The sequence below is a fragment of the Ramlibacter sp. genome, assembly GCF_036676645.1.
GTDB lineage: Bacteria > Pseudomonadota > Gammaproteobacteria > Burkholderiales > Burkholderiaceae_C > Ramlibacter.
In genome coordinates this window covers 1-54,778 of sequence record NZ_JAKFCM010000018.1, presented here as the reverse complement: position 1 = coordinate 54,778, position 54,778 = coordinate 1, and the positions used below count along the sequence as shown (strand labels likewise).

Here is a 54,778-nt window from a genome sequence, read left to right as displayed (position 1 = left end):
AGCACCCCCAGGGGCTCGTGGGAACGGACCTGGCCATCGAACGCGATGGGTAGCTGCCGAGCCGCGCGAGGCCGGGCTGAGCATCGCGCTGGATGGTCCGGTGCCGACTGATGGCGAAGCCGTCCGACGCCGGACGGCTTGCTTTCGGCTCATGCTGGCGGCATGGCATTTCTCCTGGCACTGCAGGGTCCGGATCGCGCAGCCCGGCGCACGGGCATGCGTGCCCATGACGTTCCGCGCGATCCTTCGATCCCGCCGCCGCCCACGCCGCCGCCGACGGGCTCGGAGCCGGAGGTGCGCGATCCGCCTGCACCGGACCAGATTCCGCCGGTCGGGGAACCGCCCAAGCACAGCTGAAGCCCTGGTGTTGCGGCGCGCAGGTGTGCGTCGTGCGACTTCTAAAGAAGGAGACTTGGGTCCGCCAGGGGCCGCACGCAAGAGTGGGCTGCTGTCACAAGGACGAGTGTGTTGGCGTCTTTATAATTTTACATAACGCACATCGTATCAAGTCAAATCAACCAGAGCGGAAGCGCGCCGTGCCAGCCCTCAGGACCACCTACCGCGACGCGATCCCCGACTCAATCGCGGCTGGGCTCCCGTGGCTCCGCGCCGCCGCACTGCGGGTGCGCAGCGCCGGGCCTCGCTTTTCTTGACATCCGCTAATTCCGCAGCGGGCGGCGGAACATGCGCGGCGCTCGTTCGTTTCACGGGCGAGCCTGGATCTTCATCCGCTCGCGCCACGACCTCGAAAAGGCCGCGTGGCGCCTTCCGCAACTCGAGGACAGATCATCATGAACTCCGTCATTCGCTCACCGTACAGCAAGTTCTTCGGGGCGATGGTCGCCGCCGTCGCCCTCACCTGGGGCACGGCGGCGCAGGCCCACTGCGACACGCTCGACGGCCCGGTCGTGAGCCAGGCCCGCCAGGCGCTGGACAGCGGCAACGTCAACCTGGTCCTTGGATGGGTCCAGCAAAAGGATGAGGCCGAGATCCGCCACGCGTTCGAGCGTGCGGTCGCGGTGCGCAAGCACGGTGGAACCGCGAGGGACCTGGCCGACCAGTCGTTCTTCGAGGCGCTGGTGCGGGTGCATCGCGCCGGCGAAGGCGCGCCTTACACCGGCCTGAAGCCCGCCGGCCAGATCGAGCCCGCCGTCGCCGCCGCCGACAAGTCCATCGCCAGCGGACAGCTCAAGCCGGTCGCGCGCATGATCTTCGACGGTGCCGAGCACGGCCTGCACGAGAAGTTCGACCGCGTGCAGGCCACCCGGGCATACAACCCGGACGATGTGCGGGCGGCCCGCGCGCACGTGAACGCCTACGTGGACTACGTGCACTACGTCGAGCGGCTGCACGGGGCGGCCGCCACGGCGGATGCGCACGCCGGAGCCGGCGCGCCCGTGGAAGCTCCGGGCGCGAAGAAGGTCGAACACGCGCACTGAACGAAGCGGCCGCCTCCTTGACACCGATCAAACATGCGAGCGCCGCCGCCTTCCTACGCTATCCACTCCTTCCTGCGGCGCGCGGGCGCGGCGGGGAACCCGATGTCGGTTAACGAGTGCAGCGACGCCGAGCTGGTGGCCAGGTCCCGTGCGGGCGACACGCCCGCTTACGGCGAGCTGGTCCGCCGGCACGAACGCGCACTGAACCGCCACCTGTTCAACCTGACCGGCTCGCGCGAGGAAGCGCGGGAGCTCGCGCAGGACGTGTTCCTCAAGGGATGGGAGGCACTGGGCGAGTCGGATCCCGGCGGCCATGTGCAGGCTTGGCTGTACCGGATCGCATCGAACCTGGCCTTCGACCTGCTGCGGCGCAGGAAAGTGGTGAGGTTCGAGCCGATCGGCGACGACTACGACGTCGTGTCGCCGGACGAAGGGCCCGACAAGCGCCTGCAGTCCAAGCAGGCCATGGCTGCATTGCAGGCCGCGCTGGACAGGCTGCCAGTCGACCTGAAGGAGGTGGTCCTGTTACGCGAAGTCGAAGGACTGAGCTACGGCGAGATCTCTGCCGCCTTGGGCATCAACGATGGGACGGTCAAGTCGAGGCTGGCCCGTGCGCGCGCAGCGCTCGCCGAACGCTACCAGAGGGTCCACTCATGAACATGCAAGCCGGTTGCTGCCCTTCCGATGAAGACCTCTGTTCGCTGTTCGACGGCGAAGCCGGGAACCAGGCCACCCGTCTGCGGCGGCACGTTGCCTGCTGTCCGCGCTGCGGGTCCCGATGGGATGCCTTCGCGCAGCTCCGGCAGGAGCTGGCGCCGCTGCGGCAGAGCGTGGTCGATCCCGGAATCGCCGAGGCCGTCTTGCTTAGCCTGCCGCGCCGCCCGCCACGGCCGCGCCGATGGATGCGCGCTTGGTACGGCGGCCAAGGCTTGTCGCAGTGGGGCACGCGCGTGCTGGGCGGCGTTGCCGCGCTGACGGCCGGCTCCGTGCTGGGGTTGTCGCTGTTCGTGGGCGGTGCGGTGGCGGACCGCTCGGGCATGTCGGTCTTTGCCGCCGAGCCCGTCCGCCAGCTCTGCGCCGGCCTGCCCTCGTGCGGGAGGTGACATGAAGCGCGGAACCCTCGCCTACCTGCTGGCCCTTTCGGTGTTGTTCAACCTGGGCGCGGTGCTCGCGACGGCCTACCAGGTCCACCGCCATGCGAGTGCCGGCCCGGCGGACATCGCCAGCCAGCTGCAGCTCGACCCGGACCAGGCTCGTCGCTGGAAGGAGCTGGAAGCGCCGTTCACGGCCGAGCTGGACGCGGAATGGCAGGAGATCGGCCGGCGACGGGAAGCACTGATCCACGCGATTTTCGCGGCGCAGCCGGATCCGCAGGCGATCGAGGCCAATCGTGCGGCCATCGCAGAGTTGCAGGCGCGGCAGCAAAGGCGCGTCATCGAGCAGCTCCTGCGCGAGCGTGAGTTGCTGCAGCCGCAGCAGCGCGAGGCGCTGGTCCGGTTGCTGCTGCAGCAGCCGCAGCCTGCCGTCGACGAGCGAAACCTGCACGGCGAGTAGCCCGCGCGCGCTCGTTCGCTGCACCCGGCTGGGGCCATCGGCCCGTCCTTCTTGCGGATTTCTTGATCTTTGCTTGGTACACGCAGCATCGGACGAACATTCGCGCGCACGGCTCGTTTCATCATGCGAGCACGAACCGATCGGCTCCTGGACGGCGGGCCAGCCGCCCGCCGTCAGCAACCCAAGACTTGTCCCAAAGGATCGAAATCATGAAAGCAGCAGTCGTCTTCGGCCTACTGGTCGCCACCGCCATGTCCTCCTTCGCCAACGAAGCCAGCGACGAACTCGCCAACCGCACGCCGTACCAGAGCGTGCTTTCCCGCCAGGCGGTGCAGGACGCCTACCTGGCGGCGCGCAAAGCGGGCACCCTGCCGGTGACCAGCGAAGCCGCCTCGCTGCAGACGCCCACCGTTCCCGAGAACGATGAAGCGCGCGCCGAGGCCCGCCGGCAAGCCCTGGAGGCGGCCAGGCAGCGCGTCATCCACGAGCTGATGTGACCCATCGCAAGCCGGGGGCGAGCGACGAAGTGCCCGCAGGCTACCGGGTCGTTCGCGACCCGTTCGCTCCGCTCCCATGCCGTGACTCCGCTTCTCGCCCCGAGGAACAGACCGATGCCATCTCGCATCGCTTCGTTGCGGCATCTGCTGCTGGTTGCCTGCGTGGCTGGATCGACCGTGGGAGCCCACGCCGGCCGCCCACTCGCCGTCGACGACGCGAACGTCAACGAGCCCGGGCGCGGCCAGCTCGAGACCTGGGTTGCCGGGAGCGAGGGGGCCCGCCTGTTCAACGTGGCGCCTGCCTACGCTCCCATCCGCGGGCTCGAGCTCGGCGCCCTGCTCGCGCAGGACAGCGTGGCCAGGCAGACCCTCACGGCCGTGCAGGCCAAGTGGCAGGCCACGCCTTCCGCATCCAGCGGCTGCAATGCCGGCCTGGTCGCGGGCGCCTCGCGGGCCTCCGGGGATGGCAGTGCGGCCTACCTGAACGGACTGCTCACCTGCAATTCCGAGCCGCTCGGCAGCTTCCACTTCAACCTGGGCGCGAGCAAGCCGCGGCACGAGCCCGCTGCGCCCACCTGGGGCGTGGCTTACGAGCGGGAGATCGGGCACGTGACACCGCACATCGAGTGGTTCGGCGCCCGCCACACCCGGCCGACCCTCCAGGCCGGGCTGCGCGGGCTGGTCGCGCCCCTGGTGCAGCTCGACGGTTCGGTCGGCCGCGGCGGCGACCAGACCCTTTTCACCATCGGCCTGAAGTACCAGTTCTGATTCACCATGGACCACCCCACCGATGCCCAGGTGCCGATCCTCGTGCTCACCATGGAACGGATCCAGAGGACGTGGAGCCTGCCCGACGACTGCGAGATCGGGGTGGGCTTCCGGGCCGGCGCGTGCGGGGCCGGTCTCTACGACAGTGAACGAATGCGCGGAATGCTGGAAGCCTCCCCTTGCGGGATGATCGTGGTCGACGCGCAGGGGCGCATCGAGGTCGTGAACCGCGAGGCCGAGCGCCAGTTCGGCTACACGCGCCAGGAACTGGTGGGCATGGAGATCGATGACCTGTTGCCCGAGAGCGAGCGGCGCGCCCATGCAAGACTGCGCGACGGCTATCACGCCGCACCCTGCCATCGTCCCATGGGCGCCGAACGCGAATTGCAGGGCCGCCGCAAGGACGGCTCGGTCTTTCCGGTGCAGGTCGGGCTGAACCCCCTGCAGGGGACGTCTCGTGGCCTCGTGCTCGCATCCGTGCTGGACATCACCGAGCGGCTCGAAGCGCAGAGGGTGGTGCGCGAAGCGGCCCGCCGCAAGGACGAATTCATCGCCGTGCTGGCGCACGAGCTGCGCAATCCGCTGGCGCCGGTCCGCAACGCGCTGGAGATCCTCAAGCGCACCACGGCCGGCGATGCGCAACTGGCACGGCTGCGGGACATCATGGACCGTCAGGTCAGCCACATGACGCGGCTCGTCGATGACCTCCTGGACGTCAGCCGCATCGGCCGCGGCCAGCTGACCCTGCGCGCGGAGCGGTGCGACTTCGCGGCCATCGTCCGCCAGACCGCGGAGGATTACCGCAGCGGCCTCGAAGCCGACGGCCAGCGACTCGTGCTGCACGGATGCGACGGACCCCTGTGGGTTGACGGCGATCCGGTGCGGCTGGCCCAGATGCTGGGCAACCTGCTGGCGAATGCGGGCCGGTTCCGGCAGGGCCCGGGCACCGTGGAAATCCGCGCCCGGGTCGACCCGGCCGCCGGGCTGGTGAGGCTTTCCGTCGCCGACACCGGGATCGGCATGGACGGGCAACTGCTCGAGCGCCTGTTCAACCCGTTCTCGCAAGCCCCCCAGGATCTCGCTCGCACCCAGGGCGGCCTCGGCCTCGGACTGGCAGTGACCAAGGGGATGGCCGAACTCCACGGCGGCAGCGTGCGGGCCGAAAGCGAAGGCCCGGGCCGCGGGGCGTGCTTCACGATCACGCTCCCGCTGGCGCCCGCGGACTGATCACGAGGAGGCGCCCCTGGACAGGTCGTCGATCATGGCGATGCAGTCCCTGGCGAAGCCGATGGTCCGGCCTCCGTCGGCGCAGCGCCGCCCAGCGCCACGTAGAGCGAGACGGTGTCCTGCAGCCGGCGGGCTTGCGCAGCAGCCAGTGCAATCCCCGACTGCTGCGCCTCGCGCGTGGCATCGAGGACCTCCAGGTAGCTGGCTGCTCCCAGGGCGTGGCGCTGGCGGGCCAGCTGCAGCGCGGCCTGGGCGGCGGAATTCGCGACCGCCTGTGACTGCAACGCGTGGGCGTCCTGCTCGACCGAGCGCAGGACATCGGCCACGCCACGCAGGGCTTCCAGGACCACCGTCTGGTAGTTGGCCGCCGCGGCCTCGAACGCCGCCAGCGCGGCACGCTTTTCGGCCGCCAGGCCCGGCCGGAACAGGGGCTGGGTGAGCTGCGCGACCAGCGCCCAGGCGGCCGATCCGCTTCCGAACAGGGCCGCGGTGGACAGGGCCTGGGAACCCGCGCTTGCACTCAGCGTGACCTGCGGGTACAGGGCCGCCACTGCGACCCCGTATTCCGCGCTGGCGGCGCGCAGCAGCGCCTCGGCGCCGCGGATGTCGGGCCGCTGCCGCACCAGTTGCGAAGGCAAGGCCAGGGGCAGCACCGCCGGAAGGACGAAATCATCCAGCGTGAACGCCGGCAGGCCGCCCTCGCCCGGCTCGGCGCCGACCAGGGTGGCCAGCAGGTGCTGGTTGTGCTGGTGTTCCTTGCGCAGCAGGTGCAGGTCGGCGCGGGTCTTCTCCAGCTGGGCCTGGATCGCCAGGACTTCGTTCAGCGCCGCATGCCCCAGCCGCGAGCGCTGCTCCACCAGGCCCAGTTGCTCCTCCTGCGCGGCGACCATGTCCCGGGTGGAGGCGACCTGGCCGGCCAGCCGCGCCTGCGCGATCGCCGTCGCCGCGACGGTGCCGCCCAACGCGAGTTGCGCGGCCTCCAGTTCGTACCGGCGGTAATCCGCGCGGGCCGCCAGTGCCTCCAGCGCCCGCCGATTGCCGCCCGCGAGGTCGAGCGGATAGCTCACCGCGACCGAAGCGCCGTACAGGTCGAACGCCTGCGGGCTGCCGCCGGCGGATCCGGCAGTGCCCGGGCCCGGGCGTTGCCGCTGCGCGGATGCACCTGCGTCCACCTGCGGGAGATGGGCGCCGGCCCGCGCGGCCTGCCGTTCCCGGGCCTGCGCGAGGGTGGCCCGGGCTGCCGCCAGCGTCGGGCTGTTGCGGCTGGCGCGTTCCACCAGCGCGTCGAGCCGGGGGGAGCCGAGGCCGCGCCACCACTGCGCATCGACGGGCGCCTCGGGATCCAGGCGCTGCGCGCCGCCCAGCGCAGTCGCCGGTGCCGACGCCGTCAGGGGGGTGACGGGCGTGGCTGCATAGCCGGCTGACGAAGGCGCTGCCGGCGGCACGAAGTCGGGGCCGGACGCGCACCCGGCCAGGACCAGCATGCAGCCCCATGCAGCAGCGGTGCGACGGCGCGCGGCGCGTGCGATGGATGCCCGGGCGATGCCTGTCATTCGAATCCTCTCCCCTCGCCCGCTTCCTCGTGCGTCACGCCGTCGCGGATGTGGTAGATGCGCCGGAACGTCGGGATGATCTTCTCGTCGTGGGTCACGACGATCACCGCCGTGTCGTACTTGCGCGCCATGTCGTCGAGGATGCGCACCACGGCCATCGCGCGCTCGCTGTCCAGCGGCGCGGTCGGCTCGTCGGCCAGGATGACGGGCGGCCGGTTCACCAGCCCGCGGGCGATGGCCACGCGCTGCTGCTCGCCGCCCGAGAGCTGCGAGGGCATGGCCGCGGCGCGGTGCTGCACGTCCAGGGCCGTGAGCAGTTCCCGCGCCCTGCCCCGGGCTTCGCCGTTGCCGGTGCCGGCCAGCATCGGCAGCAGCGCCACGTTGTCGGTCACGTCCAGGAAGGGGATCAGGTACGGGGCCTGGAACACGAAGCCGATCCGGTCGCGGCGCAGCGCGCGCAGGTCGCGCACCTTCCAGCCGTCGTCGTAGATCACCTCGTCGCCCAGCGTCATGCGCCCGGCGGTGGGGTCGATCACGGCGCCCAGGCACTTGAGCAGCGTGCTCTTGCCCGAGCCGGACGGGCCGATCAGCCCCACCACCTCGCCGGGGGCCACGGCCATGTCCACGCGCTTGAGCGCGTCGACCGCGGTGTCCCCGTGGCCATAGCGCTTGCGCAGGCCCTCGATGCGGATGCCCTTGCCCGCCATGCTCAGCCCCCGATCGCCTCGGCGGGGTCCACCTTCAGCGCCATGCGGATCGCCACCACGCTGGACAGCACGCAGATCGCCAGTACGGCGAGGAAGCCGGCGACCGAGTCCTGCGGCACGAGCAGCACGTGCTTGGGAAACACGGGGGCGGAGAAGGTGGCGGTGATCCTGCCCACGGCGAAGCCGATCACGCCCAGGGCGAGCGCCTGCTGCAGGATCATCCCGGCGATGGTCCGGTTGCGGGTGCCGATCAGCTTGAGCACGGCGATCTCCCGGATCTTGTCCATGGTCAGCGTGTAGATGATGAAGGCGACGATCGCGGCGCTGACGAGCGCCAGGATGACCAGGAACATGCCGATCTGCCGGGCGGACGTCGCGATCAGCTTGCCGACCAGGATCGCTTCCATCTGCGCCCGGGTGTAGACGGTCAGCCGCTTCCAGCGGCGGATGGCGCCGGCGACCTGGTCGGCGTCATGGCCGGGCTCCAGCGTGACCAGGACCGCGTTGACATAGGCGTTGGACGAGCGCGAATCGATGATCGACTCGAGCAGGCCGGGAACCGACGGGCGGTTGAAGTCCGGATTGGCCTCGGTGCGGCGCCGGTCCTTCCGGATCGCATCGTTGTCCTTCAGGAACTGCGCCTCCTGCGCGTCCTTCAGCGGGACGAACACCATCGGGTCGCCGCTGGACGAGACCATGCGGCGGGTCAGGCCCACCACCGTGTACCGGTTGCGCCGGATCGTGATCCGGTCCCCGATGCCGAACCCGGTGGCGATGTCGGCAACCGCCTCGTAGTGGCCGCGCGTGATGTGGCGCCCCTCCACCAGGTAGCGCGGCCAGCCTGGCGCGCCTGCGGCGGTCGCCGGCGCCATCCCGACCACCATCGCGCGCACGTCGGCCTCGCCCTTGCGCACCTGCATGGTCAGGTAGGTCACGTTGGCCGCCTGTTCGATGCCGGGCATGGCCAGCAGGGCGCGGTAGCTGTCGTCGGGCAGGCTGGAGGACTCGGCGTAGGGCCCCAGGGTGTCCCTTTGCACCACCCAGAGATCGGCGCCGCTGTTGTCGAGCAGCGCCTTGCCGTCGTCCACCATGCCCCGGTACAGGCCGGCCATGGTGAGCGTCACGCCGATCAGCAGCCCCAGTCCCACCCCGGTGAAGACGAACTTCCCCCAGGCATGCAGGATGTCCCGCCCGGCCAGGCTGATCATGGCCGCGCCTGGGCGATCCGGTCGACGACGTGGATGCGGGAGCGGGCGGTCAACGCGCTCGCGCTGTGCGTGACCACCCGGTCGCCGGCCTGCAGCCCCGAGCGCACCTGGACGTGCCCGTCCAGGTCGGATGCCCCCAGCGTGACCGGCGTGAAGCGGAGTTCCCCGTCGACCACCCGCCACACACCCGTGCGGCCGCCTTCGCGCCGCAGGGCCGAGTTCGGCACCACCGGCGCGGGGGGAGCCGGTGGCAGGAGCACGGTGACCTCCGCCAGCTCGCCCATGGGCGGCAGGGGCTGTGGCAATGCGTCGAAGACCACCTTGGCCAGCGCTTCCTCCGTCACGGCGTCGGCCTTGGGCTCCAGCCGCAGCACGCGGCCGTGCACGGCCTGGCCGACGCGCGAGCGCAGCTCGACACGGGCGGGCAGGCCCTCCCGCAGCCCGGACGCGCTGAGCTGGTCGAGCCGCACGTTGACCCAGAGCGTGCGCGGGTCGATCACCTCGACCACCGGCTGGCCGGCGACGATGGTCGTGCCCGGGTCCGCATGGCGCGCCGTCACCACCCCCTCGACGGGTGCAAGCAGGCGCAGGTTGGCGCGCAGCGCCGCCAGCGCCTGGCCATCGGCGCGGCTGCGCGCCAGGTCGGCCTTCGCCGCGGCCAGCGCGGCCTCGGCGATGCGCAATTCCTGCTGCTTCGCGTGCAGGGCTTCCTCGCTGACGGTGCGCACGGCGAACAGCTGCTCGTAGCGCACCGCCTGGCTGGCAGCATGGGACTGCCGCGCTTCGGCTTCCCTCAGAACCGCTTGCGCGCGATCCAGCAGGGCGGCCTGCGAGCGCAGCCGCTCCTCGAGGTCCACCGGGTCCATCTCGCCCAGCACCTGTCCGGGGCGGACGCGGTCGCCCACCTGGGCGTCCAGGCGCTGCAGGCGCCCCGCCGCCACCGGGCCGATCTTGTAGACGTAGCGGGCCTCCACCGTCCCTGTGCCGAACACCGCCGGGGCGACCGCCTGCGACTCGACGCGCACGACGCTGACCGCCACCGGCGCCAGCGGGCCGGAACGCACCGCGACGTACAGGAACAGGGCGGCCAGCGGGACCACCCCCGCCAGGAGCGCCTTGGTGGGCCGCTGCAGGTGCGGGATCTTCATGCCGCCCCCGAAATGCCGCGGCGGTAGATGGCGAAGGCCCCCGGCGCATCGCTGCGGATGCGCTCGACGTCGCCGGCCAGCAGCGACTGCATCACCAGGCCCTGGATGGTCCCGATGAACAGCGTGGCCGCGGCCCCGCAATCCAGTCCGGGCGCCAGTTCCCCGCTGGCCTTGCCCCGCTCCAGCAAGGCTTGCAGGCGCTCCCCATAACGCTCGATGAGCGCGCACACCATCCGCTTGGCGGGCGACGTGGCCGGGCGCTGGAGCTCGCCGAAGATCATGCGCGGCACGCCGGGGTGCTCGGCGACGAAGTCGATGTGGCTCATGAACATCGCCTCCAGCGCGGCAAGGGGCCCAGGCGCGCCGGCGGCCGCCTTGTCGACGCGGTCGAGCAGCCGCTGCGCCACCCAGTCCATGACGGCCTCCCAGATGGCGTCCTTGCTCGGGAAGTGCCGGAACAGGGCACCCTGCGTCAGGTGCATGTGCCGGGCGATGGCGGCCGTGGTGATGTCGCTGGGGTTCTGTTCACCGGCCAGTTCCACCACGGCCTCGACCGTGACGGCTCGGCGTTCTTCCGCGGGCAGGCTGTTCAGGTGCATGGGCAAGATAGTAATTGATTGCTATCTTGAAAGGGGGTAAAGCCCCTCCGCTATTCAGGCCTTGCTAAGGATGGGCCGTTCGCCCACGCCGGCCCGGATCCCGCCCCGCCGGTCCGCCCAGGGTCGGCCGCACTCCAGCCGAGCTCGACAATCTCACCACTTGCCGCGCGGCTGCTGGCTTCGGATGTGCTGGGCGATCAGCTCGGCGGCGTCCGGCCGGTTGGCGCGCTTCGCGAAGTCGATGGCGGTCAGGCCGAGCTGGTTCTTCATGGCCGTGTCGGCGCCCGCGTCCAGCAGCAGCTTCACGGCGTCCGGCGTGCCGTAGTGCGCGGCCATCATCAACGGCGTCGTACCGTTGGGCGACTCGGCGTCGATGAAGGCGTGGTGCTCCAGGAGCAGCGCCATGATCGCCAGGTGCCCGCCGGTGGCGGCGTAATGCAGCGGCGCCCAGCCGGGCTTGTTGACGTCGGCGTCGCGCGCGACCAGCCGCCGGGCGATCTCTGCATGCCCCTTGAGCGCCGCCATCATCAGCGGAGTCTCGTCGTGGCTGTTGCGGCCGTCGACCTGGGTGGCCGGCCAGGCGACCAGCGCCTGCGCCACCTTCGTGGCGCCGTCGCGCAGGGACAGGTACAGCGCATGCTGGCCGTCGGGGCTGGGCGTGTTGGGGTCGAATCCACGCTGCAGCAGCTCGGTGATGGCCGCCGGATCGTCTTTCTTCACGGCCGCGAAATAGTCCTCGTAGGATCCGGCGTGAGCGATAGAAACACTAACCAATACAGATAGATAGGCAATGAACTTGAAGTAATTTCTCATGCTGCAACCCCTTTGAAGAGCTGCTCGAAGTTGCGGCTGGTCAGCTCCCCGACGGCCTCCACGGCCAGGCCGCGCACCTCCGCGACCTGCCGTGCGACGTGCACGACCAGCGAGGGGTCGTTGGTCTTGCCGCGGAACGGCACCGGGGCCAGGTAGGGACTGTCGGTCTCGATCAGCAGCCGGTTTTCCGGCACGAATGACGCCACCTCGCGCAGGTCGGCCGCGTTGCGGAAGGTCAGGATGCCGGAAAACGAGATGTAGAAGCCCAGGTCGAGCGCCGCCCGGGCCACTGCGGCGGTCTCGGTGAAGCAGTGGAAGACGCCGCCGGCGCTGCCCGCGGAGCCGTCCTCGCCCTCTTCCTTCAGGATGGCGAGGGTGTCGGCCGAGGCTGACCGGGTGTGGATGATCAGCGGCTTGCCGCACCGGCGCGCGGCGCGGATGTGGGTGCGGAAGCGCTCGCGCTGCCACCCCAGGTCGGCCACGCTGCGGCCCCCCTTGCGCTCGTCCATCTGGTAATAGTCCAGCCCGGTTTCCCCGATCGCGACCACCTTGGGCAGGGCGGCGCGCCGCAGCAGGTCATCCTGCGAAGGCTCGGTGACGCCTTCGTTGTCCGGGTGCACGCCCACCGACGCCCAGAAGTTGTCATGGGCCGTGGCCAGTGCGTGGACGGCCCCGAATTCCTCCAGCGTCGTGCAGATGCACAGCGCCCGGTCGACGCCGGCCTGCGCCATGGCGGTGCGGATCTCGTCCAGCCGGCTGGACAGTTCAGGGAAACTCAGGTGGCAATGCGAATCGACGAACATCCGCCGATGATGCACCAGCGCGGCGCCCTGCCCCGCGGGCGGTCAGATGGTCTGGGTCGGCCGCTCGGACGCGAGATGGCCGCCCAGGATCTCTTCGATCTTGACCTTGAGCAGCCGGGATTTCTCGTCGGCCGGGAAGCGCACGCCCACGCCCTGGGTGCGGTTGGCGGCCGCGCGCGGCGGGGTCACCCACGCCACCTTGCCGGCCACCGGGTAGCGCTGCGGGTCCTCGGGCAGCGACAGCAGCACGTAGACATCGTCGCCCAGCCTGTAGTCGCGCGTGGTCGGGATGAACACGCCGCCGTCGGCGAACAGCGGGATGTAGGCCGCATACAGCGCGGCCTTCTCCTTGATGGCGAGCTGGATGACGCTGGGGCGGGGGCTGCTGGCGGCGCTCATGGCAGGGGCTTCAAGGCTGCGAGTGTAGGGCCGCCCGGGCGCGGCTCACAAGCGCCTCCAGCATCAGGCCGGCGTTGAACGGGTGTTCCGCCGTCTTCCTGGCCTGTACGAGTTCGCGCCACCACGCCGTGAGCGATTCGTACGAGGCCGGGCGCGGCAGGTCGGCGGCGTCGAAGAACCGGGGCGAACCCTGGGCGCGCAGCGCCAGCAGGTCGTGGCAGATCTTCTGCAGCACGTCGATGGCCTGGGCGGGCGTGCAATCGGCCAGCGCGGCCACGTCGCCACTGACCAGCGCCTTGGGCAATTGCGCCCAGTCGTGCGCGCCCCGACCCGCGCCGGCCAGCGCCCGTGCCTCCTCCGGCCGGCCGCCGGCCGCCCGCAGCAGCCCGGGCCCTTGCGCCCCGTCGACACCCTGCTGCGCCAGCCAGGCCAGGCTCTCCGCGGCCTCGGGCCAGTGCAGCGTGTGGCCCAGGCAGCGGCTGCGGATGGTCGGCAGCAACTGGTGGGCCGCCTCGCTGGCCAGCACGAAGCGCACGTCGCCGGGCGGCTCCTCCAGCGTCTTGAGCAGCGCGTTGGCGGTGACGTTGTTCATGCGCTCGGCCGGGTAGACCAGCACCGCCTTGCCGCGGCCGCGCGCACTGGTGCGTTGGGAAAACTCCACGGCATCGCGCATCGCGTCGACGCGGATCTCGCGGCTGGGCTTGCGCTTCTTGTCGTCGATCTCCTTCTGCGCCGCCTCGGACAGCGGCCAGCCCAGCTCCAGCATGACCGTCTCGGGCATCAGCACGCAGAGGTCGGCGTGCGTGCGCACCTCGACGGCATGGCAGCTGCCGCACTCGCCGCAGGCGCCCTGCGCCGACGGCCGCTCGCACAGCCAGGCGCGGGCCAGCGCCAGTGCCAGCGTGTAGTGCCCGAGCCCGGAAGGGCCTTGCAGCAGCCAGGCGTGGCCGCGCTGGGCCAGCAGCGCCCGGGCCTGCCGCGCGATCCAGGGCGGCAGCCCGCTCACGCCAGCCACCCCTTTCGCCGCACGGCCGCCAGTACCTGCTGCCACACGGCTTCGCGCGGCTGGCTGCCGTCGATCCGGGCGAAGCGCCGGGGTTCGGCCCGGGCCCGGTCGCCATAGCCCTGGGCCACCCGGCGGAAGAACCCGGCTGGCTGCGACTCGAAGCGGTCGGGGGCGCGGGCGCCGGCCAGCCGTTGCGCCGCAAGGTCCGGATCGATCTCGAACCAGAGCGTCAGCTGCGGCTGCCGCAGCTGACCGGCGGGCAGTGCGTCGACCGATTGCACCCAGCGTTCGAGCTGGCCGAGCACCGCCAGGTCGAAGCCCCGACCCGCGCCCTGGTAGGCAAAGGTGGCGTCGGTGAACCGGTCGCACAGCACCACGTCGCCGCGCGCCAGTGCCGGCTCGATCACCTGCTGCAGGTGGTCGCGCCGCGCCGCGAACATCAGCAGCGCCTCGGTGAGCGGATCCATCGGCGCGTTCAGCGCCAATGCGCGCAATTGCTCGGCCAGCGGGGTGCCGCCCGGCTCGCGCGTGAGCACCACCGCCCGACCGGCCTCGCGGAAGGCCTGCGCCAGCGCCTGCACGTGGGTGGACTTGCCGGCACCGTCGATGCCTTCGAAGCTGATGAACAAGCCTGGCGTCACCGGCCCCTCTGGTACTTGTTGACGGCGCGATTGTGCTCGTCGAGCGAGTCGCTGAAATGGCTGCTGCCGTCCCCGCGCGACACGAAGTACAGGGCCTTGCTGGGCGCCGGCTGCACCGCCGCCAGCAGCGAGGCCTTGCCGGGCATGGCGATGGGCGTGGGCGGCAGCCCCGGGCGGGTGTAGGTGTTCCAGGGCGTGTCGGTCTGCAGGTCGATCCTGCGCAGGTTGCCCTTGAAGGCGGCGCCCATGCCGTAGATCACGGTCGGGTCGGTCTGCAGCGGCATGCCGACGCGCAGCCGGTTGTTGAAGACGGCCGAGACCAGCGGCCGGTCGTCGCCGCGGCCGGTTTCCTTCTCCACGATGCTGGCCAGGATCAGCGCTTCCTCGGGCGTCCTGACGGCGGTCTGCGGCGCCCGCTGCGCCCAGGCGGCCTGCAGCCGCTTGTCCATGGCGCGCATCGCCCGCTGCAGCAGGTGCGACTCGGTGCTGCCGCGCGAGTACGCGTAGGTGTCCGGGAAGAAGCGCCCTTCGGGATGCTGGCCGGCGCGCCCCAGTAGCGCCATGACGGCGGCATCGTCCAGGCCGTCGGTGTCGTGCCTGAGGTCTGCCTCCCGGGCCAGCGCGAACCGCATCTGGCGGAAGGTCCAGCCCTCGACCAGCGTGACTGCGCGCAGGCTCTCTTCGCCGCGCGCCAGCTTGGACAGCAGCCGGCGCGGCGTGATGCCGGTTTCCAGCTCGTAGCTGCCGGCCTTGATCTTGCGGCCCTGCCCGGATACGCGGAACCAGGCATAGAGCAGGTCCGGATCGACCTCGACGCCGGCATCGCGCACGGCCTGCGCCACCGATCGCGGCAGCGTGCCCGGCTCGACCGAGAGGTCGACGGTCGCCGCGGGCAGCCGAAGCGGCTGGTTGACCCACCACCAGCCGGCTGCGGCCAGCGCCAGCACGGCCAGCGCGCCGAGCAGGAATACCGTCTTGAGCAAGCGCGCCACTGTCCCTGAACACCCGGAAGGATTGGACCGGCCATGATAATGGAGCGATGTCCCCTGCCCTCGAAGGCCGCTGTCCTCTTGCGCACCTGGGCGTGATCCGCGCCCGGGGCGAGGATGCCGCGCGGTTCCTGCACAACCAGCTGACCCAGGACTTCGTGCTGCTGCCGCCCGACCGGGCCCGGCTGGCGGCGTTCTGCACGCCCAAGGGACGCATGCTGGCCAGCATGGTGGGCATGGCCCTGTCGCCACAGGACATCCTGCTGGTGCTGTCGCTCGACCTGCTGGCGCCCACGCTCAGGCGGCTGTCCATGTTCGTGCTGCGCAGCAAGGTCCAGCTCGCCGATGCGACGCAGGACTTCGCCTTGCAAGGCCTGGCGGGCGCCGCCGCCCGGGTGGCACTGCAGGGTGCAGCGGAGCCCTGGAGCAAGCGGGTGGCGGGAGCCGCGCAGGGGGTGGCGCTGTACCCGGCCGATGGCCAGCCGCGGGCGCTCTGGGTGGCCCCGGCCGGCGAGCCGCTGCCGGAAGCCGCCGACCTGCCACCCGCTGCCTGGCTGTGGGGCGAGGTGCGCAGCGGCGTCGCCACGATCACCGCGCCGGTCACCGAGGCCTTCGTGCCCCAGATGCTGAACTACGAATCGGTCGGCGGCGTGAACTTCAAGAAGGGCTGCTACCCGGGCCAGGAGGTGGTGGCGCGCAGCCAGTTCCGCGGCACGCTCAAGCGGCGTGGCTACATCGTGCACTCGGCCGCACCGCTCCAGGCGGGCCAGGAGGTCTTCCGCGAGAGCGACGCCGGGCAGCCCTGCGGCCTGGTCGCCCAGGCCGCGCCCGCGCCTGGCGGTGGCTGGGATGCCATTGCGTCCATGCAGGTGAGCGCGGCCGAAGGCGGCGGGCTCACGGCCGGCGCCGCCGATGGGCCGCCCCTGGAGTTGCTGCCGTTGCCCTACGAGTTGCTGGCCGACATCTGAGGGCGATTCACTCCGCCGCGACCCGCGCCCGATAAGGCGGCGGCACCTGCTGCAGCACGCCCTGCTTCTGGCCAGGGCCTGCCAGCGAGTAGGCGCGGCCCCAGGCTTGCAGCGCGCCGGCCTCGTCCTGCCGGGCGTCCAGCCGGTACAGGCCCAGCTGCACATGGGCGGCCACCCGGGTCTGCGGATACTCCCGCAGCCAGGTCGCCATCGCCCTTTCCGCCAGCGCATGGTCGCCGCTGCGCCAGCCGATCAGGAAGGCATTGGTGACCAGATCCGCGTCGTGGCGGCCGCTGTCCAGCGCTGCGCGGGCGACGGGCAGGGCCTCGCGCACATCGCGAAAGCGCGACAGCAGGATCACCTCCAGCGACAGCACCGAGGGCGCCTGCGGTGCGATCGCCTTGGCGCGGGCGAGGTATTCGAAGGCGCGGTCGGGTTCGCCCATGGCCGCATGCCCGCGCGCGGCGTTGGTGAGGATCGCCACCACATGCGGGCGCGACTGCAGCACCGATTCCCAGATCCAGGTCGCATTGCGCCAGTCGCCCCAGGACGCCAGCTCGTCGGCGACGACGGGGGTGATCTTGCGGTAGTGCGGCGTGATGGCGATGGCCTCGCGCGTCAACGCCAGCAGGCGGGCCTTGGCCGGCGCCCAGCGCGGATCGTTGGGCCGGCCCGACGCACTGATGCGCAGGGCGATCTGGCTGGCCTGCACGATCTTGCGCTCGACCTGGGCGGCCTGCTGCGTGATGAAGGCGGCCAGCAGCAGGCATGCGATCGTGGCGGCCAGCGCGGCGGCATTGCGGCCGCGATTCCATCCGAGCCGGCGAACACCGGATCTGCCCGGAAGGCCCAGCCGCGCATCGGAGGCCGCCAGCAATCCCAGGCAGAGCGCGAACAGTGCGCCGGTGGACGCCATGCGCCAGGGAAAGCCCACGTTGCTGACGAGCAGCAGGGCCAGCAGGCTGGACAGGGCCGCAGCGCGCCAGGGTCCTTCGCCGGCCCCGGTGCCGCCCGCGAGCCGCCAGGTCTGCCAGGCGGCCGACAGCAGGTAGCCGAGCAGCCCTGCCAGGAACAGCGCACCGGCCAGCCCGTACTCCGCCAGCAACTGCAGCACCTCGTTGTGCACGTAGTAGTCGGTCTCGAGCTGCTGGCTGTCCGCCTGGTAAAGCGGCACCTCGGCCTCCCACGCGCCGGCGCCCACGCCGGTGAGCGGGCGGGCCTCGATCACCCGCAAGGTGGCCCTCCACATGACCTGGCGCATCTGCAGCGAGGGATCGGCGGGCCGGATCGACGCGGTGCGCGTGAAGCCGCGCTCCAGGGCCGTGGTCCCGCGCCCTTCCTCGAGGATGCTGGGGTTGCCGGACGGCACCAGGCCCATGCCGGTCACGGCGCCGACGAGGACGGCGGCGACGATGGCGCGGCGGCTGGCGGGCCAGCGCGCACGGTCGAACAGGGTCTTGCTGCGCTCGCCAAGGCAGGCCGCCCCGGAGCCCCGTGGCATCGCCCGCGCGGGGGGAACGACGAGGCGCCAGGCCACCACCGGCAGCACCAGCAGCAGCTGCAGCCACAGCGCGATCAGGGCAGCACGGGTGCCGGTCATCAGGATGGCGACGACCACCAGCGAAGTGCCTGCCGCCAGCACGACAGCAGCGCCGGTGCTTCGGGCGCGCGCCAGCAGCAGCGCCGAGAACGGCAGCGTGCACACCACGAACTCGGCGAAGAAGTTGCGGTTGACGAAGGTCGAGGCCGGGTTCGGCCCTTGCGGGAACAGGCGGAAATCCCCCCAGAACTGCAGCGCCGTCCACAGCGATGCGACCACGGCGCCGGCGTGCACGCCCCAGGCCACCCAGGGCAGGCGTTCGCGCGTGAAGCCATTCAGGGCCAGCCACAGCAGCAGGGCGAACACGAACCAGCGGATCGCCTCCACCGCCGCCAGGTAGGTGTGCGACCAGGCCATGCTGCCCAGCGCGTAGGCCGTCAACAGCAGCGGCAGCCAGGCCACCGGGTGCCAGCGCACCGGATCGGCCGAACCGCGCCGCCCCCAGAAGAACAGCAGCGCCGCGAGCAGCGCGGCAAAGGACACCAGGATGGACTTGAGCGTGTCCTGCAGCATCAGCTCGTTGGGTACGCCCGCCGCGGGCGCCAGCGCCATCGCGGCGGCAAGCAGCAGCACGACCCCCGGGCTGCCGGCCTCGCCCGTCGCCGTCACCGCGGCCGGGCCGCGGAAGTCGGCTGGGTGCGCCGCCCCGCCACCCACGGGCTTTGCGCTCGCCGCGGCCCGCCTTCGCTTGGCCATCCGGCGATCAGCGCACCGCCAGCGGCAGCGCCGCCGCCATCCCGATGTGCGGAATGCCCGCTTCGTCGAAGGGTTCGCCCTCGGGGTGGAAGCCCAGGCGCCCATAGAAGCCCTGGGCCGTGCGCTGCGCGTGCAGGACCGCACGACGGTCGCCGCGCTGCGCGGCGGCGTCGAGCAGTGCGTGCAGCACCTGCTGCCCGACGCCCGAACCGCGCAGCACCTGCAGCACGGCCATGCGGCCGATCCGGGCCACGCCCGGTTCGGGCTGGAGCAGGCGGCCGGTCGCGACCGCCTGCCCCAGCCGGTTGTAGGCCACGGCATGCAGGGCAGCCTGGTCCGCTTCGTCCCACTCCATCTCGGCCGGGATGCGCTGCTCCTCGACGAACACGCGGGTGCGGACGGCGCGGGCGTCGGCGCCGAGCGCCGGCCACGATCCGGTGCGCACCTGCACCACCGGCTCGCCGGCCTCGAAGCCGCCGAGGATCTCGCGCAGCTTCGGCGGTACCGGCAGCGACGTCTGGGTGGCCGGATCGGCGAACACGTAGACCAGCTCGCAGGTGATCAGCAGCTGCTCGCCGCGGAAGATCGCGCCCTCGAACAGCATGGATGAATTGCCGATGCGCCCGCAGCGCAGGCCGACGTCGAGCTGGTCGTCCATGCGCGCCGAAGCATTGAATTCCACCGTCGCCTTCTTGACGTACAGGTCGCCGCCGAGCTGGTGCATGGCCTGCTCGTAAGGCAAGGCCAGCGCGCGCCAGTAGTCGGCCACCGCGGTGTCGAAGTACATCAGGTAGTGCGCGTTGAACACGATCCTTTGCATGTCCACCTCGGCCCAGCGCACGCGCAGGCGGTGGAAGAAGCGGAAGTCGTCTCGTTTCATGGCGTGCGGAAGGCTTGGGCCAGGGCGCGGGCGGCCGCCGCATGGGCCTGCCGGGCCTCGGGCAGCGCCCGCCCCATCTTGATGAACTCGTGGGTGACGCCGGGCCAGACCTCCAGCTCGACGGCCACCCCGGCGAGGCGAAGTTTATCGCCGTACGCGATCCCTTCGTCGAACAGCGGGTCGCAGCCGGCCAGGCCGATCCAGGCCGGCGCGACCCCGTCCACGTCCGGCGCATTCAGCGGCGCGAAGCGCCAGTCCTCGCGCAGGTCCAGGGCTATGTAATGGCCGAAGAAATAGTCGATGTGGGACTGCTCCAGCACCAGCCCCTGCTGGTAGCGGCGGTGCGAACCGCTGTCCTGCCGCGCCGCGGTGCCCGGGTAGAACAGCAGCTGCAGCGACAAGGGCAGGCCCAGGTCGCGCGCATGCAGCGCCGCCACCGTCGCCAGCGTGCCACCGGCGCTGTCGCCGCCCACTGCGATCGGCTCGGCGGCACTCCAGCCGAACCCGGCGCGCCGGTCCGCGATCCACTGCAACGCATCCCAGGTGTCTTCCACCGCAACCGGAAAGCGATGCTCCGGCGCGAGCCGGTAGCCGAGCGACACCACCGCGCAGCCGGCCCCTGCGGCCAGCTCGCGGCACAGGATGTCGTGCGTGTCCACGCTGCCGATGGTGAAGCCGCCGCCGTGCAGGTACAGCAGCACGCCGCGGCTGCGGTCGTCGGCCTGGTAGATGCGGGCCGGCAGGCGGAATCCATCCCGTGCCGGCAGGGTCACGTCCTCGATGCGGCCCAGCGGGCGGCGCGGCACCTCCAGCACGTCGGCCGAGCCTTCGTACGCGGCGCGCGCCTGCCGGGGCGTCTGCAGGTGCAGCGGCTCGCGCCGCACCCGCGCCATGCGCTCGAGCACCGAGCGCATCGTCGGGGTCAGTTCCGGGTATTCGGGCAGGAAGCTCACGGGGTTCGGATGCTGGCCGGCTGCGCATCCGGCAGGCGGGCGGCGCAGCGCGGGCGCGCGAGCGCCCCCGTCCCGACCACGAGCGCGACAAGGGGACGGAAGCGCCCATGCATGCGTCAGCTCCTCTGGGCTAAAGTGGGAAGAGTCATCTTACGACCGACCCTGCCATGGCCCTGATCTACTACCTGACCCAAGTCCAGTTCGATTTCGGCGCCGTGCGCCTGCTCAAGGAGGAATGCCAGCGCGTGGGCATCACCCGCCCGCTGATCGTCACCGACCCCGGCGTGAAGGCCGCGGGCGTGCTGCAGAAGGCCATCGATGCCTTGCAGGGTCTGCCGCATGCGGTGTTCGACCAGACGCCTTCCAATCCGACCGAGGCGGCGGTGCGCGCCGCCGTGCAGGTCTATCGCGACAACCGCTGCGACGGCCTGGTCGCCGTCGGCGGCGGTTCGGCCATCGACTGCGCCAAGGGCGTGGCCATCGCGGCCACCCACGAGGGCCCGCTCACCCGCTACGCCACCATCGAGGGCGGCTCGACCCGCATCACCGACAAGGCCGCGCCGCTGATCGCGGTGCCCACCACCAGCGGCACCGGCAGCGAAGTGGCGCGCGGCGCGATCATCATCGTGGACGACCACCGCAAGCTCGGCTTCCACTCCTGGAACCTGCTGCCCAAGGCCGCCATCTGCGACCCCGAACTCACGCTGGGGCTGCCGCCGAAGCTCACCGCCGCCACCGGCATGGACGCCATCGCGCACTGCATGGAGACCTTCATGTCGGCGGCCTTCAACCCGCCGGCCGACGGCATCGCGCTCGACGGACTGGAGCGCGGCTGGTCGCACATCGAGCGCGCCACCCGCGACGGCAGCGACCGCGAGGCCCGGCTGAACCTGATGAGCGCCTCCATGCAGGGCGCGATGGCGTTCCAGAAGGGACTGGGCTGCGTGCACTCGCTCAGCCACAGCCTGGGCGGCGTCGATCCGCGCCTGCACCACGGCACGCTCAACGCCATGTTCCTGCCGGCGGTGGTCCGCTTCAACGCGCAGGCCGAATCGGTGCGCAAGGACCGGCGGCTGGACCGCATGGCGCGCGCCATGGGGCTGTCCGGCGGCAACGACATTCCCGAAGCGATCCGCGACATGAATGCGCGCCTGGGCCTGCCCAAGGGCCTGGCCGCGATGGGCGTCCAGCGCGGGTCGTTCGGCAAGGTCATCGAAGGCGCCCTGGCCGACCACTGCCACAAGACGAATCCGCGCATCGCCAGCGTCCAGGACTACGAGGAGATGCTGGCGGCTTCGATGTAGGCAGCCGAGGCTTACAACGCCTCCACCCGCCCCGGGTCCGGCCGCTCCAGCCACTGCGCGAATTCGTCCGCCAGCTGCCGGCTCGCCGCCGCCGCCGCCTGCCACACCTTCATCCGTGCGGCCAGGTCGGTGCCGTAGCGCGTGAAGTCGGTGCGGTCCGGCAGCTTGCCGTTGGGCAGCCCCTGCACCCACCGCGGATCGGGCGCCAGCACGAGGGTGTTGTCCAGGAACGCCGTCGCGCCGTGCCGCCAGCGCCAGGTCTTGTCCAGCCAGCCGGGCACCACCGCCTTCTGGAAATGCGGATAGAGCACCAGCCCCTGCGGGTGGGCCGCGGCGTAGTTCAGGTGCAGGTGGTAGTCGGTGATGCCGCCGTCCCAGTACGCACCCGGGGGCGCGCCGGGAATGTCGTGGACGGCCTGCAGCAGGAAGGGGATGGAGCAGCTCGCCTGCAGTGCCAGGTCGAAGTTGGCCTCGGTCAGGTGCACCTGCCGCGTGCGGTAGTCCTGGTCGTCGAAGGGCAGGCTCAGCGCGCCGGGGGCCGGCCCGGAGGAGAACACCACCCGTTCCAGCCAGGCGCACAGGGCGCGCCGGTGCAGGCCGTTGGACAGCCAGGCGCCCAGGTAACCCAGCGGCGTCCCCCAGCGGTGCTCGCGCGACAGCACGTGGCGGCCGCGCGCCGTGACGATGTGCACGCGGTAGCGCGGGTGGTCCAGCACCTGCCGCACCCGCCCGCCATAGAAGTCGACCAGGTTGGCGGCGAACCGTTCGCTGACGTGGCGTGCGGTCGGCGTCTTGCGGCCCGGCTCCAGCACGTAGTCCTGCGCGATGTAGTCGCGCTCCAGGCGTTCGAAGGCGGCCACGGGATCATGAAGGCAGGCGGTGGCCATGCGCCAGGCGCCGATCGAGGCCCCGACCAGGTGCACCGGCTGCCGCGACTGCGGCAGCCACTCGCCGAAGAGGAAGCGGTCCAGCGGACCGAGGATGAGCCCCTTGGGTCCGCCCGCTGCGCCCGGCACCACGCTGACGTCCTGCGGCCCCAGGCCGTGCTGCCCGACGTGGCGGCGCGCCCGCGGGCCGGCGTACAGGCGGAGGGCGCGCGCCATGGGCTTACTTGCGCAGTTGCTGCAGCTTGGCGAAGGCGCCCGCCATCGCGGTGTTCAGTTGCGGATTGGCGGGGGCCCGCTGGCTGCGCCCTGCCCCTTCGTAGCGGTTGTCGCGCGGGCCGTCGCGGCGCGGCGCGGACTTGGCATCCAGCTTCATGGTCAGGCTGATGCGCTTGCGGGCGGTGTCCACCTCCAGCACCTTGACCTTGACGATGTCGCCGGTCTTGACCACCTCGCGCGCATCGTTGACGAAGCGGCTGGACAGCTGGCTCACGTGCACCAGGCCGTCCTGGTGCACGCCCAGGTCGACGAAGGCCCCGAACTGGGCCACGTTGCTGACCGTGCCCTCCAGCACCATGCCTTCCTTCAGGTCGGCGATGTCCTCCACGCCCTCGTTGAAGCGCGCCACCTTGAAGTCGGGCCGCGGGTCGCGGCCGGGCTTTTCCAGCTCGCCGAGGATGTCCCTGACCGTGATGACGCCGAACTGCTCGTTGGCGAACAGCTCGGGCTTGAGCGTGCGCAGCATCTCGGCCCGGCCCATCAGTTCGGCGACCGGCTTGCCGGTCGCGGCGATCATCTTCTCGACCACCGGGTAGGTCTCGGGGTGCACGCCCGTCATGTCCAGCGGGTTGTCGCCGCCGCGGATGCGCAGGAAGCCGGCGCTCTGCTCGAAAGTCTTGGGCCCCAGCCCGCTCACGTCCAGCAGCTGCTGGCGGCTGCGGAAGGCGCCGTGCGCCTCGCGCCAGCGCACCACCGCCCTGGCCACGCTGGCGCTCAGGCCGGACACGCGGGTGAGCAGCGGCACGCTGGCGGTATTCAGGTCCACGCCGACCGAGTTGACGCAGTCCTCCACCACCGCATCCAGCGTGCGGGCCAGCTCGGTCTGGTTGACGTCGTGCTGGTACTGGCCGACGCCGATGGACTTGGGATCGATCTTGACCAGCTCGGCCAGCGGGTCCTGCAGCCGGCGCGCGATGCTGGCGGCGCCGCGCAGGCTCACGTCGACATCGGGCATCTCCTGGGAGGCGAACTCGCTGGCGGAGTAGACCGAGGCACCGGCCTCGCTGACCACGACGCGCTGCAGGCCCTCGATGCGCTTGCCCAGGTCGGCCGCCAGCTTGTCGGTCTCGCGGCTGGCGGTGCCGTTGCCGATGGCGACCAGGTTGACGCCGTGCTTCTCGCACAACCGCTGCAGCGCGTGCAGGGAGCCGTCCCAATCGCGGCACGGCTCGTGCGGATAGACGGTGGCGGTGTCCACCAGCTTGCCGGTGGCATCCACCACCGCCACCTTCACGCCGGTGCGGATGCCGGGATCCAGCCCCATGACCACGCGCGGGCCCGCGGGGGCGGCCAGCAGCAGGTCGCGCAGGTTGTCGGCGAACACCTTGATGGCGACCTTCTCGGCTTCCTCGCGCAGCCGCGCGAACAGGTCGCGCTCGATCGCCAGCGAGAGTTTGACGCGCCAGGCCCAGGCCACGCACTTGCGCAGCAGGTCGTCGGCGGGGCGGCCCTGGTGGCTCCAGCCGATCTGGACCGCGATCCGGCCCTCGGCGATCGACGGCTTGCCCGGCTCGGGCTCCACCGGCAGCGCCAGCTTGGCGTCCAGCACCTCGAGCTGCCGGCCGCGGAAGACCGCCAGTGCACGGTGCGAGGGCACGCGGCCGATCGGCTCCTCGTACTCGAAATAGTCGCGGAAGCGGGCGACGTCCGGGTGGTTCTCGTCCTTGCCCGCCGCCAGCCGGGAGCGGAACAGGCCCTCCTGCCACAGCCACTCGCGCAGCGACTGCACCAGCGCCGGCTCCTCGGCCCAGCGCTCGGACAGGATGTCGCGCACGCCGTCCAGCACGGCGGCCACGGTGGTGAAGTCCTCGCCGCCCTCGCCCTTCTCCGCCTTCACGAAGGCCTGGGCCTCGGCGGCCGGGTCCAGCCGCGGATCGGCGAACAGGCGGTCGGCCAGCGGCTCGATGCCGGCCTCGCGCGCGACCTGGCCCTTGGTGCGGCGCCGCGGCTTGAACGGCAGGTACAGGTCTTCCAGTTCCTGCTTGGTCGGCGCGGCTTCGAATGCGGCGCGCAGCTCGGGGGTGAGCTTGCCCTGTTCCTCCACGCTGCGGATCACGGCCTCGCGCCGCTCCTCCAGCTCGCGCAGGTAGCCGAGCCGCTCCTGCAGCGCGCGCAGCTGGATGTCGTCGAGGCCGCCCGTGGCCTCCTTGCGATAGCGGGCGATGAAGGGGACGGTGGCGCCGCCGTCGAGCAGGTCGACGGCCGCCTGCACCTGCTGCTCGCCGACGCGGATCTCGGTGGCGATCTGCCGGATGATTTTCTTCATGGGTACTGCTGGGGCTTCCGGGCGGAGCGCGAGTTTGCCACAGGGTCCGCACAGCGATTCGGGGTTGTGGCTGACAGCCGCGGGGGCCGGGCTCTTCCGAGAATGCAGTCGATCCCCTTCGGCCTTTTGCCCATCCTTTGCACGGGAGAACACGATGCGCGCCCGAATGCTGCTCCTGACGCTCGCCATCCTCGTGGTGGCCGGCTTTGCCGCCCAGAACTGGTCCCAGATCACCCAGCCCACGCAGCTGACCTTCGGCGTGGTGCAGGCCACCGCGCCGCTCGGCCTGATCCTGCTGACGCTGCTGGGCCTGACCCTGCTGGTGTTCCTGGCCAGCGCCGCCTCCATGCGGACGAACAGCCTGATGGAGTCGCGCCAGCATGCCAAGCAGCTGCAGGCGCAACGGGACCTGGCGGACAAGGCCGAGGCCTCGCGCTTCACGGACCTGCGCGGCCTGCTGGACAACCACTTGCGCGAGACGCGCCAGCGCGAGCAGACGGCCAACGTCGAGCTCGACAAGACGCTCTCGCAGCACCATCGCGAATTGCGCAACCAGCTGGAGCAGATGTACCACCTGCTGACCTCGCGCCTGGGTGAGCTCGAGCGGCGGCTGGACAGCGGCGGGCCGCGGGTCGAACGCGTGGAGCGCGTCGAGCCGGCGATGCCCGGACGGGCCGATTACGCCCCGCAGGGTCGGGTGGTCGAGCCCGAACCCGTGCACGCGCCGCACGGGCGATAGCCCTGCCCTGGGCGGGCCAGGCCCCCGCACGACACGCCGCTAGTCGAACAACCCCGGCCCGTCCGGCCCGAGCGGGGCGCCCTCGATTTCCAGCATCCGCAGCTTGGTGCGCGTGCCGCCCTCGGCCGAGAAGCCACCGCTGCCGCCATGCGCGGCGAGGATGCGGTGGCAGGGCACGATGGGGGCGAAGGGATTGGCCCCCAGCGCCTGACCCACTGCGCGGGCCGCCCGCGGCTCGCCCAGTTCGCGCGCCAGCTCCCCATAGGTGCGCACCTGCCCCGGCGGTATCGCGCGGGCCAGCTCGTAGACGCGCTGCTGGAAGGGCGGCACGCCGTCGTAGTCCAGCGGGACGTCCAGCATCGCGTCGCGCTCGCCCCGCAACAGGGCCTGGACGCGCGCCATCACCGCCGCGACACGGGCCGGCGGCTGCGCGACGCCGGCCGGGCCGCACCAGCGCCGCATGCGGGCCAGCGTCCGCGCGTCGGTCGTCTCCGGCAACTGCACGGCGTCGATGGTGCCGTCGGCCAGCCAGGCGATGCCGCAGCGGCCGATCGCCGTGTCGAACAGGCAGCAACCGGCGGCGGCGGCCATGCCCTGCCCTCAATCCTCCCGCAGCGCCCTGCGCAACTGCACGCCCACGTCGGGGCGCTCCAGGAACGGATCGGGTGGGTTGCGGATGTCCACGATGGCCTCCATGCGGCTGCGCACGTTGCCCAGCGCCTTGGGATGGCTGAAGACGTAGAACCGGTCCGTGGCGATCGCGTCGAACACCTTCTGCGCCACTTCGGCCGCCGTGACCTTGCCCGAGCTGACCGCCTTGTCGCTCATCGCCTGCCCGATCAGCTGGCTGCGGGTCGGCTGGCCCGGCGCCAGTTCGCCGGGGCGGTTGCGCTCGCTCTGGTGGATCCCGGTCGGCACGAAGTACGGGCACAGCACGCTGGCGCCGACCTGGTCGGTGACCAGGCGCAGGTCCTGGTACAGGGTCTCGGTGAGCGCCACCACGGCGTGCTTGCTGACGTTGTAGATGCCCATGTTGGGCGGCGTCAGCAGGCCGGCCATGCTGGCGGTGTTGACGATGTGGCCACGCCAGGCGGGGTCGGCCCTGGCGGCCGCCAACATCATGGGCGTGAACAGGCGCACCCCGTGCACCACGCCCCACAGGTTGACGCCCAGCACCCACTCCCAGTCGGCAACGCTGTTCTCCCACAGCAGCCCGCCGGCCCCGACGCCTGCGTTGTTGAAGACGAAGTGTGGCGCGCCGAAGCGCTCCTGCACCGCCTGCGCAAATGCCTCCATCTCGGCGGCCCTGGAGACGTCCACGCGGCGGGCCAGCACCGGCGCGCCCGCCTGTTCCATCTCGGCTCGCGCGCGGTCCAGCGCGTCCTGCTGCACGTCGGCCAGCACCAGGTTCATGCCCAGCCGCGCCGCGATGCGCGAGCACTCCAGCCCGAAGCCGGAACCGGCACCGGTCAGCACGGCGGTCTTGCCCTTGAAGTCGTCGATCATGCCGTTTCTGCCTTTCTCAGGACGTACCCGACGCGCGGGAAATGGACGTGGACGGTGCCGGCGCGCGGGTCCTCGCGGCGCAGGCTGTAGTGGGTGCGGGTGGCGGCGATCAATTCGCCTTCGGTGGCCTCGGGGCCGAAGGACTCGGCCGAGACGGTCACCCGGCTGCCCAGCGGGATGCCGTGGTCGTCCTGGAAGGCGCTGTCGACCAGCAGGTTGCGGCCGGCCGGCTCCGGATCGGCGCGGCGCGCCACCTCGACGGCATCGGCGGCATCCAGGGGCTCGAAGCGGCCGTGGCCGACCGAGGACACTCGCTCCATCCACTCGAGCAGCGAGGGGGTGGGCTGCAGGATGTCGGCCACCGCCGGCGTGCGCGTGCGCGTGAACCAGAGCGGGTGGTAGGCCGCGAAATCGGCCACGCAGGCCTCGGACCCGAACAGGAAATCGTGCTCGTCGGCCATGTGGGCCAGCCGCCGCAGGTAGGAGCGGTAGGCCGAAGTGGCGTCTCCAAGGCGCAAATGCGTCATGTTGGTGCGCATGGCCTTCCGGTCGGCCGCGAACGCCTGCCCCGCCTCGCCGCTGGAGAACACCTGCGCCATCGACCGGGGCTGGATGCTGTAGGTCATGGAGGCCCAGAACAGTGTGCTGTCGGCCCACTGCGCGAACACGCGCGCCACGCCCTTGAGGTGCGCGGGGTACAGCGCCGGCTCGGGCTGCACGTGTTCCAGCACGTCGGCAATCAGGGCCGTGTCGCAGTACACGTCGGCGCCGACCTGCAGCAGGGGCGTCTTGCGGTAGCCGCCCGTGAGGGCCACCACGTCCGGCTTGGGCATCACGGCGGGGATGTGCACCGACTTCCAGGCCAGCTTCTTGTGCCCCAGGACCAGGCGGACCTTCTCGGCGAAGGGCGATTCCGGGTAGTGGTGCAGGATCAGCTCGGTCATCCGGTGTCCTTGTCTTCAGCCATCGGACCTCCTGGCGGCGAACACCAGGTGCCAGGTATCCGTGAAATCGCGCACCTCGGCCGCATCCAGCGCGCCCTTGTCCTGCAACAGGCGGTGCAAGGCCGGCAGGTGGTAGTGCGGCACTGCGGGGTAGAGGTGGTGCTCCACGTGGTAGTTCACGTGGTGCGGGAACAGCACCAGCCGGGCCAGCCGATTGGGCCAGGAGCCCACCGTGCGGCTGGTGCGCGCCGCGGTCAGGGGCGAGCTCAGGTCGCCGGCGGCGCCGTGCTCGCAGATGGCGCGCAGGCGCAGGATGGGCTGCAGCACCGTGACCAGCGGCACGACCCACAGCACGAGATACATCGCCAGGCCGCGCCAGCCCGCCCCCACCAGGGCCAGGGCCAGGGCCGGGGCCGCCACGTGGAAGCCCGCCACCCACAGGCGGTCGCGCCGGGCCGCGGCGCGCAGCTCCGGCGAGGTGTCGTCCAGCGGCCGGATCTCGCGTTTCGTGTCGTCGTTGATCGCCGGCGCACCGAAGAAATAGGCAAAGGTCTTCCAGGCGTTCAGCCCCGCCAGGTCGCGCGCCAGCTTCCTGAGCAGGTACGCCTTGCCGCGCGGGTAGCCGCCGTGGATGGCGGTGTCCGGGTCTTCCTCCGTGTACAGGTTGTTGTGGTGCAGCCGGTGCGTGACGCGGTAGGTGCACATGGACACGCCGCCCACCATGCCGATCAGCCGGCCGAAGAAGTCGTTGGCGGCCCGGCCGGGAAACAGCCGGTAGTGCGCGGCTTCGTGCGCCAGGATGAACAGGCCGTGCTGGGCGATGCCGATCACCACGATGGACAGCAGCATCCACGCGCCCGGCCAGGTCGCGATGGCCAGCGCCAGGGCGAAGGCGACCAGCCCGAAGGTGTGCGCGATCGACAGCGCCGAGCGCCAGGACGACAGCCGCGTCAGCGGCGCCAGCTCTTGCGGCGTGAGCAGGCGGCGAGCCTGCGCGTTGCGCGAGCCGGGTCGCAGGTCCTCCCGCTCCTCGCCCTTGCGCGGCTGCACGGCGCCCGCCTCCTTCACACGAGCTTGACCAGCTGCTTGCCGAAGTTGCGCCCGCGCAGCAACCCCAGGAAGGCCTCGGGCGCCGACTCCAGCCCCTGCGCGACGGTCTCGCGCGGACGCAGCCTGCCGCTGCCCACCAGCTCGCCCAGTTCCTTCAGCGCGTCCGGCCAGACTTCCATGTGCTCGCTCACGATGAAGCCTTCGACCCGCATGCGGTTGGTGAGCATCAGCTGGGGGTAGGACATCGGGATCGGCCGGCCGTCGTAGCCCGAGATCATGCCGCACAGCGCGATGCGCGAGAAGGCGTTCATGCGCAGCATCACTGCGTCCATGACCATGCCGCCGACGTTCTCGAAATAGCCATCGATGCCGTCCGGGCAGGCCTGCCTGAGCGCGCGGGACAGCGATGCGGCGTCGGCGTGCTGCTTGTAGTCGATGCAGGCATCGAAGCCCAGATCCTCGGTGACGTAGCGGCACTTGTCCGGCCCGCCGGCGATGCCCACGGCGCGGCAGCCGCGTGCCTTGGCCAGCACGCCGACCGCGCTGCCCACGGCGCCGCTGGCGGCGCTGACGGCAATGGTCTGCCCGGCCCTGGGCTCGATGATCTTCACCAGCCCGTACCAGCCCGTCACGCCGGGCATGCCCACCGCGCCGAGGTGATGCGACAGCGGCACGCGGGTCGTATCGAGCTTGCGCAGGGCGCCGGGCTGGCCGGCATCCACCACGCTGTACTCCTGCCAGCCCCCCATGCCCTGGACCTGGTCGCCGGGCTGGTACTTCGGATGGCGGCTCTCCACCACCTCGCCCACGGTGCCCCCGATCATCACCTCGCCCAGCGGCTGCGGCTGCGCGTAGCTCCTGCCTTCGTTCATGCGGCCGCGCATGTAGGGATCGAGGCTGAGGTAGTGATGGCGCACCAGCACCTGCCCGTCCTGCAGCGGTGGCGTCTGGCTGCTCACCAGCTTGAAGTTGTCGACCGTGGCTTCGCCCTTCGGGCGGTTGTCCAGCAGGACCTGGCGGTTGGCGGGCATGGGCGTGTCCTCGGTTTCAGTCTGTGGATATCACGTTGAAGGCCTGCGTGCCCTTGCGGCCGACCGGCAGGCGTGGAACGTACTTGAAGGTGCCGGTGGCGTGCGCACAGGCCTGGCCGGCTTCGTCGCTGAGGGTGGCTTCGCAGAAAGCCATCGTGGCGGTGCGGTGCATCAGCCTGCCCCGGGCGCGCAGCGGCCCGCGCGAGGGCTGCATGAAGGTGGTCTTCATCTCGATGGTGACCACGCCCATGTCCTTCTCGATGCTGCGCGCGGCCACGGCCATGGCCACGTCCATCAGCGTCATCACGGCGCCGCCGTGGGTGACGCCGAAGGAGTTGAGGTGCTCGGGCCTGGCCGCATACGCGATCTGCGACTCGCCACCTTCCATCCGCTCCAGCTCGAAGCCCATGTGGTGGACGAAGGGGATGACGGCGCCGAAATCGGGCATCGGTCAACCGCCTGTGACGACGCTGACGCCGCCGTCGACGGCGAGCCACTGGCCGGTGATGTGCTTGCCGGCATCGGAGGCGAACAGCACGCAGGTGCCCTTGAGGTCCTCGTCGTCGCCCAGCCGGCGCAGCGGGGCATGCGCCGCGAGCTGGTCCTCGCCCAGCCGTTCCAGCGTGCCGCGCGTCATCTTGCTGGGGAAGAAGCCGGGGCAGATCGCGTTGACGTTGATGCCGTACCGGCCCCACTCGCAGGCCAGCGCGCGCGTGAAGTTGATGACCGCGCCCTTGGAGGTGTTGTAGGCCAGGGTCTGCATCTCCGGCGGGTTGCCGCCCAGGCCGGCGATCGAGGCGATGTTGATGATGCGGCCGCCCTTGCCCGGAATCATGCTCTTCTTGGCGACGTGCTGGCTGAGGATGAAATAGCCGCGCACGTTCAGGTTCATCAGCTTGTCCCAGGCTTCCACCGGGTGGTCTTCGGCCGGCGCGCCCCAGGCGGCGCCGGCGTTGTTGACCAGGACGTGGATGTCGCCCATGCGCTGCAGCGTCTCCTCGGCCATGCGGCGGATGTCCTCCTCGCGCGAGGCGTCGGCGGCGATCCAGCGGGCATCGATGCCCGCCGCCTGCAGCTCGGCCGCCGCCTCCTCCAGGTCGGAAGCCTTGCGCGAAGTCAGCATGATCTTCGCGCCGGCCTCGCCGAGCGCATGCGCCAGTTGCAGGCCGAGGCCGCGCGAGCCGCCGGTGACGAGGGCGGTCTTTCCGGTGAGGTCGAAGAGTTGCTGGACTTTACGGGTCATGGTTCGCGCTTCCGTTGGGATTTCTTGGGTGCAGGATCAGAACGCCTCTTCCGGCATGTGGGCGCAGGTGGGGTCGCGCGTCTCGACCACCCGCAGCCACGCGCCGATCTTCGGCAGTTCGTAGTGGAAGAAGTATCGCGCGGCGTGCACGCGCCCGGTTTCGGCGGCGCTGCGGGCGCCCGCCTCGGCCGGCACGCTGAGCAAGACGTCCAGCCAGGTCCAGGCGATCACGAGGTGGCCGAAGGCCTGCATGTAGGGCACGGCGTTGGCCAGCGCCATGGCGGGGTCGCCGGCGGCCCAGGCGGCCCGTGTCGCGTCGCCGATGTGCTCCAGGGCGCGGGCCAGCTCGTTGCCATGCGCCGCCAGGTCGGCCCGGTGCAGCGCGGCTTCGATGGTGCTGGTCATGCGCCCGGCCAGCAGCTGCAGCCCGCGCCCGCCCTCCATCACCACCTTGCGGCCCAGCAGGTCGGCGGCCTGGATGCCGTGCGTGCCCTCGTGGATCATGTTCAGGCGCTGGTCGCGCCAGTACTGCTCGACCGGGAAGTCGCGCGTGTAGCCGTAGCCGCCATGGACCTGGATGGCCAGCGAATTGCCTTCCAGGCAGAACTCGCTCGGCCAGCTCTTGGCGATGGGGGTCAGCACTTCGAGCAGCAACCGGGCCTCGTCGGCCGCGTCCTGCGGCCCGGTGTGCTGCTCGTCGACCAGGCGCGCGCAGTACAGCATCAGCGCGAGCGCACCCTCGGCGTACGACTTCTGCGCCAGCAGCATGCGCTTGATGTCGGCGTGCTCGATGATGCGCACCTGCGGCTGCGCGGGGTCCTTGCCCGCCGGCCCGACCGGGCGGCCTTGCGGTCGGTTCTTCGCGTAGTCGAGCGAGGCGTAGTAGCCGGCCAGGCCCAGCGCGGTGGCCGCCATCCCGATGCCGATGCGCGCTTCGTTCATCATGTGGAACATGCAGCGCAGGCCCTCGCCAGGCTTGCCGACGAGGTAGCCGATGGCACCGGCGCCGCCCCGCACCGGGTACTTGCCCTCGCCGAAATTCAGCAACGTGTTGGTGGTACCGCGCCAGCCCAGCTTGTGATTGAGGCCGGCCAGGGCGACGTCGTTGCGCTCGCCGGTGAGCCGGCCCTGCGTGTCCACCAGCTTCTTGGGCACGATGAACAGCGACATGCCGCGCGTGCCGGGCACCAGCTTGCCGTCCGGGCCGGGGATCTTGGCCAGCACCAGGTGGACGATGTTCTCTGTGAGCTCGTGTTCGCCGGCCGAGATCCACATCTTGTTGCCGCTCAGGCGGTAGCGCGGCCCGAGCGGGTCGGCCTCGAAACCGGCGCCGTCGGGCACGGCCCGCGTGGCCACGTCGGACAGGGACGAGCCGGCCTGCGGCTCGGACAGGCACATGGTTCCCGAGAAGCGGCCGCCGAATTCGTTGGCCGCGAACACCTGCTTCTGCAGGTCCGTGCCGTGCGCCATCAGCAGGTTGGCATTGCCCACCGTCAGCAGGCCCGCGCCGATGCTGACCGAGGCGGTGGCGAAGAAGGCACCGGCCGCGGCCTCGACCGTGTAGGGCAACTGCATGCCGCCGATGGCGTAGTCCTGCGCGGCACTGAGCATGCCGGAGCCCGCATAGGCATCCCAGGCGTCCTGGGTCGCCTGCGGCAGGATCACCTTCTCACCGTCGAAGCGCGGCTCCTCGGTGTCGACCAGCCGGTTGAACGGCGCGTATTTCTCGCGCGCGATCCGCTCGCAGGTGTCCAGCACGGCGTCGAAGGTCTCGCGCGAGTGGTCGGCGAAGCGCCCGCGCCCGGCGAGCTGGTCGACCTCCAGCCAGTCGTAGAGGAGGAAGTCGAGGGTGGGACGAAGGGAGGACATCGCGGATCAAGCCCTGTTGCATGTCACCGTGCTGGGTGTCATCCCGGCGCAAGCCGGGTTCCATCCCCAGGTGCCAGCCTGCAGCGGTGCGTCGTTTCGTGTCCTGGAGGTGGATTGCAGGTCAAGCCCGCAATGACATGCCCCTGGGGTCCCGTCGAGCCCCGCCATGACTGGCTCTTTCAAAGCACCTCGAACACCCCCGCGGCCCCCATGCCGCCGCCGATGCACATGGTCACGCAGACGCGCCTGGCGCCGCGCCGCTTGCCCTCGATCAGCGCGTGGCCGGTCAGGCGCTGCCCCGACACGCCGTAGGGGTGGCCCACCGCAATGGCGCCGCCGTTCACGTTCAGCCGGTCGGCCGGGATGCCCAGCTTGTCGCGGCAATACAGCACCTGCACCGCAAAGGCTTCGTTCAGCTCCCACAGGTCGATGTCGCCGACCTTCAGTCCGAGCTTGTGCAGGACCTTGGGTACGGCGAACACCGGGCCGATGCCCATTTCGTCGGGCTCGCAGCCGGCCACGGCAAAGCCGAGGAAGCGGCCGATCGGCTTGAGGTTGTGCTTGGATGCATAGCCCTCGCTGACCACCACGCAGGCGCCGGCACCGTCGGAGAACTGGCTGGCGTTGCCGGCCGCGATCACGCCGCCGGGCAGCGCCGGCTTGATGCCGCTGATGCCTTCCTTGGTCGTGCCCTCGCGCAGGCCCTCGTCCTTGCTGACGGTGACCTCCTTGGTGCGCAGCCCCATCACCGGGTCGGCCACGCCGGCCTTGACGGTGATGGGCGCGATCTCGTCCTCGAACTTGCCGGCGGCCTGGGCGGCGCAGGCCTTCTGCTGGCTGGCGGCGCCGTACTCGTCCATCGCGTCGCGGCCGATGCCGTAGCGCTTGGCCACCTGCTCGGCCGTCTGCAGCATGGACCAGTAGATCTCGGGCTTCTTCTGCTCCAGGTCCGGGTCCTTGATCATGTGCAGGTTCATCTCCTGCTGCACGCACGAGATGCTTTCCACCCCGCCGGCCACGTACACCTCGCCCTCGCCGGCGATCACGCGCTGGCTGGCCATGGCGATGGTCTGCAGGCCGGAGGAGCAGAACCGGTTGATGGTCATGCCGGAGACGGTGATCGGCAGGTCGGCCATCAGCGCGATCTGGCGCGCGATGTTGGAGCCGGTGGCGCCTTCGGGATTGGCACAGCCCATGAGCACGTCTTCGACCGCGCCGGGCTCGATGCCGGCACGCTGGACCGCGTGCCTGACGACGTGTCCGCCGAGCGTGGCGCCGTGCGTCATGTTGAAGGCGCCCTTCCAGCTCTTGGTCAGGGGCGTGCGGGCGGTGGAGACGATGACGGCTTGGGTCATGGGGATTGCCTTTCTTGCGGGATTTCGGTTGTCAGGGCGCGGCGAGTTGAGGTTGCGAGGACGCGCTTGAGCATCGGACGGTCAGCCGGTCAGTCCCTTGCCTTCGGCCACCAGCTTCCTGATCAGCGGCGCCGGCTCCCAGAAGGCGGCATCGTCGCGCGGATTGCGCTGGAAGCGCTTCATGGCCTGCATGACGTTGAACAGGCCGACCTGGTCGGCATACAGCATGGGGCCGCCACGGTGGATCGGGAAGCCGTAGCCGGTCAGGTACACCATGTCGATGTCGCTGGCACGCGAGGCGATTCCCTCCTCCAGGATGTGCGCGGCCTCGTTGACCAGCGAGAACACCAGGCGCTGCACGATTTCCTCGTCGGAGATCTTGCGCGGCTCGATGCCGAGTTCCTTGCGGTGCGCAGCGACCATGTCCTCGACCAGCTTCGAAGGAATCGCGTCGCGCTTGCCGGGCTGGTAGTCGTACCAGCCGGCGCCGGTCTTCTGGCCGAAGCGGCCCAGTTCGCACAGCTTGTCGGCGGTGCGGCTGTACTTCATGTCGGGCCGCTCGGCGGCGCGGCGCTTGCGGATCGCCCAGCCGATGTCGTTGCCGGCCAGGTCGCCCATGCGGAACGGACCCATGGCGAAGCCGAACTTCTCGATGGCCTTGTCCACCTGCTGCGGGGTGGCGCCCTCGTCCAGCAGGAAGCCGGCCTGGCGGCTGTACTGCTCGATCATGCGGTTGCCGATGAAGCCGTCGCAGACGCCGGACACCACGGCGGTCTTCCGGATCTTCTTGGCGATCGCCATCACGGTGGCCAGCACGTCCTTGCCCGTCTTGTCGCCGCGCACCACCTCCAGCAGCTTCATCACGTTGGCCGGGCTGAAGAAGTGCATGCCGACCACGTCCTGCGGGCGCTTGGTGAAGGCGGCGATCTTGTTGACGTCCAGCGTGGAGGTGTTGGAGGCCAGGATCGCGCCGGGCTTCATGGTCTTGTCGAGCGTCTCGAACACCTTCTGCTTGACGCCCAGCTCCTCGAATACCGCCTCGATCACCAGGTCGGCGCCCTTGATGTCCTCGTAGGACAGCGTGGTCTTGAGCAGGGCCATGCGCTGCTCGTACTTGTCCTGCTTGAGCTTGCCCTTCTTGACCTGGGCCTCGTAGTTCTTGCGGATGGTGGCGACGCCGCGGTCCAGCGCTTCCTGCTTCATCTCGAGAAGGGTCACCGGGATGCCGGCGTTCAGGAAGTTCATGGAGATACCGCCGCCCATGGTGCCGGCACCGATGACGGCCACCGACTGGATCTCGCGCTTGGGCGTGCCTTCCGGCACGTCGGGAATCTTGGAGGCGGCGCGCTCGGCCATGAAGATGTGGCGCAGCGCGCGGCTCTCGGGCGTGAGCATGAGGTTGAGGAAGATCTCGCGCTCGAACAGCATGCCGTCGTCGAACTTCTTCTTCGTGGCGGCTTCGACCGCATCGACGCACTTGCCCGGCGCCGGGAAGTTCCTGGCCATGCCCTTGACCATGTTGCGCGCGAACTGGAAGTAGGCGTCGCCGCGCGGGTGCTTGCACGGCAGGTCACGCACGCGCGGCAGCGGGCGCTTGCCGGCCACTTCGCGCGCGAAGGCCAGCGCCTCCTCCAGCAGCGACTCGGGCGAAGCCGCCATGCGGTCGAACAGCTTCTGGCCGGGCTGCTGGGCCAGCAGCTCGCTCTTGACCGGCTCGCCCGACACGATCATGTTCAGGGCGGTTTCGACGCCCAGCACGCGCGGCAGGCGCTGCGTGCCGCCGGCACCGGGGATCAGGCCCAGCTTGACCTCGGGCAGCGCCACGTTGCAGCCGGGGGCGGCGATGCGGTAATGGCAGCCGAGCGAGAGCTCCAGGCCGCCCCCCATGCACACCGAGTGCAGGGCCGCCACCGTGGGCTTGGCCGAGTTCTCCAGCGCCAGGATCAGCGACAGCAGGTTGGGCTCGGCGATCGCCTTGGGCGAGCCGAACTCCTTGATGTCGGCGCCGCCCGAAAAGGCCTTGTCGGCGCCCGTGACCACGATGGCCTTGACGGCCGGATCGGCATTGGCCTGCTCCAGCCCGGCGGCAAACGCCTGCCGCAGGGCCAGCCCCAGCCCGTTGACCGGCGGGTTGTTCATCGTGATCACGGCCACGTCGCCGTGCACCTTGTATTCAGCCGTCATGTGCGGTGCTCCTGGAAAGAAAAAGAACGCTCGTTCGCTTCGGGCGATTCTAGGAAAGGCTTGCTGCGCTGCAACGCCGCGTTGTCACGGCTGGGACTCCGACCACGACCGAAGGTCGAACTGTCCGCGCGGAACAGCATGCAGCGCGGACACCCTTTGATGAAGGCTCCGGCTTTGCCGGTCCTTCATCAACTGATCAGAACCACGAAGGAATCGCGCAGCGATTTCTTCGTGATCACACTTCCAGCCACTCCTTGCGAGTGTAGGCGTCGGCCCGCAGGCTGTCTGGCGTGCCCTGAAAGACGATGCTGCCATGCCCCATCACCAGTGCCCGGTCGGACACGGTCATCGCGATGGTCAGCTTCTGCTCGATCAGCAGCACGGACAGGCCGCGCTCCTTGAGCTTTTTGAGGTACTCGCCGACCAGTTCGACGATCTTGGGCGCCAGCCCTTCGGTGGGCTCGTCGATGATGATCAGGTCCGGGTCGCCCATCAGGGTGCGGCACAGCGTCAGCATCTGCTGCTCGCCGCCCGACAGCACGCCGGCCTCGGTGTGCTGGCGCTCCTTCAGGCGCGGGAACATCCCGTACATGTCGTCGAACGACCAGCGGCCCTTCTGGCCGGCGCGCTTCTGTCCCAGCATCAGGTTCTGGTGCACCGTCAGCGTGGGGAAGATCTCGCGGTTTTCCGGCACGTAGCCGATGCCGAGGTGGGCGATCTCGTAGGGCTTGCGGCCCAGGGTGGGCTGGCCCTTCCAGTCCACCGAGCCGGTGCACTCGACCATACCCATGATGGCTTTGGCCGTGGTCGAGCGGCCCGAGCCGTTGCGACCCAGCAGCGCCACGATCTCGCCGGGCTGCACGTCGAAGTGCACGCCGTGCAGCACATGGCTCTTGCCGTAGAAGGCATGCAGGTTCTCGATCTTCAGCATCAATGAGCCCCCGCGCCCACCTGCGCGTCCGCGACCTGCGAGCCGAGGTAGGCTTCCTGCACCCGCTGATTGGCTCGCACCTTCTCCGGGGTGTCGAAGGCGATCACCTCGCCGTACACCACGACGGCGATCTTGTCGGCCAGGCCGAACACCACGCCCATGTCGTGTTCCACGGTCAGCAGCGTCTTGCCGACAGTCACTTCCTTGATCAGCTCGATGAAGCGCCGTGTTTCGCTCTTGCTCATGCCGGCGGTGGGCTCGTCCAGCAGGATGACGCCGGCGCCGCCGCCGATCGTCACCCCGATCTCCAGGGCGCGCTGCTCGGCGTAAGTCAGGTTCATGGCCAGCACGTCGCGCTTGCGCTCCAGGTGGATCATTTCCAGCAACTGCTCGGCACGCTCGTTGGCGTCATCCAGGCCCGCGAGGAACTTGAAGAAGGTGTAGCGGTAGCCCAGGCTCCACAGCACGCCGCAGCGCAGGTTCTCGAAGACGCTGAGCTTGGGGAAGATGTTGGTGATCTGGAAGCTGCGCGACAGGCCCAGCCGGTTGATCTCGTAGGGCCGCTTGCCATCGATGCGCTGGCCGTTGAGCAGCACCTGGCCGCTGCTGGGCTCGAAGCGGCCGCTGATCAGGTTGAACAGCGTGGACTTGCCGGCGCCGTTCGGGCCGATCACCGCCACCCGCTCGCCCGGGCGCACCGCCAGGTTGGCGCCGCGGATGATTTCCGTCTTGCCGAAGCTCTTGCGCAGCTCGCGCAGTTCCAGGGCGTACTCCGCCGTCATGGTTGGCTCTCCCGACGCCTGGTTTCCTTCTCGATGTATTCCTGGATCTCGCCCCACTGGCGCACGAACTGGCGGCGGGTCAGCTCGAACAGGCCCAGGCCGCTGAGCATCACGAAGGCGCAGCCGAACCAACTGTCCACCCCGTGGGCGTTGAGGGTGGTGCCCAGGAACTGCAGCTCCGGCCCGAGCGCCGGGTTGAGCTTGAGGTGGTAGACCATCTCGATCATGCCGGCCGCGCCCAGCAGCGTGATCAGCGCCGTGGCGGCCAGCGCGAGGTAGCTGACCCACAGGTCGCGCAGGCGGCCGAAGGCGGCCACGCGCACGTTCATCATGATCAGGCTGGCGATGCCCCCCGGCGCGTACATCACCATGAACAGGAACACCAGGCCCAGGTACAGGAGCCAGGCCTTGGTCAGCTCCGACAGCAGCACGAAGGCCAGCACCATCAGCACGGCGCCGATGATCGGCCCGAAGAAGAAGGTCGCGCCGCCCAGGAAGGTGAACAGCAGGTAGGCGCCGGAACGCGGGCCGCTCACCACCTCCGAGGTGACGATCTCGAAGTTGAGCGCCGCCAGCCCGCCCGAGATGCCGGCGAAGAACGCCGAGATGCAGAACACCAGGAAGCGCACCATCTGGGTGTTGTAGCCGACGAACTCGACGCGCTCGGGGTTGTCGCGCACCGCGTTGATCATGCGGCCGAGCGGCGTGCGCGTGAACGCGTACATGGCCGCGGTGCAGACGAAGGTGTAGATCGCGATCAGGTAGTACAGCTGGATCTGCGGCCCGAAAGTGACGCCGAATGGCTTGGAACCCGTGACCCGGTTGCCCGAGATGCCACCCTCGCCGCCGAAGAACTCGGGGAACATCAGCGAGGAGGCCCACACCAGTTCGCCGATGCCCAGCGTGATCATGGCGAACGGCGTCGCGGCCTTCTTGGTCGTCACCCATCCCAGCAGCAGCGCGAACGCCAGTCCGGCCAGGCCGCCGGCCACCGGCACCAGGCTGACGGGCAGCGGCAGCGTGCCGGCCGAGACCAGGTTGAGGGTGTGGATCGCCAGGAACGATCCGAGCCCGGAATGGACCGCATGGCCGAAGCTGAGCATGCCGCCCTGCCCCAGCAGCATGTTGTACGAGAGGCACACGATGATCGCGATGCCCATCTGGCTGAGCATGGTGTGCGCCAGCGAGCTGGTGAACACCAGCGGCGCCACCAGCAGCAGCAGCGCGAACAGGGACCAGATGATCCAGCGCCCGACGTTGTAGGGCTTGAATTCGTAGTAGCCGGTCTTCCCGCCCGCGGCGGGAAGACGTGCCGGCTGGGTGTCCGCCACCGGCATCGGGACGCCCACGGGCGTGTTCTCCCGTGCTGCCGCTTCCTGCGTATCGGTCAGGGCGCTCATCGCGTCAGCCCTCCCGCGTGCCGAGCAGGCCCTTGGGCCGGAAGATCAGCATCAGCACGAGGAACAGGTAAGGCAGGATGGGAGCCACCTGGCTGATCTTGAGCTTCCACAGCGCGTACCCGAACGTGTCGGATGAAACCTGCAGCCCGACGGTGTCGAGTGCGCCCTGGATGGACGCATCCACGCCCACGGCGAAGGTCTGCACGACGCCGATCAGCAGCGAGGCCAGGAAGGCGCCCGACAGCGAGCCCATGCCGCCGACCACCACGACCACGAAGATGATCGAACCCACCGTCGCCGCCATGCCCGGCTCGGTGACGAAGGCGTTGCCCCCGATCACGCCCGCCAGTCCGGCCAATGCGGCGCCGCCGCCGAAAACCAGCATGAACACCCGTGGCACGTTGTGGCCCAGCGACTCCACGGTCTGCGGGTGCGTGAGCGCCGCCTGGATCACCAGGCCGATGCGGGTGCGCGTGAGCAGCAGCCAGATGGCCACCAGCATCAGCACCGCCACCAGCATCATGAAGCCGCGATACATCGGGAACTGCGTGCCGTAGAGCGTGAACAGCGGCCCGTCCAGCACTTCCGGCACCCGGTAGTCGACCGAACCCGTGCCCCACACCAGCTGCACCATCTCGAGCAGGATGAAGGACAGGCCGAAGGTGATCAGCAACTCGGCGACGTGGCCGAACTTGTGCACCCGGCGCAGGCAGTACTTCTCGAACAGCGCGCCCAGCACGGCCACCAGCAGCGGCGCCACCACCAGCGCCGGCCAGTAGCCCAGCAGCTGCGCAGTGGTGAACGCGAAATACGCTCCCAGCATGTAGAAGCTGGCGTGGGCGAAGTTCAGCACCCCCATCATGCTGAAGATCAGCGTGAGGCCGGAACTGAGCATGAACAGCAGCAGCCCGTAGCTGATGCCGTTCAGGAGGGAGATGGTGAAGAATTCCAAGGGGCTGGGGGCTGGGGGCTAGGGGCTAGGGCTGGCGGCCAGGTGTCCGGGATGCAGGAAAGGGCGGCAGATTCCGGGGCCCGATCATGAAAAGGGGCTGGCGACACAGGGACAGGCTGGCTGTTTCCCTAGTCCCTAGCCCCCAGTCCCTAGCCCCTGCGAATCGCGCGGCGAAAGCCGCGCGCGAGCCGTCACGCCCCCGGGCGCTTCATCTGGCAGCTGGTCGGCGTGCTGGACACGTACGGATCCATCTGCTTGATGTTCACGAAGGTGTAGCCGGTGTTCTCGACGCTGTACTCGCCCTTCTTGGCCTTCTGCCACTTGGTGATGTACATCGACTGCTGCAGCTGGTGGTCGGACGCGCGCATCTGCACGTCGCCGGCGAAGCTCTTGACCGACAGGCCCTCCAGCGCCCGGGCCACCTTGACCGGGTCGGTGGAACCGGCCTTGGCCATGGCGTTGTTCAGCAGGTTGATGCCGTTGTAGGTGGCGAAGGTGTAGTAGTCGTCGTTGAACTTCTTGTGGAAGTCGGCGGCCAGCTTGCCCAGCTCGCCCGTGTGGTTGGAGTGGCCGTACGCAACGACGTACACCTCGCTGTCGCCGCCGGCGGCCAGCGCCGTCGGCGTGCCGGTGACGCCGGCGTAGTAGGTGTACATCGGGATCTTCAGGCCGGCGTCGTTCAGTGCCTTGACCAGCAGCGTGAGGTCCTGGCCCCAGTTGCCGGTGACGATGGTGTCGGCGCCGGACTGCTTGATCTTGGCGACGTAGGGCGAGAAGTCCTTGACCTGGCCGATCGGGTGCAGGTCCTCGCCGGCGATCTTGACGTCCGGACGCTTGCGCTTGATCGCGTCCTTGAAGTACTTGGCGACCTGGTGGCCGTGCGAGTAGTTCTGGTTGAGCAGGTAGACGCTCTTGACGTTGGGCTGGTCCTTCATGAAGGAGGTCAGCGCCTCCATCTTCATGGAGGTGTCGGCGTCCAGCCGGAAGTGCCAGTAGTCGCACTTCTCGTTGGTCAGGGCCGGGTCGACCGCCGCATAGTTGAAGTAGACGACCTCCTTGCCCGGATTGCGCGCGTTGTGCTTGGAGACGGCGTCCAGGATGGCGGTGGCCGCGCCCGATCCATTGCCCTGGGTGACGTAGCGGAAGCCCTGGTCGATGGCGGCCTTCAGCGTGTTCAGGCTTTCCTGCGGCGAACCCTTGTTGTCGAAGCCGACCACCTCGAACTTCACGCCCGACGGGGCGCGACCGGACAGCTGCTCGGCGGCGAACTGCCAGCTCTTGAGCTGGTTCTGGCCCACGTTGGCGAACGGGCCGGACAGAGGATCCATGAACGCGATGCGCACGGTTTCGTTCTTGAGCGCGCCACCCGTTGCCGGCGCAGCGGCCTGGGCGGCCGGCTTGGCCGGGGCCGGCCTGGCGGCCTGGGCGAACGCAAGGCCGGTGCCGCACATGGCGAGCACGGCAGCCACGGTGACATGCCTCAGCGCGAAACTCATCTCGTGTCTCCTGGGTGGTTCGTAGTGCGCGCAGGGTACATTTTTTTGTGCAGCGCAACCGTCAGGGAATGCCCGTAAGACACGGCCCTCCTATCGCGCAGGAGACAGCGACAGGGGCAGGATTCAGGCCGACGGCAAGCGGTAGTCCTTCAGCTGCTCGCGCAGCTTGGTCTTGAGCATCTTGCCGGTGGCGCCCAGCGGGATCGCATCGACGAACACCACGTCGTCGGGCACCTGCCACTTGGCGATCTTGCCTTCGTAGAACGCGAGCAGCTCCTCGCGCGTCACCTCGACGCCGGGCTTCTTCACCACCGCCACGATCGGTCGCTCGTCCCACTTGGGATGCTTCATGCCGACGCAGGCCGCCATCTGCACCGCCGGGTGCGCCATGGCGATGTTCTCCACGTCGATGGAGCTGATCCACTCGCCGCCGGACTTGATCACGTCCTTGCTGCGATCGGTGATCTGCATGAAGCCGTCGGCGTCGATGGTGGCCACGTCGCCGGTCGGGAACCAGCCGTCCACCAGCGGGTCGCCGCCCTCGCCCTTGAAGTATTCGCGCACCACCCACGGGCCGCGCACGTACAGGTCGCCGAAGGCCTTGCCGTCCCAGGGCAGTTCCCGGCCGTCGTCGCCGACGATCTTCATGTCGACGCCGAAGATCGCGCGGCCCTGCTTGAGGCGGATCGCCATCTGCTGCTCGGCCGGCTGCGCGAGGTGCTTGTTCTTCAGCGTGCACAGGGTGCCCAGCGGGCTCATCTCGGTCATTCCCCAGGCGTGCAGGACGTCCACGCCGTACCCTTCCCGGAAGGCGTCGATCATCGCCGGCGGGCAGGCCGAGCCGCCGATCACCGTGCGCTGCAGCGTCGAGAAGCGCAGGCCGCCCTGCTTCATGTGGCCCAGCAGCATCTGCCACACGGTCGGCACCCCTGCCGCGAAGGTCACCTTCTCGGCTTCGATCAGCTCGTAGACCGACTTGCCATCCATCGCCGGGCCGGGGAACACCAGCTTGCAGCCGGTCAGCGCGGCCGAATACGGGATGCCCCAGGCGTTGACGTGGAACATGGGCACCACGGGCAGGACCGAGTCGCGCGCCGACAGCCCCATCACGTCCGGCAGCGCCGCGGCGTAGGCATGCAGGATGGTCGAGCGGTGGCTGTACAGCGCCGCCTTCGGGTTGCCGGTGGTGCCGCTCGTGTAGCACATGCTGGACGCCGAGTTCTCGTCGAACTGCGGCCAGTCGTAGCCGGTCGGCTGGCCGCCGATCCAGTCTTCGTACGCGACCAGGTTGGGGATGCCGGTATCGGCCGGGACCTTGCCCGAATCGCACAGCATCACGTACTGGCGGATGGTGGAGCAGCGGGCATGCACGGCCTGCACCAGCGGCAGGAAGGTGGCGTCGAAGCACAGCACCTGGTCTTCGGCGTGGTTGGCGATCCAGGCGATCTGGTCGGGGTGCAGGCGCGGATTGATCGTGTGCAGCACGCGGCCGGAGCCGGACACGCCGAAGTACAGCTCCAGGTGCCGGTAGCCGTTCCAGGCCAGCGTGGCGACCCGGTCGGAGAACAGCAGCTTCATGCCGTCCAGCGCGCCCGCCACCTGCCGCGAGCGCCGGGCGACGTCGCGCCACGTGTAGCGGTGGATGTCGCCCTCCACCCGGCGCGACACGATCTCGCCGTCGCCCTGGTGGCGGTCGGCGAACTCGATCAGCGACGAGATCGAAAGGGGTTGGCTTTGCATCAGGCCGAGCATGTCGTCTCCTTCTCTTGCGGCTTCGTGGTCCGGAAAGGGTCAATGCTACGGCGAAATGTCGGCGCTGCCGGCGAGCGCGCACGTGCGGGCGTCGCGCGCGGAACAGTGCGCCTCAGGCCGGCGCCGCTTCGGCCGGCTGCACCGAGCGCAGGAAGTCCAGCCACACCGTGGTGCCCGCGCCTTCGGCGGATTCGACGCGCACGGCGCCGCCCGCCGCCTGCATCACGCGCTGGCAGAACATCAGGCCCATCCCGTTGCCGCCGCTGGCGGCGCGGGTGGTGACCGGCTCGCGCGTGAGGCGCTCGAGGACGGCCGCTGGAATGCCCGGGCCGTTGTCGCGGAAACGGATCCAGCCCCGCGCACCGCCCTCGCCCGCATCGCAGCCGGCCTCGACCGCCAGCCGGGGCTGCGGCGCTTCGCGCAGCGCCTGCAGCGCGTTCTTGGCCAGCGTGCACAGCACCAGGTACAGCAGGTCGCGGCGGCCCGGCAGGCGGAAGTCCTGCTGCACGCGGAACGAGACCCAGCCGCGCTCGCCGTCCTCGAACGGGAACTCGTCGCGCAGGGCCGCCAGCAGCGCTGCCGCGCCGACCGTCTGCGGCGCCGCGCCGGGATAGGCGTCGCGCGCGGACTGCAGGAAGGTGGACACCAGCGACTGGCAGTACTGCGCGCGCCGCTCGGCCCGCTCCAGCGCGGCCAGCAGCTCGCCAGGGTGGTGTTCCTCGAAGCGCGCGATCCCCGGCGCCGACTGCGGCGTGGGCGGCAGGTGGCGCGAGGCGACGCTGGCCACGCAGCCTCGCACCGTCGCCAGCGGCGTGTTCAGCTCGTGTGCCAGGAACCCCAGCGTCTCGCGCAGCGCCGCCGCGCGGTTCTCGTTGATGGCGCGCTCCAGCGCCTGGGTGCGGTGCAGGGCCAGCGCCTCGCGCAGCGCCTCGCGGGTGGGCTCGTCCTCCAGCGGCTTTTCCAGGATGCGCAGCACCCGGCCCTGGTTGACGGCGGCGATGGCCACGTCCTTCTCCGCATACGCCGTGGCCAGCAGCCGCACCACGTGGCGGTGCTCGCGCTGCACGCGGCACAGCAGGTCCATGCCGTCCTGCTCCGGCATGCGGTAGTCGGTGACCAGGGCCGCGAAGCGGTCGCCGCGCTCGGCCAGGGCGGCCAGCGCCTCGCCGGCGCTGCCGGCGGTGGCGACGTCGAACTCGCCGCCGAAGCTGCGCGCAAACCACTTGCGCGAGCGCTCGTCGTCGTCGACGAACAGGATGCCCCGTGCGATGCCCGATTCCATGGCGGGATGCTAGGCCTCCTGCGAACGCTGCTGGCGTGCGCCGTAGTCGCGCAGCGCCTGCTCGGTGCGCTCCGCCAGGGCCTGCACCTTTTGCAGCCAGCCGGCGTCCGACGGCCAGCGCCTCTCCTCCAGCACCGGCACGTAGACCCGCCGCACCAGCTGGTACAGCGCGAGTGCGCCCGCCTCGCCGCTCATGCCCAGCAGCGAGTGCAGGGTTTCCTGGGCACGGGCGAGGTCCTGCCCCTGCGCTGCCTGCTCGAGCTGGCCGACCAGCCGCGCGATCTCGGGCAGGTAGTCGGCCAGCAGTTCGTCCAGCAGTCCGAGCCGGCAGTAGCTCTGCAGCCGGGCCTCGTTGAGCAGCGGCGCGTCGTCGCCGCCCGCAGCCGGTACCGCCGGGCGCTGGGCCTGGGCGGCACCGCCCGCCAGCACCGCGCCCAGCGCCTCGTACAGCTGCATGGCCTCGACCGGCTTGACCAGGAAGCCATCCATCCCCGCCTCGCGAGCGCCCTGCATGGCCGGCGCGTCGGAATGCGCGGTCAGCGCCACGATGGGCACGCGCGCCCAGGGCTGCCGGCTGGCGCGCACGGCGCGGGCCGTGTCCAGCCCGCCCATGCCGGGCATGCCCAGGTCCATCAGCACGGCGTCGAAGGCCGTTCCCGCGGCCAGTGCCTGCAACACCGCCTGGCCGTGGTCGACCTCGACCACCTCGGCCCCCGCTTCGCGCAGGTAGGCGGCCACCGCGCGCCGGTTGTAGGCGCTGTCGTCGGCCAGCAGCACGCGCCGGCCTGTCAGCGCATGCGCCGCCACCTCGGCCCCGTGCCGCTGCAGCGCCGCCACCAGCGCCTGCACCAGCGGCAGCTGGGCGCAGGGCTTGGCGACGAAGCCGTCCATGCCGGCGCGCTGCGTCTTGACGCGGGCCACCTGCGCCGGCTCGCTGGTGTGGGCGACGATGCGGACGTAACGGTTGGCGGGTGCCTGGCCCTGGCGCAGCCGCTGCGCGACCTGGTAGCCGTCGACCGCCGGCATGTTCAGGTCGAGCAGCACCAGGTCGTAGGGGTAGCGGGCCAGCAGGTCCAGCGCCCGCTGGCCGTCGGCGGCCTCGTCGACCACGAGCTCCACCGGGCGCAACTTGCGACGGTTGAGGGCACGCTGGGCCGCATCGTCTTCCACCATCAGCAGCCGCTTGCCGGCGAGGGCCTCGCGCGCCTTTTCAAGCGCATTGGCGTGGTGCTGCTCCCTGGCCTGCTCGCCCACGATCGGGAATTCGAGGATGAACTCGGTGAAGGCGCCGGGCTGCGACTGGCAGCGGATCGAACCACCGAACGCCATCATCACGCGCCGGCAGTACGCCAGCCCCAGTCCGGTTCCGCCCGACTTGCCAACGGATCGGAACGGCTCGAACAGCGTGGGCAGCACGTCGGGCGCGATGCCCGGACCGTTGTCCCGCACCGTGACCCGGTGGTCGCCTATCGTGATCGTCACCTGTGTTCCGGGATACGGGCCAAGGTAGTACAGCGCATTCTTGATGAGGTTGAACAGGACGAACAGGTAGGCCGTTTCGTCGCCGCGGAACTGGAAATCCTGCTGGACGTCGACCCGCATGCTTTGGCGCGCCGCATCGCTGTCGTAGCCGTACTCGTCAACCGCCTTGCGCACCACTTCCTCGGCCGACAGCAGGTCGAACGCGGCGGCGTCCAGCGGCTTGGCACTGAGCGCGTCCAGCGTCATGGTGATCACCTGCAGGCCGCGGTCGATGGCTTGCTCACCCTTGGCCAGCTGTTCGTAGAGCTTGTCGACCTGATCGGGCACGAGCGGGCTCAGCCGGCCCAGTGTACCCGGTCCCGGTAGCGTGCGCTGGATGCCGGCCAGGCTGTGGCGCAGCTGGCCAAGCGGATTGCGCATCTCGTGCGCGATCGTGCCGGCCAGCACCGTGGCGGCGTCCAGTCGCTCGGCCTGGATCTGCTTTTCCGACAGCTTGAACGCGTTGCCACCGATGATCACCAGGATCAGCGTGGGCAGCCGGCCCAGGTAGTCCACCGGCATTGCGGGCTGCGGTGTCGTGGCGATGTAGGCCAGGGTAGCGGCGCCCGCACCGGCGACCACCATCACCACGGTATTGCGCCAGTCGGTCAGCAGCACCAGGAAGAAGATGCCCATGAAGGTGTTGGCGACCGCCACCGAGCCACCGCCGTTCTTCAGGGCGAGGAAGACCATGAGGAACGGCAGGCAGAACAGGTAGGTGAAGTACGACCACGGCACGTACCATGACCGGAAGCGTTGCGGCCAGTGGTCGCGCAAGGCCAAACCCAGGCACAGCAGCGCCGCGGTGCCGCGCAGCCAGGCGCTGTCGTAACCCTTGGTGCCGCGCAGCTCGTGCAAGGCGTAGAACAGCGGGAAGGCGATCGCACCCACCACGCCCACCGCCTTGGGAAGGTGGCGCATGTACTCCGCATGCGCGACGTAGTGGGACCAGACGTGCCGTGACCAGAATTGTTGGAGCGCGTTCACGTCAGACCTCGGCAGCGGCGGGAGTCAGGGCTTCGCGGACACACTCGACCTCACCGTGGATGAGGCAGTAGGTCTTTTCGGTGCCGGGCAGGAGCACATCGCGTGCGATCAACGAAAAGCCAAAGCGGCGGTACAGGCGGCTGAGGACGTGGGTGCAGGAGCCGACGAGGTGTTGCACATTCGCGTGCTCGAGCAGATCGGTGAGTGTCAGGTGCAGGCAGCGCTTGAGGACATCCTGGCCGACCCGGTACTCGGGTGCGACAACCAGCCGTCCGGCGTCCCAGGCCCTGGGCCAGCGGGAAAGCGCGCGGGGATCGGAAAGTTGGAGTAACTGCTCGGTCAAGGTGAGCCCGTGGCCCAGAGGGACCAGCCGAATGGTGCCGATCAGGCGGCCATGAAGCTCGAAAGCGAACACCCGGCCCAATTCGTCTCTTTTTTTTCGCGGGTGGCGAACTGCGGGTCCGCCGAAGCGGCCGCCCTCAGATCGATCTGCCGGCGCAGCTGGCTCAGCTCCCGGATGTCGGATGCCTTGCGCAAGCAGCGGATGGTCAGGTCTTCGATGGCGATTTCGCGGCTGCCATCGGCCTCGGGCTCGTCGGGGGGAAACGGGAGCTGGAACGCGTGCAGGGCACGGTGCATCGGTGTGGATGCTGCAGGGATGGTGAACATGGAGTCCTCCTCTTCAGGTGTGAAATGGAAAGTGGGATAGGGAAAGTGCCCCTGCGCGCCTGTCATCGCGCGAAGGGCAGGATGGGTCGTGGCTGCGGCCGCCCGCCCGAGGCGGTGGTCCCGCGAGCCGCCGGGGTCTGCAAGCCCCGCCTCTGTGCGGCATTCGAGTCCTCCCTGTCGCAGCCGGTGCGGCTGCGCGAACTGCGCAGTCATTATCCGGCTGAGTTTCGGCGGGCGCCAGGGGTCGTTGCCTTAGCAGCCACGGGAATACGGCCTCGGCACACAATTCCGGTCATGGATTCCGTCATCGAGGCCCCGCCGCGCGCGATCGACCTGGGCGTGCGCTGGAGGCACACGTTCGCCGAACTTGGTCCTTCGTACTACACCGAGTTGCCGCCGTCTCCCCTGCCCGCCCCGTACCTCGTCGGGCTCAACTGGCGCTTGGCCGCCCAGCTGGGGCTGCCGGCGGACATGCTGGAAAGCGAAGAGGGCGTGCGCGCCCTCACCGGTTCGCAGCCGATCGCCGGCACGCGGCCCCTGGCCAGCGTGTACAGCGGGCACCAGTTCGGCGTGTGGGCCGGCCAGCTGGGCGACGGGCGCGCCCTGCTGCTGGGCGAGATCGATTCGGCGGCCGGTCCGCAGGAACTGCAGTTCAAGGGGAGCGGCCGCACGCCCTACTCGCGCATGGGAGACGGACGGGCGGTGCTGCGCTCCAGCATCCGGGAGTTCCTGTGCTCCGAGGCCATGCACGGGCTGGGCATCCCCACCACCCGGGCCCTGAGCGTCACTGGCTCCGACGCGCCGGTGCGGCGCGAGACGGTCGAAACCGCCGCCGTGGTGGTGCGGGTGTCGCCCAGCTTCGTGCGCTTCGGCCATTTCGAGCACTTCGCTTCGCGCGGCCAGGACGAGGAACTGCGCCGGCTGGCCGACTACGTGGTCGACCGCCACTACCCCGAGTGCCGCTCCACCGGACGCTTCGGCGGCAATGCCTACGCGGCCCTGCTCGAGGCCGTCAGCGAGCGCACGGCCGCCCTGCTGGCGCAGTGGCAGGCGGTGGGCTTCTGCCACGGCGTGATGAACACGGACAACATGAGCATGCTGGGCCTGAGCATCGACTACGGCCCGTTCCAGTTCCTCGACGCCTTCGACCCCAACCACATCTGCAACCACAGCGACGAAACGGGCCGCTATGCCTACAACCGGCAGCCCAACGTCGCCTACTGGAACCTGTTCGGCCTCGGGCAGGCGCTGCTGCCGCTGATCGGCGACGAGGAGACCACGCTGGCGGCGCTGGAGTCGTACAAGACCGTGTTTCCGCGCGAGCTGGAGGCGCGCCTGCGCGCCAAGCTGGGCCTGGCCGATGCGCGCGAGGGTGACCGTACCCTGATCGAAGGCATCCTGCAGCAACTGGCCAAGGACAGGGTCGACTACACGATCTTCTGGCGGCGCCTGTCACAGCACGTGGCCGGTGGCGCGGTCGAGCCGGTGCGCGACCTGTTCCTGGACCGCGCGGCGTTCGACGCCTGGTTGCTAGACTACTCGACCCGCCTGACCGGCGACCGCCAGGCGGCGGGGCTTGCGATGCTGCGGGCCAATCCCAAGTACGTGCTGCGCAACCACCTGGCCGAGCTGGCCATCCGGCGCGCCCGGCAGAAGGACTTCGGCGGCGTGGCCGAGCTGCTGGCGGTGCTGCAGTCGCCCTTCGACGAGCACCCGGCGCACGAAGCGCTGGCCGGCTTCCCGCCCGATTGGGCATCCCACATCGAGATCAGCTGCTCCTCATGAATTACCCGGTCCAGAAGTCCGAAGCGCAATGGAAGGCCCTGCTGGCGCAGAAAGGCGCCGAGCGCGGCGCCTACGAGGTCACCCGGCATGCCGCTACCGAGCGCCCGTTCACCGGCAAGTACGAGGCCGTGTGGGCCGACGGCAGCTACCACTGCATCTGCTGCGGGAACAAGTTGTTCGATTCGGTGACCAAGTTCGATGCCGGCTGCGGCTGGCCGAGCTTTTCGCAGGCGGTGCCCGGCGCCATCACGGAGATCCGGGACACCAGCCACGGGATGGTCCGCACCGAGACCGTCTGCGCGCAGTGCGGCGCGCACCTGGGCCACGTCTTCCCCGACGGCCCGGCCCCCACCGGCCTGCGCTATTGCATGAACTCCGCCTCGCTGGACTTCCAGAAGACCGAATGAAACTGCTGATCGATTTCCTGCCCATCGTCGTCTTCTTCGTCGCCTTCAAGCTGTTCGACATCTGGGTGGCCACCGGCGTGGCCATCGCCGCCACGGTGGCGCAGATCGCCTGGGTGCGCTGGTCCAGCGGCAAGGTCGAGCCCATGCACTGGCTCAGCCTGGGCGTGATCGTGGTGTTCGGCGGCGCCACCCTGCTGGCCCACAACGAGGACTTCATCAAGTGGAAGCCCACCGTGCTGTACTGGCTGATGGGCGGCGTGCTCGCGGCTGGCCAGCTGGTGTTCCGCAAGAACCTGCTCAAGTCGCTCATGGGCGCGCAGATGACGCTGCCCGAGTCAGTTTGGCGGGTGATGAACTGGAGCTGGGTCGGCTTCTTCGCCGCCATGGGCGCGATCAACCTGTGGGTGGCCTTCACCTTCGAGACCGACACCTGGGTCAATTTCAAGCTGTTCGGCGGGCTCGGGCTGATGATCGCCTTCGTGCTGGCCCAGGCCGCCTACCTGTCGCGCTTCATGAAGGCGGAGGCGGAGTAGCCATGGCGACCGGCATCACCGCGCAGGCGCTGCAGCAACGACTGGCCGAACGCCTGTCGCCGACCCGGCTGGAAGTGATCGACGAGAGCGTCCAGCACCTGGGCCACGCCGGCCAGGACGGCACCGGCGTCGGCACCCATTTCCGGGTGCGGATCGACTCGCCCCTGTTCGCCGGCAAGCCCAAGGTGGCGCGCCACCGCCTTGTGTATGATGCGCTGCGAGATTTCATCGACGCCGGCATCCACGCCCTGGCCATCGAAACCTCCTGACATCCCCCGCTTCCCAGAGACCCTTTTGAGAGGGACCCCCCGATGAAACAGCAACTCCTGGCGGCCGCCGCCGCTGCCTTCCTGTGCGCCGCCCTGCCGGCCGCCGCACAGAACGTCGCCATCGTCAACGGCAAGCCGGTACCCACGGCGCGGGTCGACGTGCTGGCCTCCCAGTTCGCCAAGTCGGGCCGCCCGGTCACGCCGGAGGTCGCCGCCCAGCTGAAGGAAGAAGTGATCGCGCGCGAGGTGTTCATGCAGGAGGCGCAAAAGCGCGGCCTGGAGGGCAGCGACGATTTCCGCAACCAGATGGAACTGGCCCGCCAGACCCTGCTGATCCGCGAGCTGTTCGCCGACCACCAGAAGAAGAACCCGGTAACCGACGCCGAGATCAAGGCCGAGTACGACAAGTTCGTGGCGGCCAACGGCGGCAAGGAATACAAGGCGCGCCACATCCTGGTCGAGAAGGAAGACGAGGCCAAGGCCATCATCACCAACCTCAAGAAGGGCCAGAAGTTCGAGGACCTCGCCAAGAAGCAGTCGAAGGACCCCGGCTCCGGCGCCAACGGCGGCGACCTCGACTGGGCCACGGCCGCGAGCTACGTGCCCGAGTTCTCCGAGGCCATGATCAAGCTGACCAAGGGCCAGCTCACCCAGCAGCCGGTCAAGACCCAGTTCGGCTGGCACGTGATCCGCCTGGACGACGTGCGCGAGGCGCAGCTGCCCAAGCTGGAAGAGGTCAAGCCCCAGATCGCCCAGTCGCTGCAGCAGCAGAAGCTGGCCAAGTTCCAGCAGGACCTGCGCTCGGGCGCGAAGGTCGAATGACGAGCAAAGCAAGTTGTTCGATCTCCGCGAACGCGAGGATCCAGGAAGCGGCCGCAGGGCCGCTTTTTCATTGAGCTGGACCGATCGTGAAGCGCCTCAGCGCAGCACCGCCGTCACCGCCGCCAGCACCCCGATCATCACCGGCTGGTGCAGCATGTACCAGCTCAGGCTCCAGCGCCCCATCCAGGCCAGTGCGCCGGCCTGCGGCGCGAGCGCGCCCTGCAGCACCTGCGGGCGGTTCGCCAGCAGCCATTGGCCGGCGGCCATGCCCCACCACATCACCCCCAGCCAGGGGAACACCGGCACGTAGTCCTCGGTGATCGGCTTTCGGCCGACCAGGCCCAGCCAGTGGAAGGGTGGCCGGTCGAGGAATCCCAGCGCGGGCCAGCTCGCGTGCGCCACCGGAGCCGCCAGGGCCAGGCCGATCGCGATCGCGCCGGCCGGCCACAGCCAGCGTCCCCAGCCGGCCGTCAGCCGCACGACCACCAGCATTACCGCAATCCCGTGCAGCACCCCGAAGAAGATGTAGCTGCGCGGGAACATCAGCCAGGAGCCCGCCGTCACCAGCAGCGCGCAGCCGGCGATCTGGGCCCAGCGCCGCCAGAAGCGCGGCCAGCGCTGCCCCTGCGCGTGGGCGACGGCCTGCGAGAGGCCGGCACAGAACAGGAACAGGCTGACGATCGCCGTGCGCTGCCAGGTCCAGACCGGATCGCGGTAGAAGTCCTGCCGGATCCAGCCGAAGAAGTTGAGGTCGAAGCCGAAGTGGTAGGCCGTCATCCAGGCGATGGCGGCGCCGCGCAGGGCATCGAGTCGGTCGTAGCGGCCGGTGGGCATCGCGCCCGAGTGTAGGCGGCGCCCCAGCGCGGGTGGCACCCGCAGGCGAAAGGTGTCGAACGGTCAGCGGTCGTTCTTGCCCACGCGCGAGAAGGGATCGCCATCGGCGCCCAGGTCGGCGGCCTGGCTGGGGCGGGCGTCGCGCACGCGAACCGAATCGAAGGGCGAGAGCCCGCCCATCTGGCTGTCCAGCTGGAAGTTGGACTCCTCCCAGAGGTCCCAGGCCGACTCGTCGTGGTCTTCCCGGACTTCCACCACGGAGGGGGCCAGCGGCGCCCGGGCGTCCGGCCCCGGTTGGACCGGAGGAGTGGCGGCAGGGGGTGCTGCAACCTTGGCCGGCGTGCGCCGCGAGGGCTTGGCAGCGGGTTCCTCGCGCTTGAAAAGCTTGAACATCGTCGGACCTTCCTTCCAGCCGGCTGGCCTTCCCCAGCCCGGGAGCGGGCGGTAAGGCATGACATTCAACAAGCCGGCACCGGCCCCGGTCAAGAGGCCCAGCCCTAGGTCCGTGGAGGGGTGGCTTCCTCGTCCCCGGTTTCGCCGCAGCGCCAGGCGAAGCACCCCCGGTAGGCATGCCAGCTGCTGTGCCCCAGCCACGGCCCCACCGCCAGCACGCCGATCGCCCACGGCAGCAGCAGCGCGCCCACGAGCAGCGCCACGATCAGCGCGCCCCACAGCAGCATGGGACCGGTGCGGCCGGTCACCGCCTGGATGCTGGCGATGCCGGCGCTGATCGCATCGGTGTCGCGGTCCAGGATCATCGGAATCGACACCACGCAGGTGCAGAACACCAGCGCCGCGAACACGCCGCCCACCATCGCGTAGGCCGCCACGAAGGGCCAGTTGCGGGGGCTGAACACCGCCTCCAGCACCGAGGCCGTGGTCGGCATGCCGGTGTCGAAGAACACCGCGAACACCACCAGCGAGGCCCGGCCCCACAGCAGCTCCAGCAGCAGCAGGACCAGCACCAGCAGGCCCATGCTGCCCAGGCGACGGTCCCAGCAGGTCAGCGAGCCGGCCAGGTCCTGCGGCAGCCCCTGCTCGTTGCGCCGGCTGACTTCGTACAGCCCCATCGCCAGGAAGGGCCCGAGCAGGAAGCAGCCGGACACGAACGACAAGGTGTATTCCGGCATGCGCCCATTAGCGCTAACATAAATCAAGGCTCTTGAGGTATCCTCTACTCATCCATGGCGATGAGTAGAGGCCCTTCATGAAACAGTTGGCGCCGCAGCCGTCTTCAGAGCGCACAAGCTTGGA

Annotated in this window: 54 protein-coding genes and 2 pseudogenes (1 of these 56 cut by a window edge); 16 read left to right on the top strand and 40 right to left on the bottom strand. The window is 69.9% G+C overall.

The features are described 5' to 3' along the window. From V6M57_RS03680 to V6M57_RS03645, 8 genes are all read left to right on the top strand, one after another. Positions 1–53 carry the final stretch of a LysR substrate-binding domain-containing protein gene (locus tag V6M57_RS03680; RefSeq protein ID WP_332813628.1) on the top strand. The gene continues 928 nt to the left of window position 1, outside the view, so the window shows 53 of its 981 coding nt (coding positions 929–981); the start codon falls outside the window, past its left edge; its stop codon occupies positions 51–53. Between the two features lie 738 nt (positions 54–791). Then, positions 792–1,439 (top strand): DUF6448 family protein, encoded by a 648-nt coding sequence (locus V6M57_RS03675; protein WP_332813627.1) that lies wholly within the window; start codon positions 792–794, stop codon positions 1,437–1,439. Positions 1,440–1,541: 102 nt separating this feature from the next. Further along, a complete protein-coding gene (locus V6M57_RS03670) occupies positions 1,542–2,096 on the top strand; it encodes an RNA polymerase sigma factor (RefSeq protein WP_332813626.1) in 555 nt (184 codons plus the stop codon). Beyond that, entirely contained in the window at positions 2,093–2,542 is a 450-nt protein-coding gene (locus tag V6M57_RS03665) for an anti-sigma factor family protein (RefSeq protein ID WP_332813625.1), read from the top strand. The genes V6M57_RS03670 and V6M57_RS03665 overlap by 4 nt, the downstream gene beginning before the upstream one ends. A gap of 1 nt (position 2,543) precedes the next feature. Continuing rightward, on the top strand, positions 2,544–2,993 hold the full coding sequence (locus tag V6M57_RS03660) for a Spy/CpxP family protein refolding chaperone (RefSeq protein ID WP_332813624.1): 450 nt from the start codon (positions 2,544–2,546) through the stop codon (positions 2,991–2,993). A gap of 209 nt (positions 2,994–3,202) precedes the next feature. Next, entirely contained in the window at positions 3,203–3,490 is a 288-nt protein-coding gene (locus V6M57_RS03655) for a hypothetical protein (RefSeq protein WP_332813623.1), read from the top strand. A gap of 114 nt (positions 3,491–3,604) precedes the next feature. Further along, positions 3,605–4,258: a hypothetical protein gene (locus V6M57_RS03650; RefSeq protein WP_332813622.1), complete on the top strand. Its 654-nt coding sequence runs from the start codon at positions 3,605–3,607 to the stop codon at positions 4,256–4,258. 6 nt (positions 4,259–4,264) lie between these two features. Further along, complete coding sequence (locus V6M57_RS03645) at positions 4,265–5,485, top strand: PAS domain-containing sensor histidine kinase (protein WP_332813621.1); 1,221 nt, start codon at positions 4,265–4,267, stop codon at positions 5,483–5,485. A gap of 32 nt (positions 5,486–5,517) precedes the next feature. Here V6M57_RS03645 and V6M57_RS03640 read toward each other — a convergent pair whose 3' ends face one another. The 11 genes from V6M57_RS03640 to mltG all read right to left on the bottom strand — a co-directional run bounded on the left by V6M57_RS03640 (position 5,518) and on the right by mltG (position 15,354). Beyond that, positions 5,518–6,969, bottom strand: a complete 1,452-nt coding sequence (locus V6M57_RS03640; RefSeq protein WP_332813620.1) for an efflux transporter outer membrane subunit — start codon at positions 6,967–6,969, stop codon at positions 5,518–5,520. Between the two features lie 65 nt (positions 6,970–7,034). Further along, a complete protein-coding gene (locus V6M57_RS03635; protein WP_332813619.1) occupies positions 7,035–7,745 on the bottom strand; it encodes an ABC transporter ATP-binding protein in 711 nt (236 codons plus the stop codon). A gap of 2 nt (positions 7,746–7,747) precedes the next feature. Continuing rightward, entirely contained in the window at positions 7,748–8,953 is a 1,206-nt protein-coding gene (locus V6M57_RS03630; RefSeq protein WP_332813618.1) for an ABC transporter permease, read from the bottom strand. Further along, the gene (locus V6M57_RS03625) at positions 8,950–10,101 is read right to left on the bottom strand and encodes an efflux RND transporter periplasmic adaptor subunit (RefSeq protein ID WP_332813617.1); all 1,152 of its coding nucleotides are present in this window, start codon (positions 10,099–10,101) and stop codon (positions 8,950–8,952) included. Before V6M57_RS03625 ends, V6M57_RS03630 begins: the two co-directional genes overlap by 4 nt. Continuing rightward, positions 10,098–10,700, bottom strand: coding sequence for a TetR/AcrR family transcriptional regulator (locus tag V6M57_RS03620; RefSeq protein ID WP_332813616.1), 603 nt, complete (start codon positions 10,698–10,700; stop codon positions 10,098–10,100). The genes V6M57_RS03625 and V6M57_RS03620 overlap by 4 nt, the downstream gene beginning before the upstream one ends. A gap of 153 nt (positions 10,701–10,853) precedes the next feature. Continuing rightward, positions 10,854–11,513, bottom strand: a complete 660-nt coding sequence (locus V6M57_RS03615) for an ankyrin repeat domain-containing protein (RefSeq protein ID WP_332813615.1) — start codon at positions 11,511–11,513, stop codon at positions 10,854–10,856. After that, entirely contained in the window at positions 11,510–12,316 is an 807-nt protein-coding gene (locus V6M57_RS03610; RefSeq protein ID WP_332813614.1) for a TatD family hydrolase, read from the bottom strand. The genes V6M57_RS03615 and V6M57_RS03610 overlap by 4 nt, the downstream gene beginning before the upstream one ends. Positions 12,317–12,358: 42 nt before the next feature. Beyond that, entirely contained in the window at positions 12,359–12,715 is a 357-nt protein-coding gene (locus tag V6M57_RS03605) for a PilZ domain-containing protein (protein ID WP_332813613.1), read from the bottom strand. Between the two features lie 10 nt (positions 12,716–12,725). Next, complete coding sequence (locus V6M57_RS03600) at positions 12,726–13,721, bottom strand: DNA polymerase III subunit delta' (protein ID WP_332813612.1); 996 nt, start codon at positions 13,719–13,721, stop codon at positions 12,726–12,728. After that, on the bottom strand, positions 13,718–14,362 hold the full coding sequence (gene tmk / locus V6M57_RS03595; RefSeq protein WP_332813611.1) for a dTMP kinase: 645 nt from the start codon (positions 14,360–14,362) through the stop codon (positions 13,718–13,720). Before tmk ends, V6M57_RS03600 begins: the two co-directional genes overlap by 4 nt. Beyond that, positions 14,359–15,354 carry an endolytic transglycosylase MltG gene (gene mltG / locus V6M57_RS03590; RefSeq protein ID WP_332813610.1) on the bottom strand — a complete coding sequence of 332 codons (996 nt, stop codon included), beginning with the start codon at positions 15,352–15,354 and terminating at the stop codon, positions 14,359–14,361. The genes tmk and mltG overlap by 4 nt, the downstream gene beginning before the upstream one ends. A 47-nt stretch (positions 15,355–15,401) precedes the next feature. Here mltG and ygfZ point away from each other — a divergent pair, with 47 nt between their 5' ends. Further along, positions 15,402–16,319 carry a CAF17-like 4Fe-4S cluster assembly/insertion protein YgfZ gene (gene ygfZ / locus V6M57_RS03585; RefSeq protein WP_332813609.1) on the top strand — a complete coding sequence of 306 codons (918 nt, stop codon included), beginning with the start codon at positions 15,402–15,404 and terminating at the stop codon, positions 16,317–16,319. Between the two features lie 7 nt (positions 16,320–16,326). Here the strand turns inward: ygfZ and V6M57_RS03580 are convergent, their stop codons facing one another. The 3 genes from V6M57_RS03580 to V6M57_RS03570 all read right to left on the bottom strand — a co-directional run bounded on the left by V6M57_RS03580 (position 16,327) and on the right by V6M57_RS03570 (position 20,409). Beyond that, positions 16,327–18,528: an O-antigen ligase family protein gene (locus tag V6M57_RS03580; protein WP_332813608.1), complete on the bottom strand. Its 2,202-nt coding sequence runs from the start codon at positions 18,526–18,528 to the stop codon at positions 16,327–16,329. A 94-nt stretch (positions 18,529–18,622) separates the two neighbouring features. Beyond that, entirely contained in the window at positions 18,623–19,495 is an 873-nt protein-coding gene (locus tag V6M57_RS03575) for a YbgC/FadM family acyl-CoA thioesterase (RefSeq protein WP_332813607.1), read from the bottom strand. Beyond that, positions 19,492–20,409, bottom strand: coding sequence for an alpha/beta hydrolase (locus V6M57_RS03570; protein WP_332813659.1), 918 nt, complete (start codon positions 20,407–20,409; stop codon positions 19,492–19,494). Before V6M57_RS03570 ends, V6M57_RS03575 begins: the two co-directional genes overlap by 4 nt. 206 nt (positions 20,410–20,615) lie before the next feature. Between V6M57_RS03570 and V6M57_RS03565 the strand changes: the two genes are divergently transcribed. Further along, entirely contained in the window at positions 20,616–21,752 is a 1,137-nt protein-coding gene (locus V6M57_RS03565; RefSeq protein WP_332813606.1) for an iron-containing alcohol dehydrogenase, read from the top strand. Between the two features lie 11 nt (positions 21,753–21,763). Here V6M57_RS03565 and V6M57_RS03560 read toward each other — a convergent pair whose 3' ends face one another. After that, positions 21,764–22,855, bottom strand: coding sequence for a patatin-like phospholipase family protein (locus tag V6M57_RS03560; RefSeq protein WP_332813605.1), 1,092 nt, complete (start codon positions 22,853–22,855; stop codon positions 21,764–21,766). Positions 22,856–22,859: 4 nt separating this feature from the next. Beyond that, entirely contained in the window at positions 22,860–25,181 is a 2,322-nt protein-coding gene (locus V6M57_RS03555; protein WP_332813604.1) for a Tex family protein, read from the bottom strand. 154 nt (positions 25,182–25,335) lie between these two features. Between V6M57_RS03555 and V6M57_RS03550 the strand changes: the two genes are divergently transcribed. Further along, positions 25,336–25,920: a hypothetical protein gene (locus V6M57_RS03550; protein WP_332813603.1), complete on the top strand. Its 585-nt coding sequence runs from the start codon at positions 25,336–25,338 to the stop codon at positions 25,918–25,920. 39 nt (positions 25,921–25,959) lie between these two features. Here the strand turns inward: V6M57_RS03550 and V6M57_RS03545 are convergent, their stop codons facing one another. The 21 genes and pseudogenes from V6M57_RS03545 to V6M57_RS03450 all read right to left on the bottom strand — a co-directional run bounded on the left by V6M57_RS03545 (position 25,960) and on the right by V6M57_RS03450 (position 48,874). Continuing rightward, entirely contained in the window at positions 25,960–26,511 is a 552-nt protein-coding gene (locus tag V6M57_RS03545; RefSeq protein WP_332813602.1) for a methylated-DNA--[protein]-cysteine S-methyltransferase, read from the bottom strand. 9 nt (positions 26,512–26,520) lie between these two features. Beyond that, a complete protein-coding gene (locus V6M57_RS03540; protein ID WP_332813601.1) occupies positions 26,521–27,426 on the bottom strand; it encodes an SDR family oxidoreductase in 906 nt (301 codons plus the stop codon). After that, complete coding sequence (locus V6M57_RS03535; protein WP_332813600.1) at positions 27,423–28,370, bottom strand: glutathione S-transferase family protein; 948 nt, start codon at positions 28,368–28,370, stop codon at positions 27,423–27,425. The genes V6M57_RS03540 and V6M57_RS03535 overlap by 4 nt, the downstream gene beginning before the upstream one ends. Positions 28,371–28,385: 15 nt before the next feature. Continuing rightward, positions 28,386–29,420 carry a fatty acid desaturase family protein gene (locus tag V6M57_RS03530; protein ID WP_332813599.1) on the bottom strand — a complete coding sequence of 345 codons (1,035 nt, stop codon included), beginning with the start codon at positions 29,418–29,420 and terminating at the stop codon, positions 28,386–28,388. Positions 29,421–29,434: 14 nt separating this feature from the next. Further along, complete coding sequence (locus V6M57_RS03525; protein ID WP_332813598.1) at positions 29,435–30,451, bottom strand: NADP-dependent oxidoreductase; 1,017 nt, start codon at positions 30,449–30,451, stop codon at positions 29,435–29,437. Positions 30,452–30,467: 16 nt separating this feature from the next. Continuing rightward, positions 30,468–30,899, bottom strand: a complete 432-nt coding sequence (locus tag V6M57_RS03520; protein WP_332813597.1) for a PaaI family thioesterase — start codon at positions 30,897–30,899, stop codon at positions 30,468–30,470. Positions 30,900–30,902: 3 nt separating this feature from the next. Next, positions 30,903–31,694, bottom strand: a complete 792-nt coding sequence (locus V6M57_RS03515) for an SDR family oxidoreductase (RefSeq protein WP_332813596.1) — start codon at positions 31,692–31,694, stop codon at positions 30,903–30,905. A gap of 36 nt (positions 31,695–31,730) precedes the next feature. Beyond that, positions 31,731–33,563 carry an acyl-CoA dehydrogenase gene (locus tag V6M57_RS03510; protein ID WP_332813595.1) on the bottom strand — a complete coding sequence of 611 codons (1,833 nt, stop codon included), beginning with the start codon at positions 33,561–33,563 and terminating at the stop codon, positions 31,731–31,733. Positions 33,564–33,742: 179 nt separating this feature from the next. Beyond that, entirely contained in the window at positions 33,743–34,918 is a 1,176-nt protein-coding gene (locus V6M57_RS03505) for an acetyl-CoA C-acyltransferase (protein WP_332813594.1), read from the bottom strand. Positions 34,919–34,999: 81 nt separating this feature from the next. Beyond that, positions 35,000–37,102 carry a 3-hydroxyacyl-CoA dehydrogenase NAD-binding domain-containing protein gene (locus V6M57_RS03500; RefSeq protein ID WP_332813593.1) on the bottom strand — a complete coding sequence of 701 codons (2,103 nt, stop codon included), beginning with the start codon at positions 37,100–37,102 and terminating at the stop codon, positions 35,000–35,002. A 235-nt stretch (positions 37,103–37,337) separates the two neighbouring features. Beyond that, the gene (locus tag V6M57_RS03495) at positions 37,338–38,033 is read right to left on the bottom strand and encodes an ABC transporter ATP-binding protein (protein ID WP_332813592.1); all 696 of its coding nucleotides are present in this window, start codon (positions 38,031–38,033) and stop codon (positions 37,338–37,340) included. Continuing rightward, a complete protein-coding gene (locus V6M57_RS18510) occupies positions 38,033–38,194 on the bottom strand; it encodes a hypothetical protein (RefSeq protein WP_442968775.1) in 162 nt (53 codons plus the stop codon). Before V6M57_RS18510 ends, V6M57_RS03495 begins: the two co-directional genes overlap by 1 nt. Positions 38,195–38,341: 147 nt before the next feature. Next, positions 38,342–38,740 (bottom strand): annotated as a pseudogene (locus V6M57_RS18505) (ATP-binding cassette domain-containing protein); the annotation flags it as partial. 71 nt (positions 38,741–38,811) lie between these two features. After that, positions 38,812–40,152 carry a branched-chain amino acid ABC transporter permease gene (locus V6M57_RS03485; RefSeq protein WP_332813658.1) on the bottom strand — a complete coding sequence of 447 codons (1,341 nt, stop codon included), beginning with the start codon at positions 40,150–40,152 and terminating at the stop codon, positions 38,812–38,814. A 67-nt stretch (positions 40,153–40,219) separates the two neighbouring features. After that, the gene (locus V6M57_RS03480) at positions 40,220–41,167 is read right to left on the bottom strand and encodes a branched-chain amino acid ABC transporter permease (RefSeq protein WP_332813590.1); all 948 of its coding nucleotides are present in this window, start codon (positions 41,165–41,167) and stop codon (positions 40,220–40,222) included. 191 nt (positions 41,168–41,358) lie between these two features. After that, complete coding sequence (locus V6M57_RS03475) at positions 41,359–42,663, bottom strand: branched-chain amino acid ABC transporter substrate-binding protein (protein ID WP_332813589.1); 1,305 nt, start codon at positions 42,661–42,663, stop codon at positions 41,359–41,361. Positions 42,664–42,786: 123 nt separating this feature from the next. Then, complete coding sequence (locus V6M57_RS03470; protein WP_332813588.1) at positions 42,787–44,415, bottom strand: 3-(methylthio)propionyl-CoA ligase; 1,629 nt, start codon at positions 44,413–44,415, stop codon at positions 42,787–42,789. 112 nt (positions 44,416–44,527) lie between these two features. After that, a complete protein-coding gene (locus V6M57_RS03465) occupies positions 44,528–45,697 on the bottom strand; it encodes a sensor histidine kinase (protein ID WP_332813587.1) in 1,170 nt (389 codons plus the stop codon). Positions 45,698–45,706: 9 nt separating this feature from the next. Then, a complete protein-coding gene (locus V6M57_RS03460; protein ID WP_332813586.1) occupies positions 45,707–48,205 on the bottom strand; it encodes an ATP-binding response regulator in 2,499 nt (832 codons plus the stop codon). A 1-nt stretch (position 48,206) separates the two neighbouring features. Continuing rightward, positions 48,207–48,620, bottom strand: coding sequence for an N-acyl amino acid synthase FeeM domain-containing protein (locus V6M57_RS03455; protein WP_332813585.1), 414 nt, complete (start codon positions 48,618–48,620; stop codon positions 48,207–48,209). Next, complete coding sequence (locus tag V6M57_RS03450; RefSeq protein WP_332813584.1) at positions 48,590–48,874, bottom strand: hypothetical protein; 285 nt, start codon at positions 48,872–48,874, stop codon at positions 48,590–48,592. Before V6M57_RS03450 ends, V6M57_RS03455 begins: the two co-directional genes overlap by 31 nt. A gap of 294 nt (positions 48,875–49,168) precedes the next feature. On the opposite strand from V6M57_RS03450, the gene V6M57_RS03445 reads away from it, so the two are divergent. From V6M57_RS03445 to V6M57_RS03425, 5 genes are read left to right on the top strand one after another with little or no spacing between them, the layout of a single operon-like run. Beyond that, complete coding sequence (locus V6M57_RS03445) at positions 49,169–50,659, top strand: protein adenylyltransferase SelO (protein ID WP_332813583.1); 1,491 nt, start codon at positions 49,169–49,171, stop codon at positions 50,657–50,659. After that, positions 50,656–51,066, top strand: a complete 411-nt coding sequence (msrB, locus tag V6M57_RS03440; protein WP_332813582.1) for a peptide-methionine (R)-S-oxide reductase MsrB — start codon at positions 50,656–50,658, stop codon at positions 51,064–51,066. Before V6M57_RS03445 ends, msrB begins: the two co-directional genes overlap by 4 nt. Further along, entirely contained in the window at positions 51,063–51,599 is a 537-nt protein-coding gene (locus tag V6M57_RS03435; RefSeq protein WP_332813581.1) for a septation protein A, read from the top strand. Before msrB ends, V6M57_RS03435 begins: the two co-directional genes overlap by 4 nt. Positions 51,600–51,601: 2 nt before the next feature. Beyond that, positions 51,602–51,868: a BolA family protein gene (locus V6M57_RS03430; RefSeq protein WP_332813580.1), complete on the top strand. Its 267-nt coding sequence runs from the start codon at positions 51,602–51,604 to the stop codon at positions 51,866–51,868. Positions 51,869–51,910: 42 nt separating this feature from the next. Further along, positions 51,911–52,690, top strand: coding sequence for a peptidylprolyl isomerase (locus V6M57_RS03425; RefSeq protein WP_332813579.1), 780 nt, complete (start codon positions 51,911–51,913; stop codon positions 52,688–52,690). Between the two features lie 96 nt (positions 52,691–52,786). Here the strand turns inward: V6M57_RS03425 and V6M57_RS03420 are convergent, their stop codons facing one another. The 3 genes and pseudogenes from V6M57_RS03420 to V6M57_RS03410 all read right to left on the bottom strand — a co-directional run. Further along, the gene (locus V6M57_RS03420; protein ID WP_332813578.1) at positions 52,787–53,524 is read right to left on the bottom strand and encodes a heparan-alpha-glucosaminide N-acetyltransferase; all 738 of its coding nucleotides are present in this window, start codon (positions 53,522–53,524) and stop codon (positions 52,787–52,789) included. 63 nt (positions 53,525–53,587) lie between these two features. Further along, positions 53,588–53,917, bottom strand: a complete 330-nt coding sequence (locus tag V6M57_RS03415) for a hypothetical protein (protein ID WP_332813577.1) — start codon at positions 53,915–53,917, stop codon at positions 53,588–53,590. A gap of 104 nt (positions 53,918–54,021) precedes the next feature. Continuing rightward, positions 54,022–54,651 (bottom strand): annotated as a pseudogene (locus tag V6M57_RS03410) (DUF2189 domain-containing protein); the annotation flags it as partial. Positions 54,652–54,778 lie beyond the last annotated feature (127 nt).

What these genes read in the sequence shown, in the direction of transcription:
- V6M57_RS03675 (WP_332813627.1), top strand. Translation starts at nt 792, where the DNA reads ATGAACTCCGTCATTCGCTCACCGTACAGCAAGTTCTTCGGGGCGATG.
- V6M57_RS03670 (WP_332813626.1), top strand. Translation starts at nt 1,542, where the DNA reads ATGTCGGTTAACGAGTGCAGCGACGCCGAGCTGGTGGCCAGGTCCCGT.
- V6M57_RS03665 (WP_332813625.1), top strand. Translation starts at nt 2,093, where the DNA reads ATGAACATGCAAGCCGGTTGCTGCCCTTCCGATGAAGACCTCTGTTCG.
- V6M57_RS03660 (WP_332813624.1), top strand. Translation starts at nt 2,544, where the DNA reads ATGAAGCGCGGAACCCTCGCCTACCTGCTGGCCCTTTCGGTGTTGTTC.
- V6M57_RS03655 (WP_332813623.1), top strand. Translation starts at nt 3,203, where the DNA reads ATGAAAGCAGCAGTCGTCTTCGGCCTACTGGTCGCCACCGCCATGTCC.
- V6M57_RS03650 (WP_332813622.1), top strand. Translation starts at nt 3,605, where the DNA reads ATGCCATCTCGCATCGCTTCGTTGCGGCATCTGCTGCTGGTTGCCTGC.
- V6M57_RS03645 (WP_332813621.1), top strand. Translation starts at nt 4,265, where the DNA reads ATGGACCACCCCACCGATGCCCAGGTGCCGATCCTCGTGCTCACCATG.
- V6M57_RS03640 (WP_332813620.1), bottom strand. Translation starts at nt 6,969, where the DNA reads ATGCTGGTCCTGGCCGGGTGCGCGTCCGGCCCCGACTTCGTGCCGCCG.
- V6M57_RS03635 (WP_332813619.1), bottom strand. Translation starts at nt 7,745, where the DNA reads ATGGCGGGCAAGGGCATCCGCATCGAGGGCCTGCGCAAGCGCTATGGC.
- V6M57_RS03630 (WP_332813618.1), bottom strand. Translation starts at nt 8,953, where the DNA reads ATGATCAGCCTGGCCGGGCGGGACATCCTGCATGCCTGGGGGAAGTTC.
- V6M57_RS03625 (WP_332813617.1), bottom strand. Translation starts at nt 10,101, where the DNA reads ATGAAGATCCCGCACCTGCAGCGGCCCACCAAGGCGCTCCTGGCGGGG.
- V6M57_RS03620 (WP_332813616.1), bottom strand. Translation starts at nt 10,700, where the DNA reads ATGCACCTGAACAGCCTGCCCGCGGAAGAACGCCGAGCCGTCACGGTC.
- V6M57_RS03615 (WP_332813615.1), bottom strand. Translation starts at nt 11,513, where the DNA reads ATGAGAAATTACTTCAAGTTCATTGCCTATCTATCTGTATTGGTTAGT.
- V6M57_RS03610 (WP_332813614.1), bottom strand. Translation starts at nt 12,316, where the DNA reads ATGTTCGTCGATTCGCATTGCCACCTGAGTTTCCCTGAACTGTCCAGC.
- V6M57_RS03605 (WP_332813613.1), bottom strand. Translation starts at nt 12,715, where the DNA reads ATGAGCGCCGCCAGCAGCCCCCGCCCCAGCGTCATCCAGCTCGCCATC.
- ygfZ (WP_332813609.1), top strand. Translation starts at nt 15,402, where the DNA reads ATGTCCCCTGCCCTCGAAGGCCGCTGTCCTCTTGCGCACCTGGGCGTG.
- V6M57_RS03575 (WP_332813607.1), bottom strand. Translation starts at nt 19,495, where the DNA reads ATGAAACGAGACGACTTCCGCTTCTTCCACCGCCTGCGCGTGCGCTGG.
- V6M57_RS03570 (WP_332813659.1), bottom strand. Translation starts at nt 20,409, where the DNA reads ATGCGCTCGGTGCTCGAGCGCATGGCGCGGGTGCGGCGCGAGCCGCTG.
- V6M57_RS03565 (WP_332813606.1), top strand. Translation starts at nt 20,616, where the DNA reads ATGGCCCTGATCTACTACCTGACCCAAGTCCAGTTCGATTTCGGCGCC.
- V6M57_RS03560 (WP_332813605.1), bottom strand. Translation starts at nt 22,855, where the DNA reads ATGGCGCGCGCCCTCCGCCTGTACGCCGGCCCGCGGGCGCGCCGCCAC.
- V6M57_RS03555 (WP_332813604.1), bottom strand. Translation starts at nt 25,181, where the DNA reads ATGAAGAAAATCATCCGGCAGATCGCCACCGAGATCCGCGTCGGCGAG.
- V6M57_RS03550 (WP_332813603.1), top strand. Translation starts at nt 25,336, where the DNA reads ATGCGCGCCCGAATGCTGCTCCTGACGCTCGCCATCCTCGTGGTGGCC.
- V6M57_RS03545 (WP_332813602.1), bottom strand. Translation starts at nt 26,511, where the DNA reads ATGGCCGCCGCCGCCGGTTGCTGCCTGTTCGACACGGCGATCGGCCGC.
- V6M57_RS03540 (WP_332813601.1), bottom strand. Translation starts at nt 27,426, where the DNA reads ATGATCGACGACTTCAAGGGCAAGACCGCCGTGCTGACCGGTGCCGGT.
- V6M57_RS03535 (WP_332813600.1), bottom strand. Translation starts at nt 28,370, where the DNA reads ATGACCGAGCTGATCCTGCACCACTACCCGGAATCGCCCTTCGCCGAG.
- V6M57_RS03525 (WP_332813598.1), bottom strand. Translation starts at nt 30,451, where the DNA reads ATGCCCGCCAACCGCCAGGTCCTGCTGGACAACCGCCCGAAGGGCGAA.
- V6M57_RS03520 (WP_332813597.1), bottom strand. Translation starts at nt 30,899, where the DNA reads ATGCCCGATTTCGGCGCCGTCATCCCCTTCGTCCACCACATGGGCTTC.
- V6M57_RS03515 (WP_332813596.1), bottom strand. Translation starts at nt 31,694, where the DNA reads ATGACCCGTAAAGTCCAGCAACTCTTCGACCTCACCGGAAAGACCGCC.
- V6M57_RS03510 (WP_332813595.1), bottom strand. Translation starts at nt 33,563, where the DNA reads ATGTCCTCCCTTCGTCCCACCCTCGACTTCCTCCTCTACGACTGGCTG.
- V6M57_RS03505 (WP_332813594.1), bottom strand. Translation starts at nt 34,918, where the DNA reads ATGACCCAAGCCGTCATCGTCTCCACCGCCCGCACGCCCCTGACCAAG.
- V6M57_RS03500 (WP_332813593.1), bottom strand. Translation starts at nt 37,102, where the DNA reads ATGACGGCTGAATACAAGGTGCACGGCGACGTGGCCGTGATCACGATG.
- V6M57_RS03495 (WP_332813592.1), bottom strand. Translation starts at nt 38,033, where the DNA reads ATGCTGAAGATCGAGAACCTGCATGCCTTCTACGGCAAGAGCCATGTG.
- V6M57_RS18510 (WP_442968775.1), bottom strand. Translation starts at nt 38,194, where the DNA reads ATGGGCGTGGTGTTCGGCCTGGCCGACAAGATCGCCGTCGTGGTGTAC.
- V6M57_RS03485 (WP_332813658.1), bottom strand. Translation starts at nt 40,152, where the DNA reads ATGCCGGTGGCGGACACCCAGCCGGCACGTCTTCCCGCCGCGGGCGGG.
- V6M57_RS03475 (WP_332813589.1), bottom strand. Translation starts at nt 42,663, where the DNA reads ATGAGTTTCGCGCTGAGGCATGTCACCGTGGCTGCCGTGCTCGCCATG.
- V6M57_RS03470 (WP_332813588.1), bottom strand. Translation starts at nt 44,415, where the DNA reads ATGCTCGGCCTGATGCAAAGCCAACCCCTTTCGATCTCGTCGCTGATC.
- V6M57_RS03465 (WP_332813587.1), bottom strand. Translation starts at nt 45,697, where the DNA reads ATGGAATCGGGCATCGCACGGGGCATCCTGTTCGTCGACGACGACGAG.
- V6M57_RS03450 (WP_332813584.1), bottom strand. Translation starts at nt 48,874, where the DNA reads ATGTTCACCATCCCTGCAGCATCCACACCGATGCACCGTGCCCTGCAC.
- V6M57_RS03445 (WP_332813583.1), top strand. Translation starts at nt 49,169, where the DNA reads ATGGATTCCGTCATCGAGGCCCCGCCGCGCGCGATCGACCTGGGCGTG.
- msrB (WP_332813582.1), top strand. Translation starts at nt 50,656, where the DNA reads ATGAATTACCCGGTCCAGAAGTCCGAAGCGCAATGGAAGGCCCTGCTG.
- V6M57_RS03435 (WP_332813581.1), top strand. Translation starts at nt 51,063, where the DNA reads ATGAAACTGCTGATCGATTTCCTGCCCATCGTCGTCTTCTTCGTCGCC.
- V6M57_RS03430 (WP_332813580.1), top strand. Translation starts at nt 51,602, where the DNA reads ATGGCGACCGGCATCACCGCGCAGGCGCTGCAGCAACGACTGGCCGAA.
- V6M57_RS03425 (WP_332813579.1), top strand. Translation starts at nt 51,911, where the DNA reads ATGAAACAGCAACTCCTGGCGGCCGCCGCCGCTGCCTTCCTGTGCGCC.
- V6M57_RS03420 (WP_332813578.1), bottom strand. Translation starts at nt 53,524, where the DNA reads ATGCCCACCGGCCGCTACGACCGACTCGATGCCCTGCGCGGCGCCGCC.
- V6M57_RS03415 (WP_332813577.1), bottom strand. Translation starts at nt 53,917, where the DNA reads ATGTTCAAGCTTTTCAAGCGCGAGGAACCCGCTGCCAAGCCCTCGCGG.